The 56,758-nt window shown below is 69.2% G+C and carries 60 protein-coding genes (1 of these 60 only partly in view); 49 read left to right on the top strand and 11 right to left on the bottom strand.

Annotated elements, in window-relative coordinates:
* From rplF to K5S26_RS12995, 24 genes are all read left to right on the top strand, one after another.
* A protein-coding gene (rplF, locus tag K5S26_RS13110) for a 50S ribosomal protein L6 (RefSeq protein ID WP_221858880.1) crosses the window boundary here: on the top strand, window positions 1-180 show its 3' portion. Its footprint begins 357 nt before the window's first position; only the last 180 of its 537 coding nucleotides appear in the window; its start codon lies off the left edge, out of view; it ends in the stop codon at window positions 178-180.
* 2 nt (window positions 181-182) lie between these two features.
* Complete coding sequence (gene rplR / locus K5S26_RS13105) at window positions 183-542, top strand: 50S ribosomal protein L18 (RefSeq protein WP_221858878.1); 360 nt, start codon at window positions 183-185, stop codon at window positions 540-542.
* Window positions 539-1,246: a 30S ribosomal protein S5 gene (gene rpsE / locus K5S26_RS13100; protein ID WP_221858876.1), complete on the top strand. Its 708-nt coding sequence runs from the start codon at window positions 539-541 to the stop codon at window positions 1,244-1,246. The genes rplR and rpsE overlap by 4 nt, the downstream gene beginning before the upstream one ends.
* A complete protein-coding gene (rpmD, locus tag K5S26_RS13095; RefSeq protein WP_221858874.1) occupies window positions 1,246-1,431 on the top strand; it encodes a 50S ribosomal protein L30 in 186 nt (61 codons plus the stop codon). The genes rpsE and rpmD overlap by 1 nt, the downstream gene beginning before the upstream one ends.
* Complete coding sequence (gene rplO / locus K5S26_RS13090; protein WP_246603972.1) at window positions 1,431-1,931, top strand: 50S ribosomal protein L15; 501 nt, start codon at window positions 1,431-1,433, stop codon at window positions 1,929-1,931. Before rpmD ends, rplO begins: the two co-directional genes overlap by 1 nt.
* A 101-nt stretch (window positions 1,932-2,032) precedes the next feature.
* Window positions 2,033-3,355 (top strand): preprotein translocase subunit SecY, encoded by a 1,323-nt coding sequence (secY, locus tag K5S26_RS13085; protein ID WP_221858872.1) that lies wholly within the window; start codon window positions 2,033-2,035, stop codon window positions 3,353-3,355.
* Window positions 3,352-3,963, top strand: a complete 612-nt coding sequence (locus K5S26_RS13080) for an adenylate kinase (protein WP_221858870.1) — start codon at window positions 3,352-3,354, stop codon at window positions 3,961-3,963. The genes secY and K5S26_RS13080 overlap by 4 nt, the downstream gene beginning before the upstream one ends.
* A gap of 16 nt (window positions 3,964-3,979) precedes the next feature.
* On the top strand, window positions 3,980-4,831 hold the full coding sequence (gene map, locus K5S26_RS13075) for a type I methionyl aminopeptidase (RefSeq protein ID WP_221858868.1): 852 nt from the start codon (window positions 3,980-3,982) through the stop codon (window positions 4,829-4,831).
* Between the two features lie 31 nt (window positions 4,832-4,862).
* Window positions 4,863-5,525: a DsbA family protein gene (locus tag K5S26_RS13070; protein WP_246603971.1), complete on the top strand. Its 663-nt coding sequence runs from the start codon at window positions 4,863-4,865 to the stop codon at window positions 5,523-5,525.
* A 180-nt stretch (window positions 5,526-5,705) separates the two neighbouring features.
* The gene (gene infA / locus K5S26_RS13065; RefSeq protein ID WP_055992200.1) at window positions 5,706-5,927 is read left to right on the top strand and encodes a translation initiation factor IF-1; all 222 of its coding nucleotides are present in this window, start codon (window positions 5,706-5,708) and stop codon (window positions 5,925-5,927) included.
* A 61-nt stretch (window positions 5,928-5,988) separates the two neighbouring features.
* Window positions 5,989-6,105 carry a 50S ribosomal protein L36 gene (gene rpmJ, locus K5S26_RS13060; RefSeq protein ID WP_005050492.1) on the top strand — a complete coding sequence of 39 codons (117 nt, stop codon included), beginning with the start codon at window positions 5,989-5,991 and terminating at the stop codon, window positions 6,103-6,105.
* 214 nt (window positions 6,106-6,319) lie between these two features.
* A complete protein-coding gene (gene rpsM, locus K5S26_RS13055; protein WP_135114762.1) occupies window positions 6,320-6,694 on the top strand; it encodes a 30S ribosomal protein S13 in 375 nt (124 codons plus the stop codon).
* A 24-nt stretch (window positions 6,695-6,718) separates the two neighbouring features.
* Window positions 6,719-7,117, top strand: a complete 399-nt coding sequence (gene rpsK / locus K5S26_RS13050; protein WP_055992206.1) for a 30S ribosomal protein S11 — start codon at window positions 6,719-6,721, stop codon at window positions 7,115-7,117.
* Between the two features lie 148 nt (window positions 7,118-7,265).
* The gene (locus tag K5S26_RS13045) at window positions 7,266-8,255 is read left to right on the top strand and encodes a DNA-directed RNA polymerase subunit alpha (RefSeq protein ID WP_135114760.1); all 990 of its coding nucleotides are present in this window, start codon (window positions 7,266-7,268) and stop codon (window positions 8,253-8,255) included.
* Window positions 8,256-8,324: 69 nt separating this feature from the next.
* Window positions 8,325-8,882 carry a 50S ribosomal protein L17 gene (gene rplQ, locus K5S26_RS13040; RefSeq protein WP_221858864.1) on the top strand — a complete coding sequence of 186 codons (558 nt, stop codon included), beginning with the start codon at window positions 8,325-8,327 and terminating at the stop codon, window positions 8,880-8,882.
* A gap of 81 nt (window positions 8,883-8,963) precedes the next feature.
* Entirely contained in the window at window positions 8,964-10,148 is a 1,185-nt protein-coding gene (locus K5S26_RS13035; RefSeq protein ID WP_221858862.1) for a MalY/PatB family protein, read from the top strand.
* A gap of 72 nt (window positions 10,149-10,220) precedes the next feature.
* Complete coding sequence (locus K5S26_RS13030) at window positions 10,221-10,685, top strand: S-ribosylhomocysteine lyase (protein WP_221858965.1); 465 nt, start codon at window positions 10,221-10,223, stop codon at window positions 10,683-10,685.
* Entirely contained in the window at window positions 10,682-11,371 is a 690-nt protein-coding gene (gene mtnN, locus K5S26_RS13025) for a 5'-methylthioadenosine/S-adenosylhomocysteine nucleosidase (protein WP_308122967.1), read from the top strand. The genes K5S26_RS13030 and mtnN overlap by 4 nt, the downstream gene beginning before the upstream one ends.
* 152 nt (window positions 11,372-11,523) lie before the next feature.
* Window positions 11,524-11,853: a hypothetical protein gene (locus K5S26_RS13020; protein WP_308122966.1), complete on the top strand. Its 330-nt coding sequence runs from the start codon at window positions 11,524-11,526 to the stop codon at window positions 11,851-11,853.
* Between the two features lie 28 nt (window positions 11,854-11,881).
* Window positions 11,882-12,730, top strand: a complete 849-nt coding sequence (gene truA / locus K5S26_RS13015) for a tRNA pseudouridine(38-40) synthase TruA (RefSeq protein WP_221858860.1) — start codon at window positions 11,882-11,884, stop codon at window positions 12,728-12,730.
* Window positions 12,731-12,733: 3 nt separating this feature from the next.
* Complete coding sequence (locus tag K5S26_RS13010; RefSeq protein ID WP_308122964.1) at window positions 12,734-14,806, top strand: acyltransferase family protein; 2,073 nt, start codon at window positions 12,734-12,736, stop codon at window positions 14,804-14,806.
* An 81-nt stretch (window positions 14,807-14,887) separates the two neighbouring features.
* Window positions 14,888-16,033 carry a polysaccharide pyruvyl transferase family protein gene (locus tag K5S26_RS13005; RefSeq protein ID WP_281427277.1) on the top strand — a complete coding sequence of 382 codons (1,146 nt, stop codon included), beginning with the start codon at window positions 14,888-14,890 and terminating at the stop codon, window positions 16,031-16,033.
* A complete protein-coding gene (locus tag K5S26_RS13000) occupies window positions 16,033-16,923 on the top strand; it encodes a hypothetical protein (RefSeq protein ID WP_221858853.1) in 891 nt (296 codons plus the stop codon). Before K5S26_RS13005 ends, K5S26_RS13000 begins: the two co-directional genes overlap by 1 nt.
* Before the next feature lie 5 nt (window positions 16,924-16,928).
* Window positions 16,929-18,416 (top strand): lipopolysaccharide biosynthesis protein, encoded by a 1,488-nt coding sequence (locus tag K5S26_RS12995; RefSeq protein WP_221858851.1) that lies wholly within the window; start codon window positions 16,929-16,931, stop codon window positions 18,414-18,416.
* A 1-nt stretch (window position 18,417) separates the two neighbouring features.
* Here the strand turns inward: K5S26_RS12995 and K5S26_RS12990 are convergent, their stop codons facing one another.
* On the bottom strand, window positions 18,418-19,251 hold the full coding sequence (locus tag K5S26_RS12990; RefSeq protein WP_221858842.1) for a polysaccharide pyruvyl transferase family protein: 834 nt from the start codon (window positions 19,249-19,251) through the stop codon (window positions 18,418-18,420).
* A gap of 113 nt (window positions 19,252-19,364) precedes the next feature.
* Here K5S26_RS12990 and K5S26_RS12985 point away from each other — a divergent pair, with 113 nt between their 5' ends.
* Both K5S26_RS12985 and K5S26_RS12980 read left to right on the top strand, forming a co-directional pair.
* Entirely contained in the window at window positions 19,365-20,360 is a 996-nt protein-coding gene (locus K5S26_RS12985; RefSeq protein ID WP_221858840.1) for a glycosyltransferase, read from the top strand.
* 118 nt (window positions 20,361-20,478) lie between these two features.
* Window positions 20,479-21,225 (top strand): endonuclease/exonuclease/phosphatase family protein, encoded by a 747-nt coding sequence (locus tag K5S26_RS12980; RefSeq protein ID WP_246603970.1) that lies wholly within the window; start codon window positions 20,479-20,481, stop codon window positions 21,223-21,225.
* Window positions 21,226-21,285: 60 nt separating this feature from the next.
* Here the strand turns inward: K5S26_RS12980 and K5S26_RS12975 are convergent, their stop codons facing one another.
* Both K5S26_RS12975 and K5S26_RS19205 read right to left on the bottom strand, forming a co-directional pair.
* A complete protein-coding gene (locus K5S26_RS12975) occupies window positions 21,286-21,843 on the bottom strand; it encodes a hypothetical protein (protein ID WP_221858838.1) in 558 nt (185 codons plus the stop codon).
* Between the two features lie 147 nt (window positions 21,844-21,990).
* Entirely contained in the window at window positions 21,991-23,655 is a 1,665-nt protein-coding gene (locus K5S26_RS19205) for a DUF4012 domain-containing protein (protein WP_308122962.1), read from the bottom strand.
* 207 nt (window positions 23,656-23,862) lie between these two features.
* Between K5S26_RS19205 and K5S26_RS12970 the strand changes: the two genes are divergently transcribed.
* The 14 genes from K5S26_RS12970 to K5S26_RS12905 all read left to right on the top strand — a co-directional run bounded on the left by K5S26_RS12970 (window position 23,863) and on the right by K5S26_RS12905 (window position 40,934).
* Window positions 23,863-25,701, top strand: a complete 1,839-nt coding sequence (locus K5S26_RS12970; RefSeq protein WP_308122961.1) for a polysaccharide biosynthesis protein — start codon at window positions 23,863-23,865, stop codon at window positions 25,699-25,701.
* Entirely contained in the window at window positions 25,698-26,834 is a 1,137-nt protein-coding gene (locus tag K5S26_RS12965) for a DegT/DnrJ/EryC1/StrS family aminotransferase (protein ID WP_221858834.1), read from the top strand. The genes K5S26_RS12970 and K5S26_RS12965 overlap by 4 nt, the downstream gene beginning before the upstream one ends.
* Entirely contained in the window at window positions 26,831-27,871 is a 1,041-nt protein-coding gene (locus K5S26_RS12960) for a lipid II:glycine glycyltransferase FemX (protein WP_221858832.1), read from the top strand. Before K5S26_RS12965 ends, K5S26_RS12960 begins: the two co-directional genes overlap by 4 nt.
* A 56-nt stretch (window positions 27,872-27,927) precedes the next feature.
* The gene (locus K5S26_RS19030; protein ID WP_221858830.1) at window positions 27,928-29,733 is read left to right on the top strand and encodes a sugar transferase; all 1,806 of its coding nucleotides are present in this window, start codon (window positions 27,928-27,930) and stop codon (window positions 29,731-29,733) included.
* A complete protein-coding gene (locus tag K5S26_RS12950; RefSeq protein WP_221858827.1) occupies window positions 29,730-30,548 on the top strand; it encodes a GNAT family N-acetyltransferase in 819 nt (272 codons plus the stop codon). Before K5S26_RS19030 ends, K5S26_RS12950 begins: the two co-directional genes overlap by 4 nt.
* Window positions 30,542-31,489: a DegT/DnrJ/EryC1/StrS family aminotransferase gene (locus tag K5S26_RS12945; RefSeq protein ID WP_221858825.1), complete on the top strand. Its 948-nt coding sequence runs from the start codon at window positions 30,542-30,544 to the stop codon at window positions 31,487-31,489. Before K5S26_RS12950 ends, K5S26_RS12945 begins: the two co-directional genes overlap by 7 nt.
* Window positions 31,486-32,532, top strand: a complete 1,047-nt coding sequence (locus K5S26_RS12940; protein WP_221858824.1) for a polysaccharide biosynthesis protein — start codon at window positions 31,486-31,488, stop codon at window positions 32,530-32,532. Before K5S26_RS12945 ends, K5S26_RS12940 begins: the two co-directional genes overlap by 4 nt.
* Window positions 32,532-33,626, top strand: coding sequence for a polysaccharide biosynthesis C-terminal domain-containing protein (locus tag K5S26_RS12935; RefSeq protein ID WP_221858822.1), 1,095 nt, complete (start codon window positions 32,532-32,534; stop codon window positions 33,624-33,626). Before K5S26_RS12940 ends, K5S26_RS12935 begins: the two co-directional genes overlap by 1 nt.
* A gap of 2 nt (window positions 33,627-33,628) precedes the next feature.
* The gene (gene wecB / locus K5S26_RS12930; RefSeq protein WP_221858820.1) at window positions 33,629-34,774 is read left to right on the top strand and encodes a non-hydrolyzing UDP-N-acetylglucosamine 2-epimerase; all 1,146 of its coding nucleotides are present in this window, start codon (window positions 33,629-33,631) and stop codon (window positions 34,772-34,774) included.
* Complete coding sequence (locus K5S26_RS19200) at window positions 34,771-35,757, top strand: CgeB family protein (protein ID WP_221858818.1); 987 nt, start codon at window positions 34,771-34,773, stop codon at window positions 35,755-35,757. The genes wecB and K5S26_RS19200 overlap by 4 nt, the downstream gene beginning before the upstream one ends.
* Before the next feature lie 19 nt (window positions 35,758-35,776).
* The gene (locus K5S26_RS12920; protein ID WP_221858816.1) at window positions 35,777-37,036 is read left to right on the top strand and encodes an oligosaccharide flippase family protein; all 1,260 of its coding nucleotides are present in this window, start codon (window positions 35,777-35,779) and stop codon (window positions 37,034-37,036) included.
* A complete protein-coding gene (locus K5S26_RS12915) occupies window positions 37,033-38,232 on the top strand; it encodes a glycosyltransferase family 4 protein (protein ID WP_221858815.1) in 1,200 nt (399 codons plus the stop codon). The genes K5S26_RS12920 and K5S26_RS12915 overlap by 4 nt, the downstream gene beginning before the upstream one ends.
* A gap of 194 nt (window positions 38,233-38,426) precedes the next feature.
* On the top strand, window positions 38,427-39,758 hold the full coding sequence (locus K5S26_RS12910; RefSeq protein ID WP_221858813.1) for a DUF8712 domain-containing protein: 1,332 nt from the start codon (window positions 38,427-38,429) through the stop codon (window positions 39,756-39,758).
* Between the two features lie 36 nt (window positions 39,759-39,794).
* Complete coding sequence (locus K5S26_RS12905) at window positions 39,795-40,934, top strand: glycosyltransferase family 4 protein (protein WP_221858811.1); 1,140 nt, start codon at window positions 39,795-39,797, stop codon at window positions 40,932-40,934.
* Window positions 40,935-40,962: 28 nt separating this feature from the next.
* Here K5S26_RS12905 and K5S26_RS12900 read toward each other — a convergent pair whose 3' ends face one another.
* Entirely contained in the window at window positions 40,963-42,231 is a 1,269-nt protein-coding gene (locus tag K5S26_RS12900; protein ID WP_221858809.1) for a nucleotide sugar dehydrogenase, read from the bottom strand.
* Window positions 42,232-42,387: 156 nt separating this feature from the next.
* Window positions 42,388-43,227 (bottom strand): CPBP family intramembrane glutamic endopeptidase, encoded by an 840-nt coding sequence (locus tag K5S26_RS19195; RefSeq protein WP_221858803.1) that lies wholly within the window; start codon window positions 43,225-43,227, stop codon window positions 42,388-42,390.
* A 63-nt stretch (window positions 43,228-43,290) separates the two neighbouring features.
* Here K5S26_RS19195 and K5S26_RS12890 point away from each other — a divergent pair, with 63 nt between their 5' ends.
* The 9 genes from K5S26_RS12890 to glmM all read left to right on the top strand — a co-directional run bounded on the left by K5S26_RS12890 (window position 43,291) and on the right by glmM (window position 51,301).
* Entirely contained in the window at window positions 43,291-43,872 is a 582-nt protein-coding gene (locus K5S26_RS12890; RefSeq protein WP_308122959.1) for an arsenate reductase/protein-tyrosine-phosphatase family protein, read from the top strand.
* A gap of 115 nt (window positions 43,873-43,987) precedes the next feature.
* Entirely contained in the window at window positions 43,988-45,460 is a 1,473-nt protein-coding gene (locus tag K5S26_RS12885) for a tyrosine-protein kinase domain-containing protein (RefSeq protein WP_221858792.1), read from the top strand.
* Window positions 45,461-45,467: 7 nt separating this feature from the next.
* Window positions 45,468-46,391 (top strand): hypothetical protein, encoded by a 924-nt coding sequence (locus tag K5S26_RS12880; RefSeq protein WP_221858784.1) that lies wholly within the window; start codon window positions 45,468-45,470, stop codon window positions 46,389-46,391.
* A gap of 123 nt (window positions 46,392-46,514) precedes the next feature.
* Window positions 46,515-47,222 carry a hypothetical protein gene (locus K5S26_RS12875; RefSeq protein ID WP_221858782.1) on the top strand — a complete coding sequence of 236 codons (708 nt, stop codon included), beginning with the start codon at window positions 46,515-46,517 and terminating at the stop codon, window positions 47,220-47,222.
* A 167-nt stretch (window positions 47,223-47,389) separates the two neighbouring features.
* Complete coding sequence (locus tag K5S26_RS12870; protein ID WP_221858780.1) at window positions 47,390-48,349, top strand: hypothetical protein; 960 nt, start codon at window positions 47,390-47,392, stop codon at window positions 48,347-48,349.
* Window positions 48,346-48,852, top strand: a complete 507-nt coding sequence (locus K5S26_RS12865) for an HNH endonuclease signature motif containing protein (RefSeq protein WP_221858778.1) — start codon at window positions 48,346-48,348, stop codon at window positions 48,850-48,852. Before K5S26_RS12870 ends, K5S26_RS12865 begins: the two co-directional genes overlap by 4 nt.
* 134 nt (window positions 48,853-48,986) lie before the next feature.
* Entirely contained in the window at window positions 48,987-49,433 is a 447-nt protein-coding gene (gene rplM / locus K5S26_RS12860) for a 50S ribosomal protein L13 (protein WP_221858776.1), read from the top strand.
* A 23-nt stretch (window positions 49,434-49,456) separates the two neighbouring features.
* Window positions 49,457-49,924 carry a 30S ribosomal protein S9 gene (gene rpsI, locus K5S26_RS12855; protein ID WP_221858774.1) on the top strand — a complete coding sequence of 156 codons (468 nt, stop codon included), beginning with the start codon at window positions 49,457-49,459 and terminating at the stop codon, window positions 49,922-49,924.
* A 21-nt stretch (window positions 49,925-49,945) separates the two neighbouring features.
* Complete coding sequence (gene glmM, locus K5S26_RS12850) at window positions 49,946-51,301, top strand: phosphoglucosamine mutase (protein ID WP_221858772.1); 1,356 nt, start codon at window positions 49,946-49,948, stop codon at window positions 51,299-51,301.
* 11 nt (window positions 51,302-51,312) lie between these two features.
* Here the strand turns inward: glmM and K5S26_RS12845 are convergent, their stop codons facing one another.
* From K5S26_RS12845 to K5S26_RS12820, 6 genes are all read right to left on the bottom strand, one after another.
* Window positions 51,313-52,074 (bottom strand): MerR family transcriptional regulator, encoded by a 762-nt coding sequence (locus tag K5S26_RS12845; protein ID WP_221858770.1) that lies wholly within the window; start codon window positions 52,072-52,074, stop codon window positions 51,313-51,315.
* A 49-nt stretch (window positions 52,075-52,123) separates the two neighbouring features.
* Complete coding sequence (locus K5S26_RS12840; protein WP_221858768.1) at window positions 52,124-53,359, bottom strand: MFS transporter; 1,236 nt, start codon at window positions 53,357-53,359, stop codon at window positions 52,124-52,126.
* Window positions 53,360-53,442: 83 nt separating this feature from the next.
* Complete coding sequence (locus K5S26_RS12835) at window positions 53,443-54,024, bottom strand: RNA polymerase sigma factor (protein ID WP_221858766.1); 582 nt, start codon at window positions 54,022-54,024, stop codon at window positions 53,443-53,445.
* On the bottom strand, window positions 54,021-54,785 hold the full coding sequence (locus K5S26_RS12830) for a hypothetical protein (protein WP_221858764.1): 765 nt from the start codon (window positions 54,783-54,785) through the stop codon (window positions 54,021-54,023). Before K5S26_RS12830 ends, K5S26_RS12835 begins: the two co-directional genes overlap by 4 nt.
* Before the next feature lie 78 nt (window positions 54,786-54,863).
* Window positions 54,864-55,796: a Ppx/GppA phosphatase family protein gene (locus K5S26_RS12825; protein ID WP_221858762.1), complete on the bottom strand. Its 933-nt coding sequence runs from the start codon at window positions 55,794-55,796 to the stop codon at window positions 54,864-54,866.
* A gap of 50 nt (window positions 55,797-55,846) precedes the next feature.
* The gene (locus tag K5S26_RS12820) at window positions 55,847-56,680 is read right to left on the bottom strand and encodes a siderophore-interacting protein (protein ID WP_221858760.1); all 834 of its coding nucleotides are present in this window, start codon (window positions 56,678-56,680) and stop codon (window positions 55,847-55,849) included.
* Window positions 56,681-56,758 lie beyond the last annotated feature (78 nt).

Raw genomic sequence — 56,758 nt, 5'->3', positions numbered from 1 at the left:
GGCATCACGTTCACCGTCGAGGGCAACAACAAGCTCACGGTGAGCGGCATCGACAAGCAGGCCGTCGGTGAGACCGCCGCCAACATCCGCAAGATCCGCAAGCCTGAGCCGTACAAGGGCAAGGGTGTCCGCTACGCGGGCGAGGTCGTGCGTCGCAAGGCCGGAAAGGCTGGTAAGTAATCATGGCTGTGAAGTCGAAGTCCGCCGCGCGTTCGCGCCGCCACGCTCGCCTTCGCAAGAAGGTCGTCGGCACCGAGGTCCGTCCTCGTCTCGTCGTGACCCGTTCGGCGCGCCACGTCTTCGTGCAGCTCGTCGACGACAGCAAGGGCCACACCGTGGCCTCTGCCTCGACGCTCGAGAACGACGTGCGCTCGTTCGACGGTGACAAGACCGCGAAGGCCCGCAAGGTCGGCGAGGTCCTCGCCGAGCGTGCCAAGGCCGCCGGTTTCACCGACGTCGTGTTCGACCGCGGCGGCAACCGCTACGCGGGCCGTGTCGCGGCGATCGCCGACGGCGCCCGCGAAGGGGGGCTGAACCTGTGAGTGACAACAAGGAGACCGAAGTGACCACCGAGGCCCCCGAGGCCGGCGCCGAGCAGGCGCAGCCCGAGCAGGCTCAGACCGAGCAGCGCAGCGAGCGCGGCGACCGCCGTGGCGGCCGTGGCGACCGCAACCAGGGCCGTGGCGGTCGTGACCGCAACGACCGTGGCGCGGACAACCAGTTCCTGGAGCGCGTGGTCACCATCAACCGCGTGTCGAAGGTCGTGAAGGGTGGTCGTCGCTTCAGCTTCACCGCCCTCGTGGTCGTCGGCGACGGCAACGGCGTGGTCGGTGTCGGCTACGGCAAGGCCCGCGAGGTGCCCCTGGCCATCTCCAAGGGCGTCGAGGACGCGAAGCGCAACTTCTTCCGCGTCCCGCGCGCCGGCGCCACCATCCCGCACCCCGTGCAGGGTGAGGCCGCCGCCGGTGTCGTGCTGCTTCGTCCGGCGTCCGCCGGTACCGGTGTCATCGCCGGCGGTCCGGTCCGCGCCGTGCTCGAGTGCGCCGGCATCCACGACGTGCTGTCGAAGTCGCTCGGCTCGTCGAACACGATCAACATCGTGCACGCGACCGTCGAGGCCCTGAAGCAGCTCGAGGAGCCCCGTGCGGTCGCCGCGCGTCGCGGCCTCGAGTTCGACCAGGTCGCGCCGGCACGTCTCGTCCGTGCGGAGGCCGAGGCCGCCGCCGCTGCGAAGGTGGGTGCGTGATGGCTGCTCGTCTGAAGGTGACCCAGGTCAAGTCCAAGGTGAGCGAGAAGCAGAACCAGCGCGACACGCTGCGTTCGCTCGGTCTGAAGCGGATCGGCGACTCGGTCGTCCGGCCCGACGACGCCCAGACGCGCGGATACGTCCGCGCCGTCGCTCACCTCGTGAGTGTTGAGGAGATCGACTGATGGCTGAGAAGAAGGCCACGGCCGAGAAGGCCGAGAAGAGCACGGCCGCCGAGACGAAGCGTCCCGGCGTGCTGAAGGTGCACCACCTCCGTCCCGTCCCGGGCGCCAACACCGCCAAGACCCGCGTGGGTCGCGGTGAGGGCTCGAAGGGCAAGACGGCCGGTCGCGGTACGAAGGGCACCAAGGCCCGCTACAGCGTCCGCCCCGGCTTCGAGGGTGGCCAGATGCCGCTGCACATGCGCACGCCGAAGCTGCGCGGCTTCAAGAACCCGTTCCGCGTCGAGTACCAGGTCGTGAACCTGGACAAGCTCGCGGAGCTCTACCCGACGGGTGGCGACGTGACCGTCGCCGACCTCGTCGCCAAGGGTGCGGTCCGCAAGAACGAGAAGGTCAAGGTCCTCGGCAACGGCGAGATCTCCGTGGCCCTGACCGTGACGGTGGACAAGGTCTCCGGCTCGGCCGAGCAGAAGATCGTCGCCGCCGGCGGCAGCGTCAAGTAATCGGCGTCAAGGGCCCGGGAGCGTCGCTCCCGGGCCCTTGCGTTAGCCTGGAGGTCGGTCCTGCCATCGGCGGATCGTCTCAATAACCGGGAGGCACGTCCTTGTTCAGCGCCATCGCGCGTATCTTCCGCACGCCGGATCTGCGGCGGAAGATCGGATTCACGCTCGCGATCATCGCGATCTACCGCTTCGGCGCGCACGTGCCCGCCCCGTTCGTGCACTTCCCGAACGTGCAGGACTGCGTCGACCTGACCTCGGGTACCGACGGGCTGCTGTCGCTCGTCAACCTGTTCTCGGGTGGCGCGCTGCTGCAGCTGTCGATCTTCGCGCTCGGCGTGATGCCGTACATCACCGCGACGATCATCACCCAGCTGCTGCGCGTGGTCATCCCGCACTTCGAGACCCTCCACAAGGAGGGCCAGGCGGGCCAGGCGCGCCTGACGCAGTACACGCGCTACCTCACGATCGCGCTGGCGCTGCTGCAGTCCACGACGCTCGTCACGGTGGCCCGCACCGGCCAGCTGTTCGGCGTCACCGGCATTCCCGAGTGCACCAACCTGCTCGTCAACGACGCGTGGTGGGCGCAGCTGCTGATGATCATCACGATGACCGCCGGCACCGGCCTCATCATGTGGTTCGCCGAGCTCGTCACCGAGCGCGGCATCGGCAACGGCATGTCGCTGCTGATCTTCACCTCGATCGCGGCGACCTTCCCGGCCGCGCTGGGCGCCATCTGGGCTGCCCGCGGCTTCGAGATCTTCCTCCTCGTGCTGGCCGTCGGCATCGTCGTCGTCGCGCTGGTGGTCTTCGTGGAGCAATCGCAGCGTCGCGTGCCCGTCCAGTACGCCAAGCGCATGGTCGGGCGCCGCACCTACGGCGGCACGAACACCTACATCCCGATCAAGGTGAACATGGCCGGCGTCGTGCCCGTCATCTTCGCCTCGTCGCTGCTGTACATCCCGGCGCTCATCGCGCAGTTCTACACCCCTGCCGACGGCACGATGCCGCCCGCATGGGTCACGTGGGTGTCGCAGTATCTGACGACGGGCGACCACCCGCTGTACATGGCGATCTACTTCCTGCTGATCATCGGCTTCACCTACTTCTACGTCGCGATCACGTTCAACCCCGTCGAGGTCGCCGACAACATGAAGAAGTACGGCGGCTTCATCCCGGGCATCCGTGCCGGACGCCCGACGGCCGAGTACCTCGACTACGTGCTCACGCGCATCACGCTGCCCGGTTCGATCTACCTCGGCCTCATCGCCCTGATCCCGCTGATCGCGCTCGCGACGGTGGGCGCCAACCAGAACTTCCCGTTCGGCGGCGCCTCCATCCTGATCATCGTCGGCGTGGGCCTCGAGACCGTGAAGCAGATCGACGCGCAGCTGCAGCAGCGCCACTACGAAGGGCTCCTGAGATGACACAGGACAATGGGTTCTCGGCTCGTCTTCTGATCGTCGGACCGCAGGGCTCCGGCAAGGGCACGCAGGGCGCGCGGATCGCGGAGGCGCTCGGCATCCCGGTGGTGTCGACCGGCGACATCTTCCGCGCCAACATCAAGGAGGGCACCGAGCTCGGCCTGACGGTGAAGGCGATCACCGACGCCGGGGACCTGGTGCCCGACGAGGTGACGAACGCGATCGTGCGCGACCGCCTCGAGCAGCCCGACGCCGCCGAGGGGTTCCTCCTCGACGGATACCCGCGCAACATCGCGCAGGTGGCGCTGCTCGACGACTTCCTGCAGGGCCGCGAGGAGTCGCTCGACGCGGTCATCGAGCTGAACGTGCCCCGCGAGGAGAGCCTCTCGCGGATCGCGCTGCGCGCGCAGGAGCAGGGCCGCTCCGACGACACGGAGCAGGCGATCGCGCACCGTCTCGACATCTACGAGCGCGAGACGGCGCCGATCCTCGCGGTGTACGGCACGCGCGGCATCGTCGACACTATCGACGGCGTGGGCTCGCTCGACGAGATCACCGAGCGCATCGTCGCGGCCCTCGAGGCTCGCGGCCTCGCGCGCGTGCAGGCCTGAGACCGCCGAGCGACGCGTGATCTTCCGCAGGTCGATCTACAAGACCCCCGCGCAGCTGCGCGCGATGGTCGAGCCGGGGCTGATCACCGCCGCCGCGCTCGATGCGGTGCGGCCGTTGATCGTGCCCGGCGCGACCACTCTCGAGATCGACGCCGCTGCCGAGCGTGTGATCGTCGAACGCGGAGCGCACTCCAACTTCCAGCTCGTGCGGGGCTATCGCCACACGATCTGCGCGTCGGTGAACGACGCGGTGGTGCACGGGATCCCCGACGGCGTCCCGCTGCAGCCGGGCGACATCGTGTCGATCGACTGCGGTGCCGAGACCGCGGACGGCTGGAACGGCGACTCGGCGATCACGGTCGTCGTGCCCGACCCCGAGCGTCCGGAGCTCGTCGCGCACCGCGAGGAGCTCTCGCGCGTGACCGAGGGGTCCATGTGGGCGGGGATCGCCGCGCTGGCGACGGCGAAGCGCCTGGGCGAGGTGGGTGCCGCCATCCAGGACTTCATCGAGGCGAACCCGCTGTCGTCCAGCGGCGAGCCCGCCGGCATCCTGCGCGAGTACGTGGGGCACGGCATCGGCCGCAAGATGCACGAGGCGCCCACGATCTTCAACTACCGCACGTCCGACCCCGGCGCCGAGGTGAAGCCCGGGCTGGTCGTGTGCATCGAGCCGATGATGACCGCCGGGTCGGAGGAGACCTTCGTCGAGGACGACGAGTGGACCGTCTCGACCGTTGACGGATCGATGGGCGCTCACTGGGAGCACAGCATCGCGGTGCACGATGATGGGGTGTGGGTGCTCACTGCACCCGACGGCGGCGCCGCGGGCCTCGCGCCGTTCGGCGTGACGCCCACGCCGATCCCCTGAACCACCTCGAAGACACGGAGCGCGCAGCATGATGGCAGGCACGGCAAAGACCAACTGGGTCGCGATCTGGATCTCCGCGGCCGTCGTGGTGCTGCTGGTCGCGGTCGCCGGTCTCGTGGTCTGGATGAACAACCAGGCCACTGCGCCGGCCGAGTCGCCCGCGAGCGCCTCGATCGACGAGGCGACGGGCGCGATCAGCCTCGGCGAAGGGCCCGACGTGCTCGAGACCTACGTCGACTTCATGTGCCCTTACTGCGGGCAGTTCGAGGAGAGCTGGGGCGAGACGATCGCCGAGCAGGTGACCGAGGGGGCCCTCACGCTCAAGGTCTACCCCGTGTCGATCCTCGACCGCGCATCGCAGGGCACCGAGTTCTCGACGCGTGCGGCGAATGCCATGTACTGCGTCGCAGAGGACAACGCGGACGCGGCATATCCGTTCATGGATCTCATGTACGCGAACCAGCCGTCCGAGTCGACTCCCGGACTCACGGACGAGGAGATCATCGCCTACGCAGAACGAGCGGGTGCCGACGGAGCCGCCGACTGCATCGCCGACCGTACGTACGCCGACTTCGTGACGCAGACGACCGACGCGCTGCCCGGCGGCGGGACGCCGGCCGTCTTGCTCAATGGTGAGACGCTGAACTGGCAGCTCACGGCCGAGGAAGAGCTGCTTCCGCGTCTGCAGGGCTGAGCCGAGGGCTCTGGGCGCGTCCGCGTCGGCGCGACACGCCGAGCTTGCCGACACGCCCGGCGTCGCCTAACATAGATCTTTGGTGCTTTGCGCCTGATTTCGGCGTGTCGCCGGACAGGGCATCTCCGCACCGAATCCACTCACCGCAGACCGGCCGGTCTGCACAAGCAAAGCGAGTCTATGGCGAAGAAAGACGGTGTCATCGAGATCGAGGGTGTGATCACCGAGGCGCTGCCCAACGCGATGTTCCGCGTCGAGCTCACCAACGGTCACAAGGTCCTCGCAACGATCTCCGGAAAGATGCGGCAGAACTACATCCGCATCATCCCCGAAGACCGCGTGGTCGTGGAGCTCAGCCCCTACGACCTCACGCGCGGCCGCATCGTCTACCGCTACCGCTGACCGGTCGAGAAGTAACGGCCGCGCCCCTCGGGCACGGTACGAAGACAGCGAAAGAAGAATCATGAAGGTCAACCCCTCCGTCAAGCCGATCTGCGATCACTGCAAGGTGATCCGCCGCCACGGCCGCGTGATGGTCATCTGCAAGAGCAACCCGCGCCACAAGCAGCGCCAGGGCTGATCCCGCGTCTCGACTCGCTTCGCTCGCTCAACGAACAAACCTCTTGTGGATTGGGCGAGGGAGCGAAGCGGCCGAGTCGAAATCCTCACAACTGAACATCTGAATCCGGCAGGATCAGAACCCGCTCCGAGAGATCGGATGCGGGGGACACCTCGGGGCGGAGGCCCGGGCACCGATCCTGCTCCACACCTCCCTCACTCTCAGGAGACATCGCATGGCACGTCTTGCCGGCGTCGACATCCCGCGCGACAAGCGCGTGGTGATCGCACTCACGTACATCTACGGCGTTGGACGCACTCGTTCGAACGAGATCCTCGCCGCCACTGGCATCAGCCCCGAGATCCGGGTCAAGGACCTCAGCGACGACCAGCTCGTCGCGCTCCGCGACCACATCGAGGGCACCTACAAGGTCGAGGGTGATCTGCGTCGCGAGGTCGCCGCCGACATCCGTCGCAAGGTCGAGATCGGCTCTTACGAGGGTCTCCGCCACCGCCGCGGCCTCCCGGTCCGCGGTCAGCGCACCAAGACCAACGCGCGCACGCGCAAGGGTCCGAAGCGCACCGTCGCCGGTAAGAAGAAGGCCCGCTAAGCGCGGAAGGTTTAGGAGATCACAATGGCTGCACCCAAGACCGCTGCGCGCAAGCCGCGCCGCAAGGAGAAGAAGAACATCGCAGTGGGCCAGGCCCACATCAAGTCGACGTTCAACAACACGATCGTCTCGATCACGGACCCGTCGGGCGCCGTCATCAGCTGGACCTCGGCTGGTGGCGTGGGCTTCAAGGGCTCGCGCAAGTCGACGCCGTACGCGGCCGGCATGGCCGCCGAGTCGGCCGCCCGCCAGGCGCAGGAGCACGGCGTCAAGAAGGTCGACGTGTTCGTGAAGGGCCCGGGTTCGGGCCGCGAGACCGCGATCCGCTCGCTGCAGGCCGCCGGCCTCGAGGTCGGTTCGATCCAGGACGTGACGCCGCAGGCGCACAACGGCTGCCGCCCGCCGAAGCGCCGCCGCGTCTGACGCGATCCCGCCGGGGTGCACGGCTTGCGAGCCTGCGCCCCGGCGTCTCGTCGTCCCACGGCCTCGCCCCGGCGTGAGCCGTCGAACAACTCAAGACCTATCCACCGCACGTGTCATATAGCGGGCACGTGATCGAAAGGAACAACCAGTGCTCATTGCACAGCGTCCCACCCTCACCGAGGAGAAGATCTCGGAGTTCCGCAGCCGGTTCGTCGTCGAGCCCCTCGAGCCCGGCTTCGGCTACACCATCGGGAACGCGCTGCGTCGCAGCCTGCTCTCGTCGATCCCCGGCGCGGCGGTCACCAGCATTCGCATCGACGGCGTGCTGCACGAGTTCAGCACCATCCCCGGTGTGAAGGAGGATGTCACCGAGATCATCCTCAACATCAAGCAGCTCGTGGTGTCGAGCGAGCGCGACGAGCCCATCACGGCGTACCTGCGCAAGACGGGCGCCGGCGAGGTCACCGCGGCCGACATCTCGGCCCCGGCCGGTGTCGAGGTGCACAACCCCGAGCTGGTCATCGCGACCCTCAACGACACCGCGAAGTTCGAGCTCGAGCTGACGATCGAGCGTGGCCGTGGCTACGTGTCGGCCGTCCAGAACCGCAACGAGTACGCCGAGGCCGGCCAGATCCCGGTCGACTCGATCTACTCGCCGGTGCTGAAGGTCAGCTACCGCGTCGAGGCGACCCGTGCCGGTGAGCGCACCGACTTCGACAAGCTGGTGCTGGACGTCGAGAGCAAGCCGTCGATCGCTCCGCGCGACGCCGTCGCGTCGGCCGGTCGCACGCTGGTCGAGCTGTTCGGCCTCGCCCGTGAGCTGAACGTCGAGGCCGAGGGCATCGAGATCGGCCCGGCGCCGGTCGAGACCGTGCTCTCGAACGAGCTGTCGATGCCGATCGAGGACCTCGACCTGTCGGTCCGCTCGTACAACTGCCTCAAGCGCGAGGGGATCAACACGGTCTCCGAGCTCGTCGCCCTCTCGGAGACGCAGCTCATGAACATCCGCAACTTCGGACAGAAGTCGGTGGACGAGGTGCGCGACAAGCTCACCTCGCTCGGCCTGTCGCTGAAGGACTCGGTGCCCGGCTTCGACGGCACCGGCTTCTACGGCGGCTACGACGACGAGTCGCTCTGATCCCTGACTTCCTCTCACTGACTTCCGCTCTGCGGATGCCAGCGACCAATTGCACTGGAGTAACAAGAAATGCCTAAGCCCACGAAGGGTCCCCGCCTCGGAGGCGGCCCCGCCCACGAGCGCCTGCTCCTCGCGAACCTCGCCGCGGCGCTGTTCACCCACAAGTCGATCAAGACGACGGAGACCAAGGCCAAGCGCCTGCGTCCGCTCGCCGAGCGACTGATCACGAAGGCGAAGCGCGGCGACCTGCACGCGCGTCGCAGCGTGCTCTCGGTGATCGGCGACAAGGAGGTCGTGCACGTCCTCTTCGCCGAGATCGCGCCGCTCGTCGCGGACCGTGAGGGCGGCTACACCCGCATCACGAAGGTCGGCAACCGCAAGGGCGACAACGCCCCCATGGCCGTGATCGAGCTCGTCCTCGAGCCCGTCACCCCCAAGGCGAAGAAGTCGGCCCCGGCCGCCGAGGCGGCCCCGGTCGTCGAGGAGACCCCCGCCGAGGAGACCCCCGCCGAGGAGGCTCCCGCGGAGGAGACCGTCGAGGTCGTCGAGGAGGCTCCCGCCGAGGAGGCCGCCGCTGACGAGGCTCCCGCGGAGGAGACTCCGGCCGAGGAGACCGACGCGAAGTAAGCGCCGTATGCGAAGAAGGGCCCCGTGTGACGCGGGGCCCTTCTTCGCATGTGCGCCCGGGAACGACAGAAGGAGTCTCAGATGAGCACCCACGATTTCGACGCCATCGCCGAACCCGACCTGAGAGCGGGCGGGAGCATGAAGTGGTCGATGTTCCCCGACACGATCGGCGCGTTCGTCGCCGAGATGGACTTCGGGCTCGCGCCCGCCGTGGGCGAGGCGCTGAAGACGTCGATCGACCGCGGGGCGACGGGGTACCTGCCGCAGCGGCTGGCCGACGACCTGTCGGCCGCCACCGCCGCTTGGTACCGCGACGAGTACGGCTGGGACGTCCCGGCCGGGCGCGTGCATCACGTCCCGGACGTGATCGCGGCGTTCGAGCTGGCGCTCGACAGGTTCACCGAGCCCGGATCCGCCGTCATCGTCCCGACACCCGCGTACATGCCGTTCCTGATGGTGCCTCCCATGCACGGTCGTCGAGTCATCGAGGTGCCCAGCATCGAGGTGGACGGCCGGATGGTCATGGACCTGGACGCCGTCGCCCGCGGGTTCGAGGAGGGCGCGGGGATGGTGGTGCTCTGCAACCCCCACAACCCTCTCGGCACCGTGTCCACGCGGGCCGAGCTGGAGGCCCTGTCTAGCGTCGTCGAGGCGCACGGCGGACGGGTCTTCTCCGACGAGATCCACGCGCCCATCGTCTACGCGCCCGCCAAGCACGTCCCCTACGCGTCGGTGAACGACGCGGCAGCCGGGCACACCATCACGGCGACCTCCGCGTCGAAGGCCTGGAACCTCGCCGGGCTGAAGTGCGCGCAGCTCATCATCTCGAACGACGCGGATGCCGCGGCGTGGGAGGAATTCGGGTTCTGGGCCGGCCACGGCACGGCGACGCCCGGAGTGGTGGCCAACATCGCCGCCTACACGGCCGGGAAGGAATGGCTCGCCGGCGTCGTCGACTATCTCGACGGCAACAGGAGGCTGCTCGCCGAGCTCGTCGCGGAGCAGCTGCCCCAGGCTCGGGTCACCGTCCCGGAGGGCACTTACATCGCCCTGATCGACTTCCGCGCCTACGGCCTCGAGGGCGACCTCGGCGAGTGGTTCCGTGACCACGCGCGCGTCGCGATGACGGACGGGGCCGCCTGTGGTGAGGCCGCGATCGGTCACACCCGTTTCGTCTTCGCGATGCCGCGCCCGCTGCTCCGCGAGGCGGTGCGCCGCATCTCCGAGGCTCTGACCTCCGACGGTCGCGCGCGGCAGCTTCTGTAGCTTTCCGTGCATCGAGGGTCGAAGCCCGGCGAGCGCCGTACGCTTGAATCCGTGACCGACAACAAGCCCCGTATGAACGTCGAGTCGTTCAACCTGGACCACCGCGCCGTCGCCGCACCGTACCTGCGCGTGGCCGACCGGAAGGTGCTGCCGCACGGCGACGTGATCGTGAAGTACGACGTGCGCTTCGCGCAGCCGAACGTCGCGCACCTCGAGATGCCGGTGATCCACTCGCTGGAGCACCTGTTCGCCGAGAAGTCGCGCAACCACTCCGCCCGCGTGATCGACTTCTCGCCGATGGGCTGCCAGACCGGCTTCTACCTGATCCTGCAGGGCGACCACGAGCTCGCGGAGGTCGAGCGCCTCGTGGGAGCGACGCTGCAGGACGTCCTCGACGCGACCGAGGTGCCCGCCGCGAACGAGGTGCAGTGCGGCTGGGGAGCCAACCACACGCTGGAGGGCGCCCAGGAGGCGGCCCGCACCTTCCTCCAGCGTCGCGACGAGTGGGGCCAGGTCTTCGCCGAGGGTCGCGGGTGAGCGCTGTCGCCGTCATCCTGGTCGCGATGGACGAGGAGGCGGCGCCCTTCGTCGCGGTCGCGAGCGAGGTGAGCGATCCGATGACGATCGGCGGCGCCGAGCATCGCGCCGCCGTGGTCGACGGGCGCACGCACGTGCTGGTGCGCACCGGGATCGGCATGGTCAACGGCGCCGCCGCGGCCGCCGGCGCGATCGGGCGGTACGGCGACGACGTGGTGCTGATCAGCGCCGGCTCGGCGGGCGGGCTGGCCGCCGGCGTGAACGTCGGCGACGTGATCGTGGGCGACTCGCTCGTGAACGTCAGCGCGGACGCGCGGGCCTTCGGCTACGAGCTCGGCCAGGTGCCGGGGATGCCCGCCGCCTACGAGGGTGACGGCGAGCTGCGGCAGGCGCTCCTGGGCGCCGCCGGCGACCTCACGGTGCGTGAGGGCGGCATCGGCTCGGGCGAGAGGTTCGTCACGGCGGACCTCGCGCAGGAGCTGCGCGCCGACTTCCCCCGCCTCCTGGCCGTGGACATGGAGTCGGCGGCGATCGCGCAGGTCGCGCACACGCACGGCGCCCGCTTCGTGTCGGTCCGCGGGGTGTCCGACCTGTGCGCGCCCGACGGCACCGAGTTTCTGACGCACGTCGACGACGCCGCCGACCGGTCGGCGCGCCTCGTGCTCGCGGGGCTCGCCGCCGTCTGATCTCTCGTCCACAGCCACGCATTGCGTCGCGAATGGCGGCAGGTCGAATCGAGACCCTCCATGCCCTGCCGCAGTGCCGTAGCGTCATGGCATTCCGGCGATCCAGCTGGGAGAATGGGGCGGTGTTCGTGTCTGCTGAGGTTCTGACGACGGTGATCGCCGCCGTGAGCCTGTGCGTGACGTTCGTCGGCACGATGCTCGGCGCCGGTGGCTGGCTGGTTCATCGGATGGACGCGAAGATCGATGCTGTCGACGACAAGCTCTCTGCTCGTATCGACGGCAACGGACAGGAGATCGCGGCCGTGCGTAGTGATCTGAGCACCGAGATCGCGGCCGTGCGTAGTGATCTGAGCACCGAGATCGCGGCCATGCGTAGTGATCTGCGCGCCGAGATCGCGGGTCTGCGCGGTGAGGTCACCGAGGTGAAGATCGCCGTCGCGCGCATCGAAGGGCCCCGTCCGCACTTCGTCACCTCCCGCTGAGGGGGCGACCCGCGCATAGGCTGGATGCGTGCCCCGCATCCGCCTCGACATCGCCTACGACGGCACCCATTTCCGGGGCTGGGCGCGACAGCCGGGGCTGCGCACCGTACAGGGCGCGCTAGAGGCGGCCCTCGAGCGCGTGGTCGGCTCTGCCGTGCCCCTGACGGTGGCGGGCCGCACCGACGCCGGGGTGCACGCGACGGGCCAGGTCGCGCACGCCGACCTCGACGACGCGCAGTGGGAGCGTGCGACGCAGCGCCGCCGGGACACGTGCCATCCGGACGCGGTCGCGCCGCTCGCGCGAAGGATCACCGGCGTGCTCGGACAGTACGCCGACGTCGCGGTCACACGCACGTCCACAGCCCCGGAGGGCTTCGACGCGCGGTTCTCGGCGAACTGGCGCCGCTACGAGTACCGCATCGCCGACTCGGTGACGGGGTACCACCCGCTTGAGCGGCTGCGCACCACGACGGTGCGCGCCGAGCTGGACGTCGATGCCATGGACGCCGCGGCGCAGAGCCTCATCGGCCTGCACGACTTCGCCGCCTACTGCAAGCCCCGCCCCGAGGCCACGACGATCCGTACCTTGCTCGAGTACGACTGGCACCGCGACGACCGGGGCTTCCTGATCGCCAACGTGCGCGCCGACGCCTTCTGCCATTCGATGGTCCGGGCGCTCGTCGGCGCCTGCGTCGGCGCGGGCGAGGGACGGCTCTCGCCGGACGACGTGGTGGCGATCCGCGACGCGCGCATCCGTACCCATGACGTCAAGGTGCTGGCGGCCCGGGGTCTGACCCTCACCGAGGTCGGCTACCCCGCAGACGACCTGCTCGCGGCGCGCGCGGAGCAGACGCGCAACCGTCGCGCGCTCAGCTGAGTGATGGCCCCAGCCAAAACGAGGAGAAGTATGAACGTAGCCGAGCCTGCTTCCAGCCGATGGTTCGCTCCGCCTCGGCGTGGGGTGCGCCCCGAGATTCAAGCCCTTCGTGCGGTCGCGGTGATGATGGTCGTCCTCTATCACCTCTGGCCGAACCGCCTACCCGGCGGATATGCGGGCGTCGATGTGTTCTTCGTGATCTCCGGCTATCTGATCACGGCGCATCTGTTGCGCGAGGTCGAGCGCACTGGCGGTGTCGCGTTGGCCTCGTTCTGGGCGCGACGTGCCCGGCGGCTGCTGCCCGCATCGTTGCTCGTGGTGGTCGTATCCGCGATCGCGACGTTACTGTTCGTCCCGCGGACGTTCTGGTCCGACTTCTTCCGCCACATGGGCGGTGCCATCTTCTATGTAGAGAACTGGCTGCTCGCGGGAGACGCGGTCGACTACCTGGCTGCCGAGAGCAACGCATCCCCAGTCCAGCACTATTGGTCGCTGTCGGCCGAGGAGCAGTTCTATCTGATCTGGCCCCTCCTGATCGTGGCAGCGCTCTGGATAGCGCGGCGCAGCGGAGCGCAGCGTCGGGCCATCGCATGGGTCTTGGCGACCGTGACGCTCGGTTCCCTTGTCATGTCGATCGTCATGACGTCCGTCCTTCCGAGCGCGGCGTACTTCATCACGCCGACTCGCGCGTGGGAATTCGGCATCGGTGGTCTGCTCGCTCTCGTTCCCGCGGCGGCGTCTCCCACGCTGCGAGCGACAGCCGCGTGGGTCGGGGCCGCGGGGATCGTCGCCACGGCATTCCTCTATGACGGGCAGACACCCTTCCCGGGATGGCACGCGCTGCTGCCCGTGCTCGCGACCGCCGCGGTGATCTGGGCCGGCACGACGAGCGCCCGTGGATCGCTGGCGCATCTCGCTCGTCTGCGCCCGGTGCAGTACCTCGGTGACATCTCCTACTCCCTCTACCTGTGGCACTGGCCGCCGATCGTCGTCCTGCCGTATGTGCTGGGGCGGGACATGACTTTCTGGGAGCTCTGCGGCGTCCTCGCCCTCACCATCGTGTTGGCGGACCTCACTAAGCGTTTCGTCGAGGATCCCGTGCGGTCGGCGGGGGTCCTCACGTCGCGCGCACCCCGGGTGAGTCTGTACGTCGCCGCCGCGGCGATGGTCGTCGCATTGGTCGTGCCGGCGGGCGGCTGGGCCACGGCGCGCGCCGAGAGCGAGGCCGCCGCCGTCGAGGTCGAACGTTTCGACCCGACCGGACAGTGCGTGGGGGCGGACGCCCTGCTCGACCCATCGTGTGAGGGGGCGGCTCCTGTCGCGGCCGATGATCTCGTCCCGGCGGTTTCGGCCCTGAAGGAGGACACCGCGGACGCGTATGAGTGCTACACGCAGACTCCGGAGGACGGCGAGTTGCGGACGTGCTCCTACGGGTCGACGGAACCGGATGCGACACGTGTCGCGCTGGTCGGTGACTCGCACGCCGCCACGCTCATCCCCGCTCTCAAACCGCATCTCGTCGAGCGTGGCTGGCGGCTGGACACCTACGTCGCCAGAGGCTGCACATGGACCGCGGGGCTGGCGGAATCGGACTGCGCCGAGTATCGCGACGGCTTGATCGCGGCCCTGCCCGACTACGACATCGTCCTCACCACCACGTCGCGCAGCGCCGGCGCCGAGACCGAGGATGCGCCGAGCGCTCGAGCGGCGGCGTGGGGCGCGGCGATCGACGCCGGAGTTGAGGTCGTAGCGATCACCGACAACCCCAGGGTCTTGGATGACATGGTCGATTGCGTCGCCGAGCACCCGGATGCCGCGGCAGCGGGTACATCCTGTGTGATGCCGCGGGAGCGCGCCGTCGAGCCGGCCGACCCGATCCTCGCCGCCGCCGAACGGGAACCGCGCGCTGGGGTGGTGCGCATGAACGACGCCTACTGCCGGGACGACGGGTGTCCGATGGTGGCCGGTGGTGTGGTTGTCTACCGCGACGCGCACCACCTGACGGTGACGTATGCACGCTCCGTGGCGGATGTGCTCCTCCAACGTATCGACGCTGCCCTTGCCGCCGAAGGCTGACCGCCGCCGGCGCTCGAGCGGCGCGGCGGGACGCATCGCTCGCCCGCATCGTCTGGACCCGGAGAGTCCACCGGCGGATCTATGCGATGCGGCTGCCCGTGGGGTGGTCATCTACACTGGAGTGCCCGCGGCTGTGCGGCACCCGTGGACGAGAGGAAGCCGACCGCTGTGTTGAACACAAGCGATGCTGTGCGTCTTGCAGAGGTTCGTGATCGGACACTGTCCGCTCTTCGCGAGGCGATCGGTGACGCTCGTGACGTCGCGGTCCTAGACGCTCCCAATCAGCGAAACGTGGGTGATTCCCTAATCTGGCAAGGTGAGCTTGCCTATCTCGAGATGCTGGGTCTGCGGATCCGGTATGTGAGCGACCTCAACGGGTTCGACGCCGCGGACCTTCGGCGACGTCTTCCGCGCAGCGGCGTGGTGTTGTTGCACGGGGGCGGGAACTTCGGCGACCTCTGGATCGGTCACCAGGAGCACCGAGAGACGCTCGCGGCCGAACTTGCCGACTACCGCCTCGTGCAGTTGTCGCAGTCCATCTTCTTCGCGGACGAGGGGCGCGCTGCGATCGCCAATCGGGTAATCGGCGCGCATCCCGACTTCACGCTGCTGCTCCGCGACGGCTTGTCGATGGAGCGGGCGGCAACCATGCTGCCCGATGTGCGGCGCGCGTACTGTCCGGATATGGCGCTCGGCTACGACGCCGCGTTCCCCGCGGGGGGGCGGACCGATGCCGATAAGGTGCTGGTGATCGCCCGCGCCGATCGAGAGTCCGCTTCCGGGCTCCGCGGCATCCCCCAGGACTGGCTTGCGCCTCATCGGCTGCACGTGACCGATTGGGGACAGCACCGCAGCGATCCGCTCGGCTGGCGCCTCGCGCGAACGGTGCTCAAGCTGCAGCGTCGCCTCGTGGCCGCTCGCCGGAGGCTCCCGGTCAAACCGCCGACCCTGCCACAGGCGCTGGTGCAGCGAGCAGTGCGCCTGATCAATGAGTCGAACGTGGACTCTGCCGTCTCGCTGTACTCTTCTGCCCGCGCAGTGGCCGTCGATCGCCTGCATGCCCACGTGCTGGCGATGCTGCTGGGCCTCGGGCATGTGATGCTCGATAACAACTACCGAAAGCTCGGCGCCGTGTTCGACGACTACACGGGTGTCTTCTCGACCGCGAATTATGCGACCGACCTCGACGAGGCCCGGGCACGCCTCTATGAGATCCTGGAGAGCTGATGCTGGCCTTCATCACGAGTCTGCGACATCCCGACAACGCGGCGGATTACCCGCGCATTGAGGCACTTCTTCAGGGGACGCTCGCCTCGATCGCGCAGCAGTCGAGCGACGACTACGTCGTGATCGTCGTGGGGAACCGGGCGCCCTCGTTCCCCCTGCCGCCGCGCACCCACTTCGTCCCCGTCGATTTCGCGCCCCCCGTCGCCGCTCACGGCCCGCACGCCGACCGCAGCGGCTTCGTGCATGACAAGGGCACGAAGATCGGCATTGGATTGGTTGCTGCTCGCGCTCATCAGCCGTCGCACGTGATGATCTTCGACGCTGACGACTTCCTTCACCGCGACGTCGTGCTCTTCGTGGGGCGGAACCCGGCCGCACGCGGCTGGGCGATCGACAAGGGATGGATCTACTCGCGTTCCCGCAACGGATACCGCCGTCAGGACGGTTTCAATCGAACGTGCGGCACTTCCTACATCCTGCCCTTCGACGCTTACGGCGTTCCGGAGGATCTCTCTACATCCGCTACCCAGCAGGAACTGGTGGATGGCTTCGGTGAAGTTCTGCCCAACATCATGGGCGCGCACCGCAACGCGGTGCAGTGGCATCTCGATCGCGGTCGTGTGCTGGAGCGTCTGCCGTTTCGCGCCGCCGTCTACCACGTCGACACGGGCGAGAACCATTCTGGCAAGGCGTTGCCAGGGATCGTGCGTCCGTGGAACCGCCGACTGGGCGACCTGTTTGCTATTCGACCAACCCGCGGTCCGCTCGCGACGCTCTGGGCGGCGATCGGGCCCCGTGCGCTCGCCCAGTCGGCCGTGAGCTTCGGGCGACGCGTCGTCAAGGGAGTGAGCGCCCGGGCCAAGCGGTTAACGTCCGCGGCGCGGGGCTGAGCGGTATGACCACGGATGGCGGCGGCCCCGGGGATCTGCGCGGCAATGTCGCCCGCTCGCTTGGTTGGGTCTTCGCCGAACGGTGGGGATCTCGCCTCCTTCAGCTGCTCGTGTTCGCGGTGCTCACCCGACTCATCGCCGCAGAGAATTTCGGCCTGATCTCACTCGCCACCTCCATCGTGGCCGTGCTGCGTGTCATGGTCGACGCCGGCTTCTCGAAGTCGCTGATCCAACTCAAAGAGCTCAAGCCGAAGGATGCCTCGACGGCGTTCTGGACATCCATGGCGCTCGCCGCTGTCGTGTACACCGCTCTCTACTTTCTGGCGCCGGTGTTCGCCGGGTGGTTGGGAACGCCCGAGCTGACCGACGTGCTGCGCATCCTCGGTCTGACCTTGCCGCTGAGTGCGCTGTCACAGACTCCCGCCGCCATCCTCGAGCGGACGTTCGATTTCAAGATCTTGTCGGTGCGACAGCTGATCGCCGCGACCGCAGGCGCCCTGGCGGCGATTCCTGTCGCACTGCTCGGCTTCGGCGTCTGGGCGCTCGTTACGCAGACCCTCGGCGTGGCCCTTGTGTCGGTTGTCGTGCTGTGGGCGACGACGACCTGGCGCCCGAAGTTCGAGTTCTCGCTTGAATCGCTCCGGCGCATCTGGCCGATCGGCCTCAGCATCATGGGGACAGAGCTGCTCGACGCGATCCAGGGCAACATGGACAAGCTCGTGATCGGCGCCGTTTTCGACGCCGAGATCCTCGGGTACTACTACGTGGCGCAGCGTCTTGGCACCATCCTGATGGAGCTCGTGACGACGGTCATCTCCCGCGTGTCGTTGACGACGTTCTCGCGCGTGCAGGATGACCTGCCTCGGCTGAACCGCATCTTCCGGCAACTGACGTTCGCTGCGGGGGCGATCGGGGTTCCGGTCTTCGCCCTGACCGCCGTCCTGGCGCCGCAGATCGTTCCTACCGTGTTCGGTCCGGGGTGGGAGGCTTCGATCCCGATCCTGTGGGGTCTGGCCGGTGGTTGGGCACTGGCCGCCGTCATGTACTTCGATCGCACGGTGCTGCTCGCCCGAGGGAAGGCGAAGTCGGCGTTCTGGCTCTCTGCTCTGCAGAACGTCGTGGGTGTGGTGCTGATCTTCGCCCTGCTGCCGCTCGGCATCGCCGGGGTGGTCATCTCGCGGTGGGCGCGTGTGTTCGTCTGGCCGGTGCGTCTATGGGTGCTGCGTCGGGCGGTCGATCTCGATGTGAGGCGTTACCTACTGCAGATCGGCCGCGCCGTTGTGGCGATTGTTCCTGCGGCCGTCGCCATCGCTCTGCTCCAGCTCACCGGCTGGGCGCAGGGACCCTGGGCGCCGCTGACGTTCGCGGTGCCGCTGGGGATCCTGTCGCTCGCGTCGTATGCGGCCCTTGTGTGGAGGGTTGCCGGCGAGGAGAACCGCGCTGTCCTTCGTCCGCTTGTCGGCGGGGTCATCCGCCGTTTGCGCAGGCGCTGACCTACCGCCAGAGGTCGTAAGGGAAGGCGGCGAGGAGCGCGTCGCCGTCCCACTGAGGCGGCTGTTCGCCGCCGAGGTCGATCGCCTCGTCGATCGTGGCCGCCATGCGCACGCCGTCGCGACCGGTGCCGCGGTAGTAGTCGAAGTACTTGTGCATCGGTTCGGTCATCGGCGGCAACAGGCGCGCGGGAATGCCGAAGGACTCGGCGATCACGATGCCGTGCAGCGAGGTGGCGACCACGAAGTCGCATCGCGCGATCCGGCCGATCACCTCGTGGACGTCGCCCTGGGGGCTGATTGCGCGTGGGTCGTCGGCGTAGTGCTTCCAATCGTGCAGGTTCGGTATGACGCCGACCTCCTGCCGTCGGCCTTCGGCCACATAGTGCTCGCGCGGCCAGAAGCGTCCCCAGAGCAGACCAGGATCGCCATAGATCTCAGGAACGCTCATGCCCGCCTCGCTGAGCACCCGTCGAGTGACAGGGCCTCGCACGGCGCGCACGTCGAGACGCAGGTTTCTCTCGATGCCACGTTTCTTGCCGTTGACGCCGGAGCCCCAGACCACGTCGCCGGGCTTCGCGAAGTGAAGGATGGAGCCCACCGTCAGGAGCCGGCGGTCATCCTCGGTCGCCTCGTCGACGCCGGCATCGGCGAGGAGGCGCTCGACGAGCATGGGCCCGAGCAAGTCGCCGAAGTTGTTCACCGGCTTCTTGAACGGAAGCCGGCGTCCGATCGGGCCGGAGAAGACCGGCTTCTCAGGATTCCAGTGGACGACCTCCACAGCCATGTCGGGCTCCCTTCGCTTGTGTCCATCCCACCACATGCTGGCGTGCGCCAACGGCGCGATGCGGTCGGGGTGCGCGGGGCGCCGTAGGCTTGACGGCGGGCGCCGACGCGAGGTGCTTCGAGAGGTGGGGGAAGATGAGCCGAGCGGGTGCGCCGATCACCGTGATGCAGCTCCTCGTCGACCCGGCTGTCGGGCCGAAGTCCTTCAACCCGTACACCACGCTTCTCGTCGGAGCACTCGATCCGTCCCTTGTCCGCACCCGATACTTCCGATGGAAGGGACTGCTCACCGACGATTTCGACGTGTTGCACGTGCACTGGCCTGAGCACTTCACGCGGCACAGGTACGGCGTCGTCCGCGTCATGAAAGCCGTGCTGCTGTTGGTCTTCCTGGTGCGAATCCGACTGCAGCGCAAGGCCATCGTCCGCACGGCCCACAACCTTCGGCCTCACGAGAAGGGCACCTGGATCGAGCGGCGGGTGCTCGACTGCCTCGATCGCTGCACCACGCTGTGGTTCGTGCTCAACGACGCCACACCCGTCCCCGCGGCGCGCAAGCTGCTGATCCAGCATGGCCACTACCGCGACTGGTATCGCATGCCTCGTCCTGGCGAGCAGGTGCCTGGGCGCCTCCTGGCGTTCGGTCTGATCCGAGCGTATAAGGGCATGGATGATCTCGTCTCGGCGTTCCGTGATGTCCCGGGCGATCAGTGGACGCTGCATCTCTGCGGGCGCGCGGAGTCGTCCGAGACAGTCGCCCGGCTGGAGCAGGCGCGCGCCGGGGACCAACGGGTGCGTCTCGACCTTCGTTTCGTGCCGGACGAGGAGCTGGCGCAGGAGATCGCGCAGTCCGAGGCAGTCGTTCTGCCATATCGCGACATCCACAACTCAGGTGTCGCACTGCTGGCGCTCTCGCTGAACCGTCCGGTCATCGTCAGGGACGCACCTGCGACGCGGCTGCTGGAGCAGGAGTTCGGTTCCGAATGGGTGCATCGTTTCACCGGTGACCTCGATGCGCAGACGCTGACGGCGAGCGTCTTCGCCCTGCGCGGGTCTGTGCGCGCCGACGAGGCCGACATGTCGGGTCGAGAGTGGAGTGTTCTCGCCGCTGAGATGACAGCCGGATACCGTCGAGCGCTGACGCTCGCGGGGCAGCGCTGACAGGTCGAGCTCGGTGCTCGCGGCGCGCGCGGAACAGACGCGCAACCGTCGCGCGCTCAGCTGAGCCGTGTCAACCCCTCAGCCCATGCATGGCACGGAAGCGTAGGGTAAGGGCGTTATGAGGGTCATCTCGTACAACCTTCGCAAGCATCGTGCCGCCGGAGAGCTTGCCGATCTCGTCGACCGCTGGGGCGCCAACGTGCTGTGCCTGCAGGAAGCCGACACGCTCGACATGCCGCAGCAGATCTCCGGACTGTCTCTGGCGCGCGCGACGTCGCAGAACCGACTGGGGCTCGCGCTGTACTACCGCGAGAACATGTTCCAGCTGCAGGACGTGGTCACGCTGGCGCTGAAGAAGTCGCTGCACGATATCGTGCTGCGCCCGGCGCACGAGCGGCTGCTCGCCGCTCGGCTGCGCGACATCGACGCCGGCCGCGACCTGATCGTCGCGTCGTTCCACGCCGCGCCGCTGACGGCCTTGAACTCGCTGCGACGGCACCAGATCCGTACCGCGCTCAGCGAGCTGCAGAAGATGTGGCCGGGGCTGCCGACCCTCATGGTCGGCGACTACAACTACCCCGTCTTCAAGGAGAAGCTCGGCGAGCGCGTGCGAAGCCACGGCTACGACCTGACCCTGAGCGACTCGCGGACGTACACCCGGTATCGGTTCTTCCGCGGGCACTACGACTTCGCGACGTCCGTCGGCCTCGACATCGACAAGGTGACGACGCTGCCGCAGGGGGCGTCCGATCACCTTCCGATCCTCGTCACGGCGACGTACCGCCACGGGCACCGGGAGTTCCGCGAGGTGCCCCGGGGTGCCGTCGAAGAGGTGACGGCGGAGCCGACGCGCGAGGCGGGCTGACCCCAGACGCGCTGGAGGGGCCGACGGTGATCCGCCGGTCCCTCCGCGAGTCTTACGCGATCAGCTGTCGCGGTGCTGGCGACGACGGATCGTGGTCGCGGCGAGAACCGCTCCACCGGTGAGCAGCAGCGCGCCGCCGCCGACCCACAGAGCGGTCATGTCGCTGCTGCCGGTGGCCGCGAGGTTGCCGTCGGCTCCGCTCGCGCCGGTGCCCGAGGTCGCTCCGACAGTCAGCGTCGCGGTCTGGACGAGTCCGCTCGTCGACCCGGTGGCCGTCAGCGTGTAGGTGCCCGAGGCGTTCGCCGGGAGGGTCACGTTCACGACGACGGACCCGTCATCTGCGGCCTGGTAGGTCGCGCTCTTCGTCTCGACCGCGGTGCGGACGATCGAGGCGAGCGTCGCCGAAAGCGCCGACTCACCGGTCAGTGTGACCTCGACCGTTTCGCCGGCATCGAAGCCGCCGAAGGCTACCGCCACGGTGCCGCCGGGAACGAGCGAGCCGCTGACAGCAGGAGCGTCCGGCGTCGGCGCCGGGTAGGCCTGCGCAGCTGCCGGGGCGCCGAACGCGAGGGCACCCGCCACGACCAGCGAGGCAACCATCTTGGTGTGCTTCTTCATGACTACCTCTTTAAACGGGCGGATTGAGCAACCCGGGTGACGCGAAACAGCTGGCGGTCCGCCAACTCCATATCAGTATCACCATGAAACGTCTACTCCGCCATACGCATGTCGGCTTTTCCGCCGTGTTTCGGGCGAAAGCGCCGTTCAATGGGCCTGCGGGGTGACCAATATCGTGGGGCGCCCGTTCATCGGGCTGGTCGGGCCCGCCGTGAGGCGCGTCGTCGCGGACTCGCCGGGCGCCAGATCCACGTAGCCGACGAGCACGTCGTGGCCCCCATGCGTGCCGCGCGTGAACCCCGTGAACCCCCCGGCGTCGAGGCCGCTGACGTCGTACCCCTGCGGCACGTAGATGTAGACGACCGTGCGGGCGATACCGGCGGGCACCCCGTACCCGCCGCCGCCCGTCACGGATGCCGGAAGGCTCGCCGCATCGTCGGGCGCCTCGCTGCGCAGCGTCAGCGTCAGCTCCGAGGCTCCGGCCCGCGCGAGGCTGTCGACCAGGGTCACGTCGGTTCGCAGGTAGTAGCCCATCTTCGAGCCCGTGCCGTCGTTGAGGTAGACGCCGAACTCGTCGCTGGAAGGCGGGGGGCCCGACAGGGTCGTGTCGGCGAGCGTCTGCTGTTCGTCGGGATGGGTGCTGTAGACGAGGAGGCGTCGCTCGCCGCCGGCCTTCATGAGGGCGGCCACCAGGGTCGCCGGCTCGTAGCGGCCCTCCGTTATGGCGTCGAAGACCGCCGACGTCGCGGCGGCGAAGTACGCGTTCTGCTGAAGGGGGTCGTACCGCAGATACACCTCGTTGAGCAGCAAGTCGACGGCGTTCGCGGACGTGAGGGTGTCGCCGCCCGGCAACGACACCGGGCCGGTCGCCTCGAGCAGGTACGACAGCGCGACGGGGTCGATCGACAGCACCCCGTCGAGCTCTGAACCCTTCCTCGCGGACCAGTACCCGTGCAGGAGCTCGCCGACGACCGCGAAGTCGGGGATCTCCGTCGTCGCCGAGATCACACGGTCCGGACCTTGATAGAGCTCTGACAGCTCCTCCGACAGGCCGGGGATCGGCTCGTCGACGGCGAAGTCGCCCGCCGAGTACTGCGTTCCCAAGGTGATGCGGCCGTCGTCCGCGCTCACCTCCGCGAAAGAGCCGGGCATCCCCCCGAGCGAGCGCAGCTCTGCGTTGTTCTGGAAGGCGAGCAGGTAGTCGCGCTGCCCGTCCTGGCCGAGCATCGACGGGAGCAGGCGAGACGCATTGTCGAGGGCATCGATCGCCGAGGCGACCTGCGTGACGGCGCCGCGGGCGTCCTCGTACGTGCCCTGCAGCACGCCGACGAGCCGTCGCGCGTCCACCCGATCGATCGACTCACGGGCTGTGGTCGCCGCTTCGACGGCGGCCGGCAGGTGTTCGCCGAGCGCGGCGATCCGATCGAGTGGCAGCGCGCCGTCTTGTGGTGCGAGCGCGTCGAGCCCGCCTCCGTCGACCATCTCGGCGAGCGGAGGCAGCGCCTGGTCGGTGAGCAGGTCGGCGCTCTCGGCGATCGCCCCCACCGCGGCCAGCTGCGGGCCGACCCATGGCAGCGCCTCGCTCGCGGTCCAGACGAGGTCGTCGGTGAGGGAATGCGCGGCGGCCGCCTCGCGCTGCAGGTCGGCGGCCAGGGGAGCGAGCTCGGTGTCCGATCCCGCGAACGCTGCGGGGACCTCTCTCGAGATCTGCGCGACGCTCTGCAGGTGACCGACCGCCATCGCTCCTCGCACGCCGACCCAGATCGTGCACAACAGGGCCGCGGCGAGCACGCCGAGGAACGCGATGCTCACAGGAGAGAAGCGGACACGGCCTCGGCGCATGGTGACCACTGTAGGTCGGGGCGGAATGCACCCATCGGCTCCGATGACCGGGAATTACTCTCGGCGCATCTGGCGCGCACGTCAGATGGTGCTTATATCCTGAACGAGCGCTGGGAATCATCACCTCGATTCGGCTTTCTCGCTCAGGCGCTATGGGCGGAGGGCCTGAGAGACACCGTGACTACGACGAAGAGCAGGGACGGAGACCGCAGCCCTCTCGCGCTCTTGCGCCGCTACGGCGCCCAGTACGCGCTCGACGTCGCCGCCTGGGCCACGGCGGTCGTGCTCGCCTTCCTGCTGCGGTACGAGTTCGACCTCGGCCGCGACAGCTGGCCGCGGATGCTCGTGCTCGTCGTGACGGCCGGGCTGCTGCAGCTCGTCGTCGGCTGGAGCGTCTATCTGTACCGAGGTCGCTACACGTACGGCACCTTCGAGGAGGTGCGGGCGGTCGCGCAGGCGGTGGTGCTCGTGGCGCTTCTGCTGGGCATCCCCCTGCTGTTCGTCGGGCCGCTGGTCGCGGTCCCGCGCAGTGCGATGTTCATCGCGCTGCCGATCGCGCTGCTGGCCGCGTTCAGCGTGCGGTACCTGAAGCGCCTCTACGTGGAGAGGCGCCAGCGCCCCGACTCCGGCGCGACGCGCACCCTGATCTACGGTGCCGGATACCTCGGCGCCGACCTGGTGCGCCGGCTGGAGACCGACCCCCTGTCGAGCTACCAGGCGGTCGGGCTCGTCGACGACGACCCGCGAAAGCGCAACATGCAGCTCAAGGGCGTGCGGGTGCAAGGGGGCCTGGACGACCTGCGCAGCATCGTCGTCGCGACGCGCGCCGAGGTGCTCATCGTGGCCATCGGCCGTGCCGACTCCGAGCTGCTGCAGCGCGTGCACGACGCGGCCAGCGAGCTGGGGGTGCGCGTCAAGGTGCTGCCGCCGTTCTCCGATATCCTGCGGGAGGGCTCGCGCGCCGCGGACATCCGCGACATCGAGATCGAGGACCTGATCGGTCGCCAGCCCGTGGACATGAAGGCCGAGCTGGTGACCGGGTACATCGCCGGCAAGCGGGTGCTGGTCACCGGGGCAGGCGGCTCGATCGGTGCGGAGCTCTGCCGCCAGATCGTCGCCTTCGCGCCGGCCGAGCTGATCATGCTCGACCGGGACGAGACGGGCCTGCAGAGCGCTCAGCTTTCGATCTCCGGCCACGGCCTGCTGGACACCAGGGACGTCGTGCTGGCCGACATCCGTGACCCAGATGCACTGGCGGAGATCTTCGAGGCGCGACGCCCGGAGGTCGTGTTTCACGCCGCGGCGCTGAAACACCTGCCGATGCTGGAGCAGTATCCGGAGGAGGCGTGGAAGACCAATGTGCTGGGCACCTTGAACGTGCTGCGCGCCGCGGAGTCGGCAGGCGTCGAGACGTTCGTCAACATCTCGACCGACAAGGCGGCGAACCCGAAGAGCGTGCTCGGGCACTCGAAGCGGGTCGCCGAGAAGCTGACCGCCTGGATGGCGAAGCGCACGGAACGTCCCTACCTGTCGGTGCGGTTCGGCAACGTCCTCGGCAGCCGGGGGTCGCTGATCCCGATCTTCCAGAACCTCATCCAGCAGGGCCGTCCCCTGACCGTGACGCACCCCGACGCGACACGGTTCTTCATGACGATCCCCGAGGCATGCCAGCTGGTCGTGCAGGCCGGCGGCATCGGTGAGGCGGGGGAGGTGCTGATCCTCGACATGGGCGAGCCGGTGCGCATCCTCGACATCGCCGAGCGCATGATCGCCATGTCGGGCAAAGAGCTTCCGGTGGTGTTCACCGGTCTGCGCGAGGGAGAGAAACTGCACGAGGAGCTGGTGGGCGAGCGCGAGTCGGCGAGCCGGAGGTTCCATCCGAAGATCTCCCACGCCGCGGTGGAGCCGGTCCCTCCCGAGGGACTCGACTACAGCGGGTGGGCGGGGCGGATGTTCACCGAGCCACGAGACAACAGCACCGCGGCCATCCCACGATTCCGCCAGGAGGCGCAGTGACCGCCGATCGGGTCTACCTGTCACCGCCCGACATCGGGCAGCTCGAGGAGGACCGGCTGGTCGCCGCGCTGCGATCGGGGTGGGTCGCGCCGCTCGGCCCGGAGGTCGACGCGTTCGAGCGAGACCTCGCGGAGCGCGTCGGCGTGGCGCACGGCGTAGCGCTCAGCTCGGGCACCGCCGGGCTCCACCTCGGTCTGATCGCGCTGGGCGTCAGGCCGGGCGACGTGGTGCTCACGAGCACGATGACGTTCGCGGCGACCGCCAACGCCATCGTCTACACCGGTGCCGAGCCGTACTTCGTCGACGCGGACCCGGCGACCGGCAACATGGACCCGGAGCTGTTGGAGCAGGCGCTCGCAGGGGTACGGGAGCTCGGCGAGCGGGTCGGCGCGATCGTGCCGGTGGACCTGCTGGGCAAGACGGCCGACTACACCGCGATCGAGGAGATCGCGGCGGCGCACGGCGTCCCCGTGCTCTCGGACGCCGCGGAGTCGCTGGGGGCGACGCACGCCGGTCGGGCGGCGGGCAGCTTCGGCGCCGCGTCGATCCTGTCGTTCAACGGCAACAAGGTGATGACCACCTCGGGCGGCGGGGCGCTGCTGACCGACGACGGCGACCTGGCGCAGCATGTGCGGTACCTGGCGACGCAGGCACGGCAGCCGGTGGTGCACTACGAGCACACCGACATCGGCTACAACTACCGCCTGAGCAACCTGCTGGCAGCGCTCGGCCGCGCCCAACTGTCGCGGCTGGACGAGATGATCGCCCGGCGGAGGGCGCTGCGCGACCGTTACAAGCGCGCCTTCGGCGACGTCACGGGCGTCGAGGTCTTCGGCGCGGACGGCGACGAACACGACAACGCGTGGCTCACCTCGATCGTCGTCGACGCCGAGGCGGCCGGCTGGGAGCCCAGCGAGCTGAGCGCGGCTCTGGCGGCGGAGAACATCGAGAGCCGCCCGCTATGGAAGCCCATGCACCTGCAGCCGGTGTTCGCCGGCGCGCGCGGCGAGATCAACGGCTCGTCGAAGCGGCTGTTCCGCACCGGGCTGACGCTGCCCAGCGGATCCGCGCTGCGCGATGAGCAGGTCGACCGGGTGTTCGCGGCGATCGACGTCTTCCTCGGGGCGCGATGACGGCGCGACTGCGAGTCCTCGACGCGGGAGACGCGAAAGACAGGGCTGAGTGGGAGCGGGTGTGGCGCCGTCTCCCGAAGCGGGAAGTGAGCGCACGCCCCGCGTACGTGAGTCTCTTCGGACAGGACGGCGACCGCGCGCTGGCCGCCCTCTTCGAGGACGAGGGCGAGGCAGGCATTCTCTATCCTTTCCTCCTGCGGCGGATATCCGCGGGACAGACGTTCACCGACATCACGAGCGCGTATGGGTATGGCGGGCCCGCGCACTGGGGGCAGCAGCGGCCGAGTGAGACGGCTCAGCGGTTCTGGCCGGCTTTCGACGAATGGGCGAGATCCGAGAACGTCGTCAGCGAGTTCATCCGGTTCGACCTCTTCGAGGGATCGCACGATTGGTACCCGGGCGAAGTCGTCGAACGACAGCCGAACGTGGTGGTGCGGTTGGAGCTCGACGAGCCGGCGCTCTGGGCCGGCTTCGAGCACAAGGTGCGCAAGAACGTCAACCGCGCAAGGCGGTCAGGCGTCGAGGTAGTGGTCGACGCCGAAGGCGCTCACCTGGACAGCTTCCTGCGCGTCTACCGGGCGACGATGGACCGCAGGGCGGCGGCGCCCCGCTATTACTTCACACGGGACTTCTTCGATCGGCTGCGTTCAGACCTCGATGGTCACTGGGCCTATTTCCATGCTTACCTCTCCGGAAGGATCGTCTCGACCGAGTTGGTCCTGGTCTCGCAAGACGTCGTCTACTCCTTCCTCGGCGGGACGCTCGAGGAGGCCTACCCCTATCGGCCGAACGACCTGCTCAAGTACGAGATCATCCGTTGGGCCCGCGAGAAGGGGAAGCGAGCATTCGTGCTCGGAGGCGGGGTGTCCGCCGGCGACGGCATCGAACGGTACAAGCGGGCGTTCGCGCCCGGCGACACGGAGACGTTCCGAATCGGCAGGAGGATCCTGAACGTGGAAGCATACGACCGCCTCACTGCCGATCGTGAAGGGGCTTCCTCGATCGACCCCGACTTCTTCCCGGCTTACCGCGCATGAACGCCGCACGACCTCGCCGACGGGCGTCCGACCGGAACTCCCGTCGCGTGCTCATCGTGAGCCAGTGGTTCGACCCGGAACCCACCTTCAAAGGCCTGATGTTCGCGAAGGCGCTCCGCGCACGGGGCTACAGCGTGCAGGTGCTGACCGGGTTCCCCAACTACCCCGGCGGCCGTCTCTACGACGGGTATCGCATCAAGCTCTTCCAAAGGGAGAAGGTCGACGGCGTCGACATCCTGCGGGTACCGCTCTATCCGAGCCACGACGCGTCGAGCCTCCGGCGAGTGGCGAACTATCTGTCGTTCGCGCTCGCGGCCGCGGTGGCCGCGTTGATCGTCCGGCGACCCGCTGTGGCGTACGTGTATCACCCGCCCGCCACCGTGGGGATCGTCGCACAGGTGCTGAAGTACGTGCGGGGAGTGCCGTTCGTCTACGACGTGCAGGATCTCTGGCCCGACACGCTCCGAGCGACGGGCATGGTGAGCGGCTCGCCGATCCTTGGAGCAGTCGGTCGCTACATGAAGGCGGTCTATCGGGCGGCGAGCCGTGTGGTGGTGCTCTCTCCAGGCTTCCGCCGCCTCCTCGCAGAGCGAGGGGTTCCGGAAGGCAAGCTCGAGGTCATCCCGAACTGGACATACGAACCCGCCGGCGCTCGCACCACGGCCGCCCCTCCCGCGAACGACGAGTTCGTCGTGATGTATGCGGGGAACGTGGGCGCCGCTCAGGCGTTGGAGGTCGTGGTCGGTGCTGCCCGGGAGCTCACAGGACAGGGCGTCCGCTTCGACATCGTCGGCGATGGTCTTCGACTCGCGGACGTGAAGCGAGCAGCGGAGGCAGCAGGAGTGGACAACGTCCGTTTCATCGGGCGTCGCCCCGCCGCCGAGATGGACGAGCGGCTCGCCTCGGCGGACGCCCTGCTCGTCCATCTTCGAACCGACCCGCTCTTCGAGATCACGATCCCGTCGAAGACGCAGGCCTACCTCCGAGCGGGCCGTCCGATCCTCATGGGGGTTCGAGGCGACGCCGCACAAATGGTGGAGGAAGCCGCGGCCGGGGTCGCCTTCGAGCCGGAGTCGGCGTCGTCGCTCGCCGACGCCGTGCGACGTCTTCAAGCGCTCACGCCGTCCGCCCGCGAACGGATGGGGGCCTCGGGGCAGGCCTACTATGCGCAGAGGCTCGCGCTGAGGGTGGGGACAGCCCGTTTCGACGAGGTCTTGTCGGAGGCGAGCCTCCATAGGCCGCGATATCTCTTCGCGAAGCGCGTGCTGGATGTGCTCGGGGCTGGTGTCGGCCTCGTCGTCGGCGCGGTCCCCATGGCGATCGTGGCGTTGCTCGTGAGATGGCGCATCGGAGGGCCGGTGCTCTTCGTCCAGGAGCGTCCTGGGCGCAACGGCACACCGTTCCGGATGTTCAAGTTCCGCACCATGACGAACGCCATCGACACCGATGGCGCCCTCCTGCCGGACCGTGACCGTCTGACAGCGCTCGGTCGCATCCTGAGGACCACCAGCCTGGACGAGCTCCCGGAGCTCTGGAACGTGCTGAAGGGAGACATGTCGCTCGTGGGTCCTCGGCCGCTCCTCATACGTTACACGCCGTTCTTCACCGAGCGGGAGCGAATCAGGCTCCGGGTGCGGCCGGGGATCACCGGGTGGGCTCAGGTCAACGGGCGCAACCAGGCTTCCTGGGACCAGCGGCTGGCTCACGACGTCTGGTACGTGGAGAATCGATCGTTCGCGCTCGACATGCGGGTCATCGCCCTGACCTTCACGCGGGTCCTTCGCTCCGACGGGGTCGTCGTCGACGCGGAGTCGATCATGCGGAACCTTGACGACGAGCGCGCGGGGGAGGCGGTGCGATGAGTGCACCGGTGACGATCCAACGGCTGGACGCGTCGCGCATCGGCCCGGCGGTCGATCTTGTCCGGAACTCGTTCGACGCCCGCCTCCTGCCCTACATGATCTACGGACAGAGCGGGGTCGAACGCTACATCGAGTCCGCGCAGCCGCGCGTCGGCGTCGCAGGGGGCCGTGAGGGATGGGTGGCGCTCGACTCGGGCGCGGTCGTCGGGTACGCGGAGTTCGACCTGGCACGGCTCCCGACCGCCCACCTCGCCTATGTATGCGTGGCGAGCTCGCACCGGGGCGACGGCCTCGCCCGACGCATGATCGAGCGTTTCGCCGCCGAATGTGCTGCGGCCATGACGCTCTCGTTGGACGTCTTCGACGGCAACACGGCGGCGAAGGGTCTCTACGACCGACTCGGGCTCTCCGCAGAGGGGGCGGCCGCAGAATGGATCGTTCGACCTCTCCCGGCACCGGAGGCCCGGCCGCTGCTCGTCGAGGAACTGCCTCAGAGCCTTGCCGTGCATTCGGTCTTCGGGTTCTCGTCGCTGCGGATACATCACGGTGACCGTCTCGTCACCGTCGGCCGTCTGGGCGAGGCCATCCTGCGGACATCGTCGCCGGCGGAGTTCTTCGACGACGATCTGCTGGCTGCGCTGAGAGCGGTCTTCCCCACCCTGAGAGAGGCACTGTTGGTCACGACAGAAGCAGGCCGTGCGGGCTGGCTGCAGACGCAGACGCAGACGCAGACGCAGACGCAGACGCAGACGCTGACGCGCAGCACTCGGTTGTCCGGCTCCATCGGCTCAGAACTGCGAGGCGGATCGTGCTGATCGACAAGGGAGCGGTGAAGGGGGACACCGGGCGCGCCCCCGCGCACTTCTACGAGTCCGCGAGAGCGGGCATGCGCGACCTGCTCACACGGGGCCCGGTTCCGCACGACAGTCGCGATGGAGTCCTGCTGCCCGGCTACATCGGCTGGTCCGCTCGCGAAGGCAGCGGCGTGTTCGATCCTGTGCGCGAGTCGCGACGCTCGTTCGACTTCTACAGGCTTCACGAAGACCTCTCCGTCGACCTGGACGATCTGGAGCGGGCTCTCGCGACCGGACGTTTCCAGTACGTGGTGGTCATCCGCTACTTCGGGCGTCTCAACACGGACATGCGGAAGGTGCGCGAGCTGACGGACGCGGTCGGCGCGGTGCTCGTGGAAGACCTCGCGCACGGCTTCTTCAGCTCGATGCGCACGCCCGCGGCCAGCGCCGGGCACGTGGCGGTGTACTCGTTGCACAAGCAGTTCGCGATGTCCGATGGGGGAATGGTCGTCTATCGGGACGCCGCCCTTCTCTGTGATCAGCGCTCTACCCGCCCGGATCTCGCTGCTGAAGTGCTTTCGTACGACTGGACGCAGATCTCCGACCTGCGTCGTCGCAACTTCGAGCTGATCCGCGCTGAGCTCATCAAGCGGTCGCATGACGGAGTCACCCTCATGTGGCCCGAGCTGGAGGCCGGAGAGGTGCCGCAGACGCTGCCCGTGCTGCTCGACTCGGCAGATCGGGACCTCGTGTACGAGGACATGAACGCTGCGGGATTCGGCATGGTGACGCTGTACCACACGCTGATAGCGGAGGCGAGGGGAAAGGACGCGACCATCGAGCGCATCGCGCGCACGATCATCAACTTCCCCGTGCATCAGGATGTGGATCCAAGGCGCATCCCCGCGCTGATCGCGGCGTTCGAGGCCGCAGTGGAACGACGCTCGGGAGGGAAGAGATGACCACGTCATACGAGGGCAAGAAGATCCTGGTCACGGGAGGCACAGGCTCGTTCGGCCACACCGTCGCGGCCAAGCTGCTGCAGCGCGACGTCGCCGAGATCCGCATCCTCAGCCGGGACGAGGCGAAGCAGGACCTCATGCGCCAGGAGCTCCCGGACCGGCGGCTGCGGTTCTACGTCGGGGACGTGCGGGACTACGAGAGCGTGGAGCGGGCGACGCGCGACGTGGACTACGTGTTCCACGCGGCTGCGCTGAAGCAGGTGCCGTCTTGCGAGTTCTTCCCGATGGAAGCGGTCCGGACGAACGTCAACGGCAGCGAGAACGTGGTGCGCGCCTCGGAGTACAACGGCGTGAAGTCGCTCGTGTGCCTCAGCACGGACAAGGCCGTCTACCCCGTCAACGCGATGGGCATGTCGAAGGCGCTGATGGAGAAGGTCGCCCAGTCGCACGGACTGAACAACCCGCATGCGGCCACCACCGTCTCGTGCGTTCGATACGGCAACGTGATGTACTCGCGCGGGTCGGTGATCCCGCTGTTCATCGGACAGCTGAAGGCGGGCAAGAACCTGACGGTCACGAACCCCGACATGACGCGCTTCATGATGTCGTTGGCGAACTCCGTCGACCTCGTCGAGTACGCGTTCCAGAACGCCCGGCAGGGTGACCTGTTCATCCGCAAGGCGGTGTCGTGCACGATCCGCGACCTCGCCCAGGCCGTGATCAGCCTGTTCCGTTCGAACGCGAAGGTCGAGGTCATCGGTACCCGTCACGCCGAGAAGGTGTCTGAGGCGCTCGCCACCCGGGAGGAGCTGGCGCGCGCCGAGGACCTCGGTGACTACTTCCGCATCGTGGCCGACAACCGTGATCTCAACTACAGCCTCTACTTCGAGAAGGGCGACGTCACACAGGCGATGTACCAGGACTACGACTCCCACGGCGTCGAGCGCCTCGCCGTCGACGAGATCGAGGACCTGCTGCTCACGCTGCCGGAGGTTCGCGTGGAGCTGGCAGCGGCCGGCATCCCGTCGGCTCGGGAGCGCTGATGGGCGCGGTCGCGATCACAGGAGCGAACGGGTTCCTCGGTCGCCACACCCGTGCGGCGCTTCGCGAACAGGGCGAAGACGCGCGCCGTGTGGCAGTGGGCGACGCGTTCGATCTCGCGGACGCGACATCGTCGCTCGAGGGTGCGTCGCGGCTGGTGCACCTGGCGGGGGTGAACCGCGGGGCCGAGGAGGACGTGCGGGAGCAGAACCCGGGGTTCGCCGATCAGATCGCCGCCGCGTTGCGTCAGGCGGATCAGCCGCCGCCCGTGGTCGTCTACGCGAACTCGATCCAGGCGGCTGACGGCGGCGTGTACGGCGTGGCGAAGGCCCGAGCGGCCGACTCTCTGGCGCGGGCCGCAGCAGACGTCGGCGCGGAGTTCATCGACCTCCGTCTGCCGAACCTCTTCGGGGAGCACGGGCGACCGTTCTACAACGCGGTCACAGCGACGTTCTCGCATCTCCTGGCGGCGGGAGGCACACCCCAGGTCGACGTCGACCGCGAGCTGACGCTGCTGCACGCGCAGAACGCCGCCGATCTGCTGCTCGGCACCGTGCCGCTCGCCTCGCAGCGCGAACTTGAGGAGCACGAGACGGTCTCCGGGCTTCTCGAACGGCTGTCGGACCAGGCACGCACCTATGCGACCGGAGAGATCCCCGACATCGGCACGCCCTTCGACCGCGATCTGTTCAACACGTACCGCTCCTACACGTTCCCGGCGCACGCGCCCGTGGCGCTGACGAAGCACGCGGACGCGCGGGGGGCGTTCTTCGAGGTGGTGCGCTCGCATGGCGGGCCGGGGCAGTCGTCGTTCTCGACCACTCAGCCGGGGGTCGGCCGCGGCGACCACTTCCATCGGCGCAAGATCGAGCGGTTCACGGTGCTCTCGGGCCGGGCGACGATCTCGCTGCGCAGGCTCTTCGGCGACGAGGTCGTCGAGTTCGAGGTGACGGGCGACGATCCCGTGGCGGTCGACATGCCCACGTTCTGGGCCCACAAGATCGTGAATACTGGGGACGACGTCCTGTACACCTCGTTCTGGACGAACGACATCTTCGATCCCGACCGTCCCGACACGATCGCAGAGGCAGTGTGACCATGACCGGCCGATTGAAGGTTCTCACGGTGGTCGGGACGCGCCCCGAGATCATCCGCCTCTCGGCCACGATCAAGCTGCTCGATCAGCACACCGATCACGTGCTCGTGCACACCGGGCAGAACTACGACTACGAGCTGAACGAGGTCTTCTTCGAGGACCTCGGCCTGCGCCGCCCCGATCACTTCCTCGAGGCCGACACGTCGTCGCTCGGCGCGGCGCTCGGCTCGATTCTGATGAAGACCGAGCGCGTGCTGCTCGAGGAGCGACCCGACGCGTTCCTCGTCCTCGGCGACACGAACAGCGCGATCTCCGCCGTCATCGCCAAGCGCTTGAAGATCCCGGTCTTCCACATGGAGGCGGGGAATCGTTCGTTCGACGAGAACGTGCCGGAGGAGACCAACCGCCGACTGGTCGACCACGTCTCCGACTACAACCTCGTCTACACCGAGCACGCGCGGCGCAACCTGCTGGCCGAGGGGATCCACCCGTCGCGGATCCTTCTGACCGGCTCGCCCATGCGCGAGGTGCTGGAACAGAACCGGACGCAGATCGACGCCAGCGACGTGCTCGCGAGGCAGGGACTCCAACCACAGGGATACTTCCTCGTCAGTCTGCACCGCGAGGAGAACGTCGATGACCCGGACCGGCTGACCGCCGCTGTCGCCTCGTTGCAGGCGCTGCGGGCCGAGTACGGCGTGCCCGTCCTGGTGTCCACGCACCCGCGAACCCGCAAGCGCCTCGAAGCGCTGGATGCGTCGCAGAAGGACGGCATCGTCTTCCACCCGCCGTTCGGATTCCACGACTACGTGAAGCTGCAGCTCGAGGCGAAGCTGGTGCTGTCCGACAGCGGCACGATCAGCGAGGAGTCGTCGATCCTCGGCTTCCCCGCCGTCACCATGCGCGATTTCATAGAGCGGCCGGAGGCGCTGGACGCCGGGGCGATCGTGACCGCGGGCGTCTATCGCGATCATGTCCTAAGCGCAGCCCGAATCGTCCTGGACCGAATCGCCGCACCAGTGACCCCGGACCCTTACATGGTGCGGGACACGGCGGCCAGGGTCTTGTCGATGTTGGCGGGCTTCGCGCATTCTCATACAAGGCGGCTGGGGCTCCTCGTCGAGATCGCTGAGCGGGAGCTGCCGTGACGAAGATTGCGATCGTGGGGCCGCTGGATCCTGACTCTTTCGCGGACAACCTCGTGGACGCGGCGCGCAGAAGCGGCCATGACGTGCTCGGGTTGGGCCCGGCCCAGCCTCGGTTACGTCCTCAGCGCGTACAGAACGTCGCCGGCATCATCTCCGAACGAAGCCCTCGACTCGCGTCCAAACTGCAGTCGAAGCTCGTTACAGCAGCTCTGGAGTTCAAGCCCGACGTTCTTGTATCCGTCGACCGGCGGCTGACATCTGAATCGGTCCGGCGCATCGGTGCGAGCGGTACGAAAACGGCGTTGTGGTTTCCAGACCATGTGCACAATCTCGGCCGGCTCGATGTCCTATTGGCTGGATACGACTTCCTGTTCTTCAAGAACCCGATCCTTGTGTCGCAGCTCGCGGAAATTTACGGAGTGCGAGCAGTTTATCTTCCGGAAGGGGCTAACCCGACGTGGCACCGACCCGTCGGCGAATATGGAGTTGACCCCTCGATCGTTGTAGCGGGTAACGTCTACCCGACGCGAGCGTTACTGCTGCAACGGCTCCTGGAAGCAGGCATTCCGTTGCGCATTTTTGGAGCTCCAATTGCGCCTTGGATTGAGTTTCCTGATCTTCGCCAACTTCATGAGAACTTCTCCGTCACGCGTGAAGAGAAGGCGCGTGCCTTCCGCAGTTCAACCGCTGTCTTGAATAATCTTCATCCCGCAGAGTTCGCAGGGTCCAACTGCCGGATGTTTGAAGCCGCCGCATCAGGCGCCGTGGTGCTCACTGAACCGCGGCAAGGGATGGAGGAGTTGTTCGAGTACGGACGCGAGGTGGTCCCGTTTCGCAGCTTCGACCAGCTCGTCGAGGCGTATCGCCGCTTGGTGGCGCATCCCGAAGAAGGGCGCGCGATCGCAGATGCCGCCGCTGCGCGGGCTGCTCGAGAGCACACATGGGATCAGCGCCTCGATCAGCTGCTCGTCGAGCTGTTGTGATCGTCTATCCGTCCCTTCTGTGGGGAAGCCGCTCGTGAGGACAGGGCGCGCGGTCGTCCTGTCGACGGCTGTCAACATCGGGATGGCGGTCGCGGGTGCCGCGGCGGGCGTGATCCTGGCGCGCGGTCTGGGGGCCGAGGACCGCGGGCACCTTGCGGCCGTGATGGCGTGGTACGCGATCTCGTTGGTCGTCGCGGAGATCGGTCAGAGTGCATCTCTGACGTACTGGGTTGCGAACCGACCTGCTGAACGAGCGACGTATGTCTCGACGGCCCGCTTGTTGATGCTCGCACTGAGTCTGGTGGTGGCAGGGCTGGGCTTGCTCTTCGCAGACGTGCTGGCGGCCGGGAGCGACGAGGTTGCGCTGACGTATCGCATCGTCTTCTTAGGGTGCATCCTCAACGCAGCTGGTGCGCCGACGATGTACGCGATGCAGGCGACATCCATAGCGGTCTGGAACGTTCTTCGTGCCGTTCAGCCGCTTCTGTACCTTATTGTCATCGTGGTCCTCTTCGCGACCGAGCGTCTCACTCTCATCACGGCGGCGGTCGCGGTGCTGGTCAGCGTGGGAGCGCAGCTTCTTACCGCGACCGTCGTGGGCGGACGGTACGGTTTGCGCCGCCACGCGGTAACCAAGTCTGCGGTGAACGATCTCTCACGGTACGGAGCCGCCTACTCGTCATATGCTGTGCCGGCCACACTCGCTGTCCAATACGACCGGGTCCTTCTGTCATGGTCGGTCGGGGCTCAACAGCTGGGGCAGTACGCGGTAGCGATCACCGTCGCTCAACTCAGCAAGCCATTTGCGACCGCTATTGCGAGCGTCGTGTTTCCTCGGTTCTCGAGTTTCTCCGGCACTGAGCGCGCGCGTGTGTCGACAGAGAACCGCACCATCTGGGTGACGGTGGCCGCGACTGGCGCGGCGCTCGCGCTTGTGGGCATCCTGGGAGCTCCGTTGGTCCCGCTCGTTTTCGGGCCTGACTTCGCGGAGGCAGTGCCCCTCATCTGGCTGCTGCTACCCGCGATGCTGGTCCGTGGAGTGAACGATGTGATCGCCATGGTCCTGAGAGGTCGGGGGCTGCCCGCTCGAGCAGCTGTTGCCCAGCTTGCCGTGCTCGTAGCCGGAGCGATCGGGCTGGCGGCGTTCGTCGGCGTGTGGGGTATCGGTGCCGCCCCCGTCGTGCTGGCGATCGCGGAGCTCATTGGTCTCGCGGTCTCCTCATCGCTGCTGTGGCGGGTACGCCGACGCGCGGCGCAACTCGAGGAGAAGACATCGTGAAGGTGCTGATCGTGAGCACCGACTACGGCCCGGGCCGTAGCGGAGGGGTCGCGACAGTGGTGCGATTCCTGACCGATGCTCTGAAGCATCGGGACGTCCACGTGGAGGTCGCATCGCTGCAGATGTCCCGAGCAGCGGCGGAGAGTCGACGCCTGCTTGCTCCGCGTACATGGGCAAGGGGCCCGATCTCCACCCGAGCCGACGAGGAGGGCCTTGTCGTGCACCTCGTCGGAGCACCGCTCGCCGAGATCGAGTTCAGCCGCTTCCTTCCGAGGGCCCCGCTCGACGCCCTGATGAATGCCGCTGATCGTGTCGTCATCGTCGCAGGGACCCCCGCAGCGGCGCTCGCGGCCGCACGCACCGTCACACCAGCCGTCTTGCAGGTGGCGACGCTGGGCTGGTGGGAGCGGCGTGCTCAGGTCAATGAAGCGCGCGGAATCATGAAGCTCTATCGAATGCTGATGCGAGCAGCCTTGGCGGTCGCGGACCAGCGGGGGATCCGAGTAGCGGATACGGTGCTCGTCGAGAACCAGCGGATGCTGGCGTGGGCGGCGCGACGAGCGCGGCGACGAGTGCTCCTCGCGCCCCCGGGGGTCGACACCGAGCGCTTTGTGCCGGGAGCGCGGGACGAGGATGATCCTTACTTCGTCTATGTGGGCCGAATGGGGGATCCGCGGAAGAACATGGGTGGCCTCCTTCGCGCCTATGCGCAGTATCGACAGTTGAGCGCCGCACCGTCTCGTCTCGTCCTGGCGGGCCTCACTCGGCCTCTCCCGCACGACGCCGCCCTGATCGCTCAGCTGGGGCTGACGGGCAGCGTCGAGGTCAGAAGTCCCGTAGGGGAGGAAGAACTCGTGATGCTCTTACAAGGGGCATCGGCTTTCGTGTCGGCATCGACGGAGGAGGGGCTAGGGCTGACCTTCATCGAAGCGCTCTCCTGCGGAACCCCGGTGGTCACCACGGACACCGACGGAGCCATGATGGTCATACGAGATGGCATCGATGGACGAATCGTTGGAGGCGGCGAAGCTGTCGTGTGCGACCTCGCCAAAGCAATGCTCGAGTGGGAGCGGCCGACTCGTCGTGTGAGGGACACCTGCCGCCAGCGAGCGGTGGAAGTCTTCTCGGTAGAAGCTACGGCGGGCATCTACGTGCGTGAGATCCTTGCAGTCTCGGCGAGAAGGGCATCCGAGTGAGACATGGTCCGGCGGTGATGCAACAGTCGTCGCGTGCGCCCGATGCTCTGCAGTCGGCCGCTCGGCCCTCGCCTCAGCGAGTCGCCGTCGCAGCGCTACTGGTTGCGAGCGCGGCGGCCCTGACGATCGCTTCTGCGTCTGCGGCCGAGACGCCCGGCCGCGTCGTCTTAGCTGCGCTGGCTTCGGGGACGTTCATGGCAGCAGTCGTCGCCGCCATCTCGGGCGGCACGAGTCCGAGATCTCTTTTCGATCTGCGGCTGGGGTCGTGGGTCGCAAGTTACGCCGTCGTTGCCTATGGCATATCAGCGGTGACGATCCTCTTGCCTCAATCAGGGTCGGTGCGATCAGTGCCCGCAGCGCTGGTGCCGACTGCCCTCGGCCTGCTCTGCATTGCTTTCGCTGCATTCGCCGTCGGCTATGCGGCAGGGGGCATGCGGCCGCTCGTCGCCCCCGTCGCTGCGCTTCTGCGCATGGTCGGCTCTTCGCGATCGCAGGCGCTTCGGTCTCCCGCAGCGCTGTGCGGAGTCTTCGGTCTCGGTGTGGTGGCGGATCTCTTGACCGCGCTGCTCGCAGGAAGGTTCGGCTATCTCGGAAACGCGACGCTTGCCACGGCTGACACGGCGCAGTGGTTCGCGCAGCCGCTGGTGATCGCCTCTGCGATGAAGACTCTCGCGATATTCGGATTGGCGATCCACGCGTTCTCTAGACGGCCGAGAGGACAGGCTGTCCTGTGGTCTGTGGTGTCGATCGCGGTCGTCATGGGGCTTATATCCGGTTTGAAGGAGAGCTTCGTCACAGTCGTTCTCGCGGTAGCGATCGGATACATCGTCGCAGGCCGCAAGCTCAGCCTCTCGTGGCTCGGTGCTGCGCTGGCGGCATTCGTCCTGGTCGTCACGCCCTTCGTCACGGAGCTTCGGACTGATGTGCGACAAGGCACACAGACCGTGAGCCTGAGCGACTCCGTCCAGCACGGATGGTCGCAGCTGTTCTCATCGGACGGCTATGTGGCGAATTCGGATCCTCTGGTGAACATCGTCCAAGTCGCGGCACGCGTGAGGGCCGTCGATAACCTTGCCTTGATCATCGAGAAGACCCCAGATCAAGTCGCATATCGCTCCGCTGGTGAGTTGATCTCGGCGCCGGTGGTCGGGTTAATACCGCGCTCGATCTGGCCCGACAAGCCCGTGCGCTTGACCGGGTACGATTTCTACAAGACTTACTACGGAGGCGAGGGGCAGTCGTCGAGCGCGGTCACCTTGCAGGGGTCGCTTTACATGTACGGCGGGCCGATGGTGGTCGTCCTGGGTATGGCGGTGGTGGGGACGTTCCTGCGCGCGCTGGACGACGGCCTACAGGCGCGGCGAAATCGGCACGGCGCCCTTGTCGTCGCCGTCCTGGCGCTGATCGTCACGAAGCAGGAGCTCGACGTCGCGAGCTTCTTGGCCGGAGTGCCCGTTCTCGCACTGACCTGTGTCGCCGGGCTTCTGCTGCTCTTCAAGCCGTCTTCGCGAGCGTCCAATGAGTGAGCACGTTCGTCGTCCTGCACGGCAGGAGCCGCGACGATGAGTCAGGGGATCAAGGTCGCCGTCCTGACCGCGCTGTTCCCGCCCGCGTATCGAGGTGGTGGTCCCATACGTTCCGCTGAGGCGATGGTGGCTGCGGCGCCCGTGAAGTATCGGCCTGTCGTGCTGACGGGCGATCGTGACCTGGGTTCGTCTGAGCCACTGCCGGTGGAGACAAATCGCTGGACGGACCACGACGGCTTTCCCGTCTACTACGTCAACACCCGATCAATCGGTGCGTTGGTGCGCGCTTTCCGGTCGGTGAGGCGGGAGAGGCCCGAGATCCTCCACTTCAACAGCTTCTTCGACCCGCGCCTCACCATCGTCCCGATCATGATGTGGCGATTGGGCTTCTGGGGACGACCGACGCTGCTGCTTGCGCCTCGCGGCGAGTTCGGGCGTGGTGCGATCCAGCGCCGTGCTGTGAAGAAGCGCCTCTATATGGCGCTCTTCCGGCTGCTCCGGATCGACCGGGCTGTCACCTGGCACTCGACGGCCGATCATGAGACGGAGGACATCAGGCGCGAGTGGGGAGCTGATGCGCGGATAGTGCTCCGCGAGAATCACACCCTTCTACCCAGAGAGCCTCTGGCGCCAGCCGTCCCGTCTGGGGACGTCGTGAGGCTCACGTTCGTGGGCCGAATCGTCGAACACAAAGGCCTTGCAGTCGCGATCGAGGCGGCATCCGATTCGGGCCCCCTCATCTTGGACGTGTACGGCGCGACTGAGGACAAGCAGTACGCAGACCACTGCGAGTCGCTTGCGAAGTCCGTGGCCGAGAACGTCACGGTGACGTTCAAGGGGTTGGTGGACGCGGGTGAGGTCAGGCAGGTGCTCTCCGGATACGACGGGCTGCTGATGCCGACGGCCGGAGAGAACTTCGGCCACGTGATCGCAGAGGCCTTGTCGGCGTCTTGCCCAGTGGTGGTCACGCCATACACGCCATGGACGGAGACGCTCGAGTCTGCGGGCATCATCGTGCCCGACCGGGATCCGTCGAGCTGGACGGCGGCGATCAAACGACTCAGCGCGATGTCCCCGGCGCAGCGCTCCGCATTGCGGCAGAACGCGGCGGATGCCTACCGCATGTGGCGGGCTCGTGAGAGCGCACCGCACGTCTGGGACATGGTCGCGCGCTGAATTCGGGAACGCACAGCGCGGGCGGTCGTCACAGCGTGCCGTCCGTCACATGGCCGAGACTGTTGCGAGTGTCCAGCACGGGTGTGTCGGTGTCGCGTAGGAGTTCAAGATCGAACTCATCGTGATCGGTGACGATGACGATGAGATCGGCGTCCCGCACCTCGTCGGAATCGAGCACGACGCGCCGGGCACCGGCCGGCCACCGATGATCCTCCACCAGCGGGTCAGCAGCGGAGACCGAGGCGCCGTAGCCTGACAGGAGCTCGATGATGCGCAATGCGGGCGCCTCCCGGCTGTCACCGGAGTTCTTCTTGTATGCGACGCCGACCACCAGAATGCGTGATCCGTTGAGCGACTTCCGGGATCGGTTGAGAAGCTCGATCGCCCTCTGCACGACATAGTCCGGCATATGCTCGTTCACCTCGTTAGCGAGGTCGACGAAGCGGAAGCTCTGCCCGAGGCTGCGACGAACCTGCCAGGAAAGGTAGCTCGGGTCCACGGGAAGACAGTGCCCGCCCACGCCAGGGCCCGGAGTGAACTTCATGAACCCGAACGGCTTCGTCGCGGCGGCGTCGATCGCCTCCCAGACATTCACGCCCAGCTGGTGGGCGAAGATGGCCAGTTCATTGACCAACGCGATGTTGACGTGCCGGAAGGTGTTCTCCAGCAGCTTCGTCAGCTCTGCTTCCTTCGTGGTGGAGACGGGCACGGTCACGTCCACGAGCGACGAGTAGAACGCCTGCACGCGCTCTAACGACTGCGTGTCGATGCCAGAGACGACCTTCGGCGTGTTCACGAAGGTGTACGTCTGGTTGCCAGGATCAATCCGTTCAGGGCTGTAGCCGACGAAGAAGTCCACGCCGGCCTTCAGCCCAGAGCCGCTCTCGAGGATCGGCACGAGCAGTTCTTGTGTCGTGCCGGGGTATGTCGTGGACTCGAGGACCACGGTGGCTCCGGGCGTGAGCTGGCCGGCGAGAGAAGCACCGGCGCTTTCGATGAACGACAGGTCCGGGAGCGTCTCACGCAGGGGAGTCGGCACGGTTATCACCGCGACGTGGAAAGCATGCGCCCGCGCGTAGTCGTCGGTCGCCACGTAGCGGCCAGAATCGAGCGCCGATCGCACCGCCTCCGACGAGATGTCCTCTACATACGAGCTTCCCTGCGTCAATGCATCCACACGCGACTGGTCCAGATCGATGCCGACCACGTTGTATCCGGCCTCGACCGCCCGCATGGCCAGCGGCAGGCCGACGTAGCCCTGACCGACGACGGCTACGAGTTCAGGCGCTGTGCTCATTTTCGGCTCAGTTCTCTTCGGCGGGCCGTGCGCACGTGGTTGTGAGGCGCGGTTCACGGACAGTGTGGCATGACGTGGCGTCATGGGAGTGGCGACGATCTCAGTCGCTGCTCGCCGCCTGGGACGAGACTCGCGGCGCCGACCCGCCTTCTCCCCTCACGCCAGCGCGGTGCCCACGAGCGCGAGCAGCGCCGCGCTCAGGTTGAAGACCAGGTGGGTCAGCACGGCCCCCCAGATGCGTCCGGTCAGGATCACGAGCGTGCCGAGGGCCGCGCCCACCAGTGTCCAGGTGACGGGCTGCTCCCAGGAGGTCATGCCGCCCGTGATCGCGTGCATCGCGACGAACGCGGCGGTCGAGGCGACGATCGCGAGCAGGGCACCGTCCAGGCCTCGGCGGGCTATGCGATAGACGGCGACGAGCACTACGCCGTGGAAGAGGAACTCCTCGATGACGGGCGACAGCAGCACCGGGCCCGCGACCGCCGTGAGCCAGAGCACGCCGGTCGACGCCCCGTCGCCGAGAGCGTACGAGGGGAACGTCCCGCCGCCGGCGGCGAGGTCGAGCCAGCCCTGCACCGTCCGCAAGGCGATGCCGAGGACGAGGGCGTAGACGACGTCCATGGTCCGGAACGCCAGGAGGCCCCGCGGCCGGCCCCGGCGGAAGGCGAGCGCGGTCGGCACCGCCATCCCGATCCAGAGCGCGGCGCCGGCCAGCACCGTCCCCGCCGCGCCCGGGACGGTCGTCCGCAGCAGCACCGACGCGATCACCGCCGCGCCCAGGCACAGCGCCGTCCAGCCGAGCAGCTCGGTGTCCCAGCGGCGGGCGGTGCGGCTGCCGTCGAGCCACGTGCGCGTGCTCTCGCGCACACGCTCCCGGCGCGGTGCGCTCGCCGCGGCCGCCGGCTCGGCCGCCACGGCGCCGTCGAGCAGGGCGCGGCGCGTGAGCGGGACAGAGGTGTCGTCGCGCTCGGCGGGGGAGTCGGCTGGCGTGGGCACAAGCCCACGGTAGCCGGGCCATAGGCTGGCGGGGGAGGTGTGGCGATGGTGAGGATCCTCACGGTGTGCACCGGCAACGTGTGCCGCTCGCCGCTGGCCGAGGCCCTGCTGCGGGAGGCGATCGGATCCGGCGCGCAGATCTCCAGCGCCGGCGTGCGCGCACTGGCGGGCGAGGGGATGACACCCGAGACGAGGCGCCTCGCCGGAGAGCACGGTGTGCCGCCCGCTGGGGTCGAGGGGCACGTCGCGCGGCAACTCACCGAGCAGATGCTGCACGAGTCGGACCTGGTACTCGCCATGGCGCGGGAGCACCGGCGGCGCGTCGTCGAGCTCGACCCCGGCCGCCTCCGCGTCACCTTCACGGCGCGCGAGCTCGAGCGGCTCGTGCGGGACGTGCCCGACGCCGAGATCGCCGAAGAGCTCGCCGGCGAGCGCGACCCGCGCACGCGCCTTCGGCTCGCGCTCGCCTACATCGCCTCGCTCCGGCACCTCAGCGAGCCTCCGGCCGACCCCGCCGACGACGACGTGCTCGACCCGTACGGCCGGTCGGGGGAGACGTACGAGGAGTCGGCCGCACAGCTGGTCCCCGCCCTCGAGCAGATCGCCCGGGTGCTGCGAGTCGTGCTCGCCCCCGACGCCCGCTGAGGCCGGCCCGCGCAGCACGGTGCGGGCGCGCCGCAGGCCCATCGAATGGCGCATCGACGGCGCCGTCGATCCGAGAGCGGGTATGCAAGGATTGCGGCAAATCGGAAAGGCGCGCGTGGAGCTCAGCGACTACATCCGCATCCTGCGGAAGAACTGGATCGTCATCGCGATCATCGTCCTCGTCGGCATCGGAGCCGCGGCGGTGTACTCCTTGACGCGCACCCCGCTGTACCAGTCGAGCAGCGAGATCATCGTGTCCACCCAGTCGGGCAGCACCAGCACCGAGCTCACCCAGGGCAACACCTACACGCAGGCCCGCGTGAACTCGTGGGTGCAGCTGGCGTCCTCGCCGAAGGTGCTCGACCCGGTGATCGCCGATCTCGGCCTGGACACCATCGCCTCCGAGCTCGCCAAGCGCGTCGCGGTCTCCAGCCCGCTCAACACCACGGTCGTGCAGACCACCGTCACCGACTCCGACCCGGCGCGCGCCGCCGACATCGCCAACGCCGTCGCCACCAGCCTCGCGTCGGCGATCGACGAGGTCGAGACCCTGCCCGACGCGCCGAGCCCCGTCAAGGTCACCCCCATCAGCACCGCGCTGCCCGCCGCGACCGCCAGCAGCCCCAACGTGCCGCTCAACCTCGCGCTGGGCGCCCTGGTGGGCCTCGCGCTCGGCGTCGCCTTCGCCGTGCTGCGCACCGTGCTCGACACCCGCATCCGCACGTCGCGTGACGTCATCGCGCTGACCGACCGGCCGATCATCGGCGCGATCCCGTTCGACGCCAAGGCCGACGAGCGCCCGCTCATCGTGCAGGCGGACCCCCTGAACCCCCGCAGCGAGGCGTTCCGTGCGCTGCGCACCAACCTCCAGTTCCTCGACCTCGAGGGCGGCCACAGCTTCGTCATCACCTCGAGCATCCCCGGCGAGGGCAAGTCGACGACGGCGGTGAACCTCGCCCTCGCCCTCGCCGACTCGGGCAAGCGCGTCGTGCTCATCGACGGCGACCTGCGAAAGCCCAAGGTCGCCGACTACCTCGGCATCGAGGGCGGCGTCGGCCTCACCGACGTGCTGATCGGCCGCGCCGAGCTCACCGACGTGCTGCAGCGCTGGGGGCGCCGCTCGCTGTACATCCTGCCCGCGGGCAAGGTGCCGCCGAACCCCAGCGAGCTGCTCGGCTCGAAGCGCATGCGCGAACTGCTCGAGGTCTTCCACCAGGACGCCGACATCGTGATCCTGGACGCCCCGCCGCTGCTGCCGGTCACCGACGCCGCCCTGCTGGCCAAGAGCACGAGCGGAGCGATCGTCGTCGCCGCGGCCGGCAGCACCCACCGCGGCCAGCTGGCCGGCGCGCTCGACGCGCTCGAGACCGTCAGCGCCCGCGTCGCCGGCATCGTGCTGTCGCGGGTGCCGACGCGAGGCCCGGACGCGTACGACTACGGCTACGGATACGGCTACGGGTACGGCTACGGCGCCGAGGAGGCGCAGGCCGCGCCCGCTGCCCGGCGCAGCACGGCGGCCGAGGCGCCCGCCGAGCCCGTGCGGCGACGGTCGAACGCGATCCCGCCGCCCCGAGACCCGTCCGTCTGACACGGCCGTGAGAAGTCCCCTGGTCGCGCGCAGGTGGACGGGCATCGTCCTCGTCGCGGTGCTCGCCGCCGTGGTGGGCGTGCTCGCGGTGCTGGCGCTCCAGCGGGGCTCCGGCGACGCGCCCGCCGCCGGGCCTGCCGGCACGGCCTCGCCGCCGGCCACCTCGGCCGACACGACGCCCTCCCCGACGCCGACGCGTGTCGACGTCCCCGAGCCCGTGGCACGCGACGCCGAGCGCCTGCTCGCCGCGGCCGACGGCGTCCTGTGGCGCGGCACCGCCGGCTCGTGCGCCGACGGTGTCACCCCCGTGCTCGAGCGCTCGGACGACGACGGAGCCGCCTGGACCGACGTCACGCCCGCCTACCGCGGCATCACCCAGCTGATCGCGCTCGACGGGTTCGCGCAGGACCAGGCGCAGCTGATCGCCACCGTGCTCGACGACGCCTCGGACGCCGACGCCTGCGACCCGCGCGCCATGCGCACCTTCAGCGACGGCGCCTTCTGGAGCGACTACGACGACGTGCTGGCGGCGGCGAGCTACCCCGCCCCCGGCGCCGCGGCCGTGACGACGCCGAGCGGAGACGTCGACGCGCCGTGCCCCGAGCCGCGCAGCGTGCGCAGCGACGACGGGCGGCTGGCGCTGGTGTGCGACGGCCGGGCGCTGCGCGGCGACAGCGCCGACTGGTCCGACGCGGGCGTGCCCGCCGCGCTCGCCGTGGCGCCCGCGGGCGACGCCCTGTACGTCGCCCACGTCGCCGCCGACTGCGCCGGCGTGCAGGTCTCGGTGGTCTCCGGCGCGGGCGACGTCACGGCCGTGGCGTGCGACGAGGAGGCCGACCCGGCATCCGCCGTCGCTCTCGATGCCGATGCGGACGGCGTGTGGACGTGGGCGGGCGACGAGGTGCGGCGATTCGAGAACGCCGCGCAGTGACGCCGCGCAGTGATGCCGCGCAGGGATGCCGCGTGGCGCGGCAGGGTGCGGCGGAAAGGGCGCCGCGCCGTCCTCGCGGATGTGCGAGGATGACGCAGCGTCGCATGTGAGAAGGAGAGCCGGATGTCGCGGATGATCGCCGTCGGCCGGTGGACCCGATACGTGCTGCTCGTCGCCGTCGCGGCGACCGCCCTGGTGCTGATCGTCACGGCCGTCGTGCGCGGCGCCGCCGGCTCCGACGCGGCGCCCGTGCCCGAGCAGACGGCCGAGCCGGTGGCGATGACGACCCCCGAGCCGGCGACGCCGCAGACCGACCCGGAGGCGCGCTTCCTCGCCCTCGACGGCGGCGGCGTCCTGTGGCGCGGAGTCGCCGGCTCGTGCGCCGAGGGCATCCTGCCGACGCTGGAGCGCACGGCCGACGCGATCGCCTGGAGCTCCGCGACGCCCGACGACGCCGCCGAGCTGCTGGCGCTGGTCCCCGGCGGAGCGCGCGACCAGGCGCTCGTGGCGATCGCGCTCGACGACGGATCGTGCACCCCGGCCGGCCGCGCGACCACGGCCGACGGCCAGGGGTGGGAGGACGCGGGTGCGCCCTACCCGGTCCACGCCGAGCTGCCGGACGGCGGTCTCGTGGCGACCGAGGACGGCTACGTGGCCCTCGCGGACGCGGACTGCGAGGGCGTGTCGTTCATGGCCGCCGACGGGTCGTGGGTCGCCTGCGAGCCGTCGCTCGACGCGGATGCGCCGCTCGCGATCGACTACGCGGACGGACGGCTCTACGTCTGGAGCGGGGACGTGCTGACCTCGCTCGAGGTGGTCGCGGCGGGCTGAGCCGCGAGCGGCGGAGGCGGCGCGTGGCGCGTGGCGGCGCCCATCGCGGTGCCGGAGTCTCGTCCACATCCCGCCCGGCGGCCGAGTTGTCCACGGGCTCGCGGATTCCGACCCTGAACAGGGGATATCCGCGGCGCCATGTCGGTGGCCACGACGAGGATCGACCCATGGACTTCCTCTCCGACCTCGAGCAGCGCATCGCCGCCGTCAGCGCCTTCGCCGCGCTCGACGTCGCCGCGGCGGCGCGCCGGTCGGACGACGACATCGTGCGCCTCATCGAGGCCGGATCGGCGCTGGTGCGAGTGGGGGAGCGACTGCGCGCGGTCGCCGCGGGGGTCGCGGCGACCCGGTCGGTGCGCGAGAGCGGGCACGCCGGTCTCGCGCAGGCGCGGGGGCACCGTGACGCCGTCTCGCTGGTGCAGCAGCTGTCAGGCTCCACGAGGTCTGACGCCGCCAAGCAGGTGCGACTCGGCGAGTCGCTGCTGGAGGCCTCGATGGAGATCGGCCGTGTCGAGGCGGGGCCCGGCGCGATGGAGGAGTCGCCGAGAGGCCTGCCCTGGCATGCGGTCGTGGACGCCGCCGTGCTCGCCGGCGGCGTCACGGTCGCGCAGGCCGATGCGATCCTGCGCGGGCTGGGAGACCCGCCGGCTGACCCGGGCGACGTCGCACCCGGCAGGCAGGCCGTCGAGGCATGGGGCATCGCCGCACAGCAGCTCTTGGACGAGGTGCCGGTTCGCACGGTGGAGGAGCTCGCGGCGGCGGGGCGGCAGATCCGCGATCGGCTCGACGCGGAGGGCGCGGAGGCGCGCTACCTCGCGCGGCACGAGGCGCGGTCGTTCCGGATGTGGACGGATGCCGACGGCATCCACCACGCGAAGCTCCGGTTCGACGACCACGGTGCCGCGTGGGTGCGGTCGATGCTCGACTCCGCCCTGCGGCCGCGGCGCGGCGGCCCGAGGTTCGTCGACCCGGAGGAGGCGGCGACCGCAGGCGACCTGATCGCCGACCCGCGCTCGAACGATCAGCTCGCCTACGACCTGATCATCGACGTGCTGCGGGCGGGGCGCTCGCCGACGCATCGAAGGTCTTCGGCGCGCGGCAGCCCGGCGTGCGCGTGGTCGTCATGAAGGATGCGCTCGACGAGGGCGTCGGCCACCTCGAGGACGGCGGCGACACGCTGCCCGCCGCCGCGGTCGCCCAGGCGGTGTGCGGCGTCGGCACCGTGGACGTGACGGTCGACTCGTGCGGCAACCCGCTCGACGTCGGGCGGGAGCACCGCCTCTTCACGCCCCGGCAGCGCATCGCCCTCGCCGTGCGCGACGGGGGATGCGTGTGGCCGAGGTGCACGATGCCCGCGTCATACGGCGAGGCGCACCATATCGACGAGTGGGCGGCCCACGGAGGCCGCACGGATGTCGACCGGGGCGTGCTGCTCTGCCGCTATCACCACATGAGCCTGCATCACCGCGGCTACCGCATCCGGCGCGACGGCACCGGACCGCTGATGCTGCACCCGCCCGAGGGCCCGCCCGTCGAGCTGCGGTCGCGGTCGCCCCTGCGATGGCGGTGGGAGCCGCCGCCCGACCGCGTCCGCCTGCACGGGTTCGCGCCCGGGCGTGTCGTACGATAGGATCTTCCTTTGGTGCCCACTGCGGGCACAGCGAACGTGAGCCCTCCACCGGCTGGTTTGCCCGGCATCGCCGGGAGAACCGCCCCGGAGTGGGATTCACGAACGACTCCGTTCGAAAAGAAAGCAGCACTACTGTGACGCGCACTTACACCCCGAAGGCCGGTGAGGCCCAGCGCGAGTGGCTCGTGATCGACGCCACCGACGTCGTCCTCGGACGCCTCGCCTCGCACGCCGCCGCGCTCCTGCGTGGCAAGCACAAGGCCACCTTCGCCCCCCACATGGACATGGGCGACTTCGTCATCATCGTGAACGCCGACAAGGTCGCGCTCACGGGCCAGAAGCTCGAGCAGAAGAAGGCCTACCGTCACTCGGGCTACCCGGGCGGCCTCAAGGCCGTCTCGTACTCCGAGCTGCTCGAGAAGAACCCCGTCCGCGCCGTCGAGAAGGCCATCCGCGGCATGCTCCCCAAGAACTCGCTGGGTCGCCAGCAGCTCTCGAAGCTGAAGGTGTACGTCGGTGCCGAGCACCCGCACGCCGCGCAGCAGCCCAAGACCTTCACCCTCGACCAGGTCGCCCAGTAAGCGCCGGCATCCAAGGATTCAACGTGACTGACATCGACACTCAGAACTACTCGACCGAGACGCCGGCCTCCGAGGAGACCTCGGCGCCCCGTGCCGTCCTCAACGTCTCCGGCGCCGCCGTGGGCCGTCGCAAGCAGGCCATCGCCCGCGTGCGCGTCGTCCCCGGCTCGGGCACGATCACGGTCAACGGCCGCACCCTCGAGGACTACTTCCCGAACAAGCTGCACCAGCAGCTGATCAACGACCCGTTCACCGTGCTGAGCCTCGGTGGCGCGTACGACGTGGTCGCCCGCATCTCGGGCGGCGGCCCCTCGGGCCAGGCCGGCGCGCTGCGCCTCGCCATCGCCCGTGCGCTGAACGAGATCGACCGTGAGAACAACCGCCCGACCCTCAAGAAGGCCGGCTTCCTCACGCGCGACGCCCGCGTCATCGAGCGCAAGAAGGCCGGTCTCAAGAAGGCCCGCAAGGCGTCGCAGTTCTCGAAGCGCTAAGGCGCTCGAGGCACATCCCCGATGCCGCTTTTCGGCACGGACGGCGTACGAGGACTCGCCAACGGCATCCTCACCGCCGACCTGGCACTGTCCCTGGCCCAGGCGACCGCGGTCGTCCTGGGCCAGGGCCGTTCGGCCGAGGCCCGACGCGCTGAAGGGCGCCGGGCCGCGGTCGTCATCGGTCGCGACCCGCGCATCTCGGGCGAGTTCCTGAGCGCCGCGGTCGCCGCCGGCCTCGCGGCCTCCGGGATCGACGTCTACGACGCGGGCGTCATCCCCACCCCCGGGCTCGCCTTCCTCGTCGCCGACCGCGACGCCGACTTCGGCGTGATGGTCTCGGCGTCGCACAACCCCGCGCCCGACAACGGCATCAAGATCTTCGCGCGGGGCGGCGTGAAGCTGCCCGACATCGTCGAGCAGCGCATCGAGCAGTCCATGAGCGGCGCCAAGCTGCTGCCCACGGGCGGCGACGTCGGCCGCATCCGCCGCTTCGCCGACGCCGAGGACCGCTACGTGCTGCACCTGCTGCAGTCGCTGCCGCACCGCCTCGACGGCATGCACGTCGTGCTCGACTGCGCCCACGGCGCGGCCGCAGGCGTCTCGCCCGAGACGTTCCGCGACGCGGGCGCCCGGGTCACGGTCATCGGCGCCGAGCCCGACGGCGTCAACATCAACGACGGCGTCGGATCGACCCACCTCGACCAGCTCACCGCAGCGGTGCTGCGCACGGGAGCCGACGTCGGGATCGCCCACGACGGCGACGCCGACCGCTGCCTCGCCGTCGACGCGCAGGGGCGCGTCATCGACGGCGACCAGATCATGGCGATCCTCGCCGCCTCCATGCACGAGCGCGGCGTGCTCCGCAACGACACGCTCGTGACCACCGTCATGAGCAACCTCGGCCTGCACATGGCGATGCGCGAGCGCGGCATCCACGTCGTCCAGACGGCGGTGGGCGACAGGTACGTCGTCGAGGCCATGAACGAGGGCGGACACTCGCTCGGCGGCGAGCAGTCGGGCCACGTCATCATGAGCGACTTCGCCACCACGGGCGACGGCCTGCTCACCGGGCTGCACCTCGTCGCCGAGATGGCGCGGACCGGCAAGACCCTCGCCGAGCTCGCCTCGATCATGACCGTCTACCCGCAGGTGATGGTCAACGTGCGAGACGTCGACCGCTCCCGCGTGTCCGACGAGGGCGTCCAGCAGGCCGTGCGCGAGGTCGAGGCCGAGCTCGGCGACACCGGTCGCGTGCTGCTGCGCGCGTCGGGCACCGAGCAGCTGGTGCGCGTGATGGTGGAAGCGGCCGACGAGGACTCCGCCGAGCGCTACGCCGCTCGCCTCGCGGACGTCGTTCGCGAGCGCCTGGGCCTCTAGCGGGCGCGCGCTCAGCGGGACGCGCGCGCCCCGTCGGCGTCCTCCGACCAGGCCAGGAGACGCTCCTGCACGAGCTCCAGCACGCGCCGCTGAGCCGGGTTCATGTGCTCGACGGCGAGGGCCGTCAGCGCGTCGGTGCTCAGTGCGTCGCTCGGGATGTCCGGCACCTCCGGGAAGCTGCTGCCGTGGGCGGCGAGGAACTCCTGGGTCACCGACGCCGCCCGGTCGACGAGCGGCGCGATCCGCTGCTCGGTCGCATCGGGCGGCAGCTGCTGGATCGCCGTGTTGACGTGCAGCAGCTCCTCCGGCGCGTCGTTCAGCGCGTCGACCATGGCGCGGGTGTCCTCGGCGGGCATCAGATGGGTCAGCAGGATCGCGATGTTGCGCGACGCGGGATCGTCGCCGAGCGCCTCCATCGCGAGCAGGGCGTCGGACGACAGGTCGGGCGACGCCCCCAGCTCGATGAGCTCGTCGACCTCCGCGCGCACGCGCTCGAGGCCGGCGATCCTCGTGTCGAGCTCGTCTCGGAGCCCGCGCAGCGACTCGGCGCCGTCCTGCTCCGACTCGAGCATGCGCGCCACGTCGTCGAGCCCGAAGCCCAGCGCGCTGAGGCGGTGGATGCGCAGCGCGAGCACCAGGTGCCGGGCCGTGTACTGCTTGTAGCCGTTGGTGCGCCGCTCGGGCTGCGGCAGCAGGCCGACGTCGTGCCAGTGCCGGATCGATCGCAGGGTCACGCCCGCGAGGTCCGCGAGCTGCCGGGTGCTCCAGGCCACGATCAGTCCTCCTTGCGTTCTCGTCGACGACGCCGCGGCGACAGGTCCATCATGTCCGGGGATCCGCGTCCAGGGATCGGAAGGCGGGCGCGATGAGCGCCACGACCGCGGTGACCACGATCACTCCCGCGACTCCGATCCCCGCCGCGAGCAGGCCGAACCCGGAGGCGACGGCGGCGATGGGCGCCGCCGTGAGGGCGGGCGCCGCCAGCATCAGCGCGTTCTGCGCGCCGAGCACCCTCCCGCGCATCGCGTCCGGGGTGGCCTCGATGGTCGCCACCCCCAGTGCCGCCGACATCGGGCCGTTGGTGAGGCCGACGAGCACCGCCGCGGCGAGCACCAGCCACGGGGCGGCGAGGGCGCCGATCGCGCTGAAGCCGACCACCAGGCCGACCATGCCGATCACGAACCAGGTGCGCCGCGAGACCTTGCCGACCGTCGCCGCGTAGACGCCGGCGCTCAGCAGGCCGCCGACCGCGATGCCCGTCGCCGCGAAGCCGCTGAACTGCGGCAGCTCCTCGGCGGTGAAGTACGCGGGCAGGATCGTCGCCTGCAACGCCGCGATCACCGCGACGAGCACCGCCGACAGCAGGCTCGCACCCCGCACCAGCCGATGCCCCAGCAGGAACCGCCAGCCGGAGACCAGCTCGACCAGCACTCCGCGGACGCCGCCGCGTGGCGCCACCTCGTCGCCCCGCGCCACGTCCCCTGCCCGGGGGGACAGCGCGAGCGAGGCCAGGGCGGCGGCCAGGCTCATGCCCGCGGTGATGAGCAGCGCCGTCGACGTGACCCCGAACGCCCACACCAGCAGGCCGCCGATGCCGGGGCCGATCAGCATCAGCGCGCCCGCCAGCGCCTCCCGGACGCCCACCAGCCGGTCGAGCGCGCCCACCCGCCCGCCGGCGAGCTGCACGAGCCGCGGCAGCATCGTCTCGCGCGCCGTCATCCCCGGCATGTCGCCCAGCGAGCCGATCACGCCGAGCACGATGAACCAGGTCAGGTTCAGGCCCCACAGCGCGTCGACCAGCGGCACTGCGGCGACCGAGAGCGCTGACAGCACGTCGCTGACGATCGCCACCGTCCGCCGGTTCACGCGGTCGACCACGACCCCCGCCAGCACGCCCACCACGGCCGCGACCGCCGCGGTCACCGACGCCAGCACGCCGGCGGCGAGGATGTCGCCGGTCTTGGCGAGCACCAGCAGCGGGAACAGCACCGACGCGACGCCGTTGCCGAGCAGCGACAGGCTGTACGACCCCAGATAAACCCATGTGTTCGGACCCATGGCCCCATCACAGACCGTGCCGTCGCGGCATGGTCAAGTCGGGGCGAGCGGCCACGGACGAGGCCGCCCGCCCCGCGCCCGCCTCAGTCGCGGTCGAGAGCGGCGTACGAGCGCCGCAGGCGGGCGAGGGCCCGGTGATAGCGGGTGCGCGCAGCGCCCGGGCGGATGCCGAGCACGCGCCCGGCGTCGGCGACGGAGAGCTCCTCCCAGATCACGAGCCGGATCAGCTCCTGGTCTCGTTCGGGCAGGAGCGCGAGCGCCTCTGCGGCGACGAACGCCTCGTCGGGGACGGGCGGGACCGGCGTCGCCGCCGCGGCGCGAAGCGCGCTGTCCGCGGTGGCGCGGCGCACGCGGCCGCGGTGGTGGTTCGCACGCACCCTGCGGGCGATGCCGTACGCCCACGCGCGGCGTTCGTCGTCGGCGTGGGGCAGCCGCGACCGGTGTCGCCAGAGCGCGAGCAGCGTCTCGGACGTGCAGTCGGCGGCATCGTCCGCGGGCGTGACCCGGCGGGTGAAGTAGCGGAGCAGAAGCGGCACGAGGGGAGCGACGGCCGCCTCGAACGCCCGCTCGGCGTCCCGTTCCCGCGACGCGCTGTCGGCAGAGGCCGCCGTGAAGGCGGCGGCGCCGGAGGGGATCTCGCCGGTCATGGCGCCGTCGAGGCTCACCGCTGCGCCTCGCGGGCCTCGTCGTAGATCTCCGCCCCGAGGGCCGACCGGTCGACGCCGTCCCACCCGGGAGCGTTCTCGATCTGCGCGAGGGCCTGCGCCGCCTCCGCGTCCCCGGTGGCGACGCGCCGCGCGAACGCGTGCATGGTGTCGGTGACGCCGCCGCCGTCCGTCGCCACCATCGCCGGCCAGCCGGCCGCCTCGCCCAGCACCTCGGTCGCCCTCGCCCGCGCGGCGGCGTCGCCGGCGTCGTGCGCGGCGATCCAGGCGCCGATCCAGTCGCGGTAGGCCTCCGACTCGAACGTCCGACGGACGAGGGTCTCCTGCGCGAGAGCGTCGTCGTGGGCGAGCGCGTCCACGACGCGCGCGGTGAGCGCCTCGCGGGTGACTCCCGGCGCGAGGGGCAGCCATTCGGGATAGAGCGACGCGACGACGTCCGGGAGATCGTCGGCGCCGAGGTCGAGCCACTCGGTGTCGTCCGACTCGGTGCTGAAGAAGGAGCCGCGGTCGTCCCCCGGGTTCGGGGATCCGAACCATCCCGTGCGGGCGGCGAATCCCGTCGCCACGGCCCCGACGGGCACGCCCACGACGACGAGCGCGGCGAGCGCGGCCGCCCAGAAGACCCGACGGCGGCGCGGCGGGCGGTGGGGACGCGCGCGCCGCACGGCTGCCGTCGCCTCCGCCGTGTCGAGGGCGATCGCCGCCGCGGGATCCGCGGCGCGCAACGCGTCGAGAAGAGGGATGTCGGGTCGTGGCGTCATCGGGTGCTCCATCCTGGGCTGAACACCTCGTTCATGTCCGCGTCCCGGCGAAGCGTTACACCCGCCTCGCCCGGCGGGTCAGCTCCAGCCGAGCTCCTCGATGTAGCGCAGCATGACGCCCTCGCGCAGCGCCCACGGCGAGACCTCGAGCTCCGACACGTTCAGCGCCTTCATGGCCTCGTGCAGCACCACGGCCCCCGCCGTGATCTGCACCGTGCGCTCGGGCGTGATGCCCGGCAGCTCCTTGCGCACCGCGGCGGGGATGCGCGCGAGGCGCGGGATCCACTGCCCGAGGGACTGCCGCGGCAGCACCATCCGCGGCGTGCCCGACCACCCGTTGCGGGGGAAGCCCGCGAGCCTCGCCAGCGAGCGGATCGTCTTCGACGAGCCGACGACGTGATCCGCGCGGGGTGCGCCCTTGAGCGTCGCGGCGATCGGCTCCAGCACCTGCGCGGCGTGCGCCCGCAGTTCGGCGACGGCCTTCTCCCCGGGAGGATCCTCCATCAGGTAGGCGAGCGTCATCCGGCCCGCGCCCAGCGGCACCGACTCGGCGTAGTCGGGCAGGTCCTCGTCGCCCGCGGCGATCTCGAGCGACCCGCCGCCGATGTCGAACAGCAGGATGCGCCCGGCCGACCACCCGAACCAGCGACGGACGGCGAGGAACGTGAAGCGCGCCTCGGTCTCGCCCCCGAGCACCTGCAGGGGCTGGCCCAGCGCCTCCTCGATGCGGGCGATGACCTCGGCGCCGTTGGCCGCCTCGCGCACGGCCGACGTCGCGGTGGGCAGCAGCTCCTCGACCTTCTCCTCGCCGGCGAGGTCGCGGGCGCGGCTGACGGCATCGACGAGGGCGCGGACGCCCTCCTCCGAGATCGCTCCTCCGGGAGTGAGGTACCGCATCAGCCGCAGCACCGTGCGGTGGCTGGACGCGGCGAGCGGCCGCCCACCCGGATGCGCGTCGGCGACGAGCAGGTGCACGGTGTTGGATCCGATGTCGAGCACTCCCAGACGCACGGGAAAAGCGTAGTGGGTGGGTGCGGCTCGGCACACCGCCGCCGGCGCTGTCAGCGACGCCAGTAGGCGCAGAAGTCGATGCGGTCCTTCGGGACGCCCGACTCGAGGAGATGCGCCCGGGCCGCGAGGGTGGCCGACCCCTCGCCCACGATGTAGGCGGCCGACCCGGGGTCGACCGCCGCCGAGCGCAGCGTCTCCAGAGCCGCCGAGCCGACGGCGGCATGGCCGTCGCGCAGTGCCCACTCGACGTCGAAGCCGGGCAGCTCGCGCCGGTCGTCCGCGTCGCCGATCTCGACGATGCAGCGCACGGCACGTCGCGCGCCGGACCCGTCGCCCGCCTCGGCCGCCAGCGAGCGGGCGATCCCCTCGACGCCCGGCAGGCCCGTCTCGTCCGCCACGATGACCAGCGGGCCGTCGTGCTCGGCCCCGCGATGGATCCGCCCCTGGTCGAGCAGGCCCACCCGGTCGCCGGGCCGCGCTCGCAGGCACCAGCGCGCCGCCTCGCCCTCCACGTCGCCGGACTGCCCGGCGTGCAGCACGAAGTCGACGTCGAGCAGCCAGCGCTCCCCGTCGCGTCGCGCGTCGCGGATCGTGTAGTTGCGCACGATCGGACGCGTCTCGTCCGGCATCGCCAGCAGGCGCGAGTACCAGCCGTCGGCGCCGCCGAAGGGCAGCACGAGCTCCCGATCCGCCGCGGCGAAGAACAGCCGGAACCAGTGGTCGTGGCCGAGGTAGTCGAACTCCTGCTCGAAGCCGTCGCCGAGGCTGCCCAGGGTGACGCGGCGGAAGGACGGCGAGACCGTCCGGGCCTCGACCACCTCGAAGGTGCGGACGGAGGCGGATGCGGGCTTGAGGGAGCGCGTTGCGGGGAGTTCCTGGGTCATGAGAGGTCGATTCCCGCGGGTGGGGCGGGCCCGGCCCAGACCGCGCCCCCCCCCGGGGGAAATAGGAAGCGGACGAAC

It is taken from the genome of Microbacterium marinilacus (assembly GCF_019753765.1).
GTDB classification, from domain to species: domain Bacteria; phylum Actinomycetota; class Actinomycetes; order Actinomycetales; family Microbacteriaceae; genus Microbacterium; species Microbacterium marinilacus.
This window is presented reverse-complemented; position numbering and strand designations above follow the sequence as displayed.

Bases quoted from the DNA above. Each gene is read 5' to 3' on its own strand.
- rplR (WP_221858878.1), top strand. From the start codon at position 183: ATGGCTGTGAAGTCGAAGTCCGCCGCGCGTTCGCGCCGCCACGCTCGC.
- rpmD (WP_221858874.1), top strand. From the start codon at position 1,246: ATGGCTGCTCGTCTGAAGGTGACCCAGGTCAAGTCCAAGGTGAGCGAG.
- rplO (WP_246603972.1), top strand. From the start codon at position 1,431: ATGGCTGAGAAGAAGGCCACGGCCGAGAAGGCCGAGAAGAGCACGGCC.
- K5S26_RS13080 (WP_221858870.1), top strand. From the start codon at position 3,352: ATGACACAGGACAATGGGTTCTCGGCTCGTCTTCTGATCGTCGGACCG.
- K5S26_RS13070 (WP_246603971.1), top strand. From the start codon at position 4,863: ATGGCAGGCACGGCAAAGACCAACTGGGTCGCGATCTGGATCTCCGCG.
- infA (WP_055992200.1), top strand. From the start codon at position 5,706: ATGGCGAAGAAAGACGGTGTCATCGAGATCGAGGGTGTGATCACCGAG.
- rpmJ (WP_005050492.1), top strand. From the start codon at position 5,989: ATGAAGGTCAACCCCTCCGTCAAGCCGATCTGCGATCACTGCAAGGTG.
- rpsM (WP_135114762.1), top strand. From the start codon at position 6,320: ATGGCACGTCTTGCCGGCGTCGACATCCCGCGCGACAAGCGCGTGGTG.
- rpsK (WP_055992206.1), top strand. From the start codon at position 6,719: ATGGCTGCACCCAAGACCGCTGCGCGCAAGCCGCGCCGCAAGGAGAAG.
- rplQ (WP_221858864.1), top strand. From the start codon at position 8,325: ATGCCTAAGCCCACGAAGGGTCCCCGCCTCGGAGGCGGCCCCGCCCAC.
- K5S26_RS13035 (WP_221858862.1), top strand. From the start codon at position 8,964: ATGAGCACCCACGATTTCGACGCCATCGCCGAACCCGACCTGAGAGCG.
- K5S26_RS13030 (WP_221858965.1), top strand. From the start codon at position 10,221: ATGAACGTCGAGTCGTTCAACCTGGACCACCGCGCCGTCGCCGCACCG.
- K5S26_RS13010 (WP_308122964.1), top strand. From the start codon at position 12,734: ATGGCCCCAGCCAAAACGAGGAGAAGTATGAACGTAGCCGAGCCTGCT.
- K5S26_RS13005 (WP_281427277.1), top strand. From the start codon at position 14,888: ATGCGATGCGGCTGCCCGTGGGGTGGTCATCTACACTGGAGTGCCCGC.
- K5S26_RS13000 (WP_221858853.1), top strand. From the start codon at position 16,033: ATGCTGGCCTTCATCACGAGTCTGCGACATCCCGACAACGCGGCGGAT.
- K5S26_RS12995 (WP_221858851.1), top strand. From the start codon at position 16,929: ATGACCACGGATGGCGGCGGCCCCGGGGATCTGCGCGGCAATGTCGCC.
- K5S26_RS12985 (WP_221858840.1), top strand. From the start codon at position 19,365: ATGCAGCTCCTCGTCGACCCGGCTGTCGGGCCGAAGTCCTTCAACCCG.
- K5S26_RS12980 (WP_246603970.1), top strand. From the start codon at position 20,479: ATGAGGGTCATCTCGTACAACCTTCGCAAGCATCGTGCCGCCGGAGAG.
- K5S26_RS12975 (WP_221858838.1), bottom strand. From the start codon at position 21,843: ATGAAGAAGCACACCAAGATGGTTGCCTCGCTGGTCGTGGCGGGTGCC.
- K5S26_RS12960 (WP_221858832.1), top strand. From the start codon at position 26,831: ATGACGGCGCGACTGCGAGTCCTCGACGCGGGAGACGCGAAAGACAGG.
- K5S26_RS12950 (WP_221858827.1), top strand. From the start codon at position 29,730: ATGAGTGCACCGGTGACGATCCAACGGCTGGACGCGTCGCGCATCGGC.
- K5S26_RS12940 (WP_221858824.1), top strand. From the start codon at position 31,486: ATGACCACGTCATACGAGGGCAAGAAGATCCTGGTCACGGGAGGCACA.
- K5S26_RS12935 (WP_221858822.1), top strand. From the start codon at position 32,532: ATGGGCGCGGTCGCGATCACAGGAGCGAACGGGTTCCTCGGTCGCCAC.
- wecB (WP_221858820.1), top strand. From the start codon at position 33,629: ATGACCGGCCGATTGAAGGTTCTCACGGTGGTCGGGACGCGCCCCGAG.
- K5S26_RS12910 (WP_221858813.1), top strand. From the start codon at position 38,427: ATGGCAGCAGTCGTCGCCGCCATCTCGGGCGGCACGAGTCCGAGATCT.
- K5S26_RS12905 (WP_221858811.1), top strand. From the start codon at position 39,795: ATGAGTCAGGGGATCAAGGTCGCCGTCCTGACCGCGCTGTTCCCGCCC.
- K5S26_RS12900 (WP_221858809.1), bottom strand. From the start codon at position 42,231: ATGAGCACAGCGCCTGAACTCGTAGCCGTCGTCGGTCAGGGCTACGTC.
- K5S26_RS12875 (WP_221858782.1), top strand. From the start codon at position 46,515: ATGTCGCGGATGATCGCCGTCGGCCGGTGGACCCGATACGTGCTGCTC.
- K5S26_RS12870 (WP_221858780.1), top strand. From the start codon at position 47,390: ATGGACTTCCTCTCCGACCTCGAGCAGCGCATCGCCGCCGTCAGCGCC.
- K5S26_RS12865 (WP_221858778.1), top strand. From the start codon at position 48,346: ATGAAGGATGCGCTCGACGAGGGCGTCGGCCACCTCGAGGACGGCGGC.
- glmM (WP_221858772.1), top strand. From the start codon at position 49,946: ATGCCGCTTTTCGGCACGGACGGCGTACGAGGACTCGCCAACGGCATC.
- K5S26_RS12840 (WP_221858768.1), bottom strand. From the start codon at position 53,359: ATGGGTCCGAACACATGGGTTTATCTGGGGTCGTACAGCCTGTCGCTG.
- K5S26_RS12830 (WP_221858764.1), bottom strand. From the start codon at position 54,785: ATGACGCCACGACCCGACATCCCTCTTCTCGACGCGTTGCGCGCCGCG.
- K5S26_RS12820 (WP_221858760.1), bottom strand. From the start codon at position 56,680: ATGACCCAGGAACTCCCCGCAACGCGCTCCCTCAAGCCCGCATCCGCC.